The following is a 52,086-nucleotide window of genomic DNA, read 5'->3' as shown; positions in this document are numbered from 1 at the left end:
CAGCAGCATCGAGTAACTGGCCATGCATGCCAGCGCCATGTTCGCGGCTACCGCCAGTGGCAGCACGGTGCTGCGCAGTACCAGCAGCATCAGCGGCATGCCCAACACCAGCAGCAACGAGCCATACATCAGCGCATCATTGCCCAGGCGTCCCCACTTGATGCAGCTGTACAGGCCGATGACCACGCTGCACAGGCCGCTGAAGGCCAGCGTACGGGCCAACAGAACGCTGGCCTGATCAGTCAAATCATGTGGCAGGAACTGCCCAAGAAAACCCTGTCGCATGAAAACTCCAGTCAATCGGTTGTTCAGCAGTATCGGCGTAAACGCCTGCCAGCTTGAAGGTGGAAACTGCTAATTTGGCGGATGAAATAGCAAAGTGCCATCTGTTTCGATGACTTGTCAGTCGCGCTTCAGGCCAATGTTTGTCGAAATTGCCCCGGCGTGAGGCCTTTCCAGCGTTTGAACGCATGCAGGAAGTTCGACACCTCGCTGTAGCCCAGGCGTTCGGCAATCTCCTCCTGACTCAGGCTGGCGATGGCCAGCAGCTCTTCGGCCAGGGCCTGGCGCACTTCCTCCTGCAGCTGGCGAAAGCTGCTGCCTTGCGCTTCCAAACGGCGACGCAGGGTGCGGCTGCTGATATTCAATTCGCAAGCGATCACTTCCATATCGGGTAGCCGGCCGGGTGTGCTCAACAGGCGATCACGAATCTGCCCGGCCAGGCCGCTGCGCACTTGTCGTTTGGCCAGCAGGGCCTGGCACTGCTGCTCACAGAGTTGAGCGCTGTGCGGATTGGCGCGGGGCAACGGCTGGTCGAGCAACTGACGCGGGAAGCTGATGCGGTTCGAGGCGCTGGCGAATTCCGGTAGCAGGCCAAACTGCTCAATAAAGCGCGCCGGGTCAGCCGGTGTCGGCATACTCAGCTGTACCCGGCTCAGCGGCACTTTGGCACCGGTCAATTCGCGCTGAATCACCATCACCGCCACGGCGTCGCGCAGCAGGAGAAAGTCGCGCACCTGATCCGGCAAATGGCTGCCGTCCAGCTGCAGATGGGCTTCGCTGGCGTCTTCGATCAAGTTGATGCGGTTAAAGGCAAAGGTCAGGTCCAGATAACGCAGGCTGAGGTCGGCGGCCTGACGGAAACTCTGGCTGCTGAGCAGGGCGTAACCCCAGATGCCGTAGGTGGTCAGCTGATAGCGCAGGCCGGCCTGCAGGCCGAGATCATCCAGATCGGGCAGTGCGTCGATCAGGTTGCGAACCAGCTGCAGTTCCTGCGCTCCTTCGATTTCACTGTGTAGTTCGGCCAGTTGCAGGGAGCTGAGGCCAGTGTCGCGCAGGCACTGCTCGACGCTCAGGCCATGGTCGAGGCCCAGCTGGGTTAGCAATTGGGCGCTGGTAATGCTGCGGCGTGGTGGCCAAGAAAAGGTGACTGACATGAGCTTGTCCGAAAGTCACAATGGAGGCATCGACTATGCCACAGCTCTGTGCAATTGCGCGAAAGTGATCCAGGCGACTATCAATACGTGCAGCAGCTACGCGCTTGATCTGCTAGTTGCAAAGAATTAGCGTACGCCGAAATTTGCGTTCGGCTTTAAGGGATGACGCACGTCGGATTTTAACGAAGTCAGGTAGGGATATAGGAGCTCAGGGGGATGCAGGAAGTAATCAAGGTATTCGTTGGCTGTGATCCCAATGACTGTGACTTGGAGCAGATGATGGTGCTGGATTACAGCATCCGCAAACACTGCTCTTTGCCAGTGGATATTCACTGGATGCAGCTATCACGAGACTCTCAGAGCTTCTGGCATTCCAATCCAGAACAACAGCAGGGCTGGCGTACTGAAGCCTGGACGACGCCGTTTTCGGGTTTTCGTTGGAGTATCCCGGCCTATTGCGGCTACCAGGGTAAGGCCATTTATATGGACACTGACGTCATTGTCCTGTGCGATCTGACCGAGCTCTGGCAGTTGCCTTTCGAGCCAGGCAAGGTGGTGATGGCTAAGGGCGGTCAGCAGTCCTGGCGTTTCTGCGTGTCGATGTGGGATTGTGCTGCGGCTGAAAAACACCTGCCTCCGATCGAGGAGATCAAAAGTAAACCGGAGATTCATCAGCAACTCAAAAAGTACTACAAGGTCAATACGGGGGTTATTCAATCGTTTGACACTGAGTACAACAATATTGATGGGGAGAATAGCCCTGTCGAGAAGATCAAGATTCTCCACTATTCGGATATGGGGACTCAGTTTTCTCACTACCTGGCGGTTCCTCGACTGGCCAGGGAAGGGCGTAAGCACTGGTTCGATGGCCAGGTCATGGTGCATCCGCGCAAGGACCTGCAGAGCCTCTTCGACCGCTATTACCAGGAAGCGCTGGATAAAGGTTACAGCCTGGACACCTACCGGCTGCCCGAAGTGTTTGGCGAGTTTCCCAAATTTTCGCAAAAGACCTATACCGGTAACCGCGTGACTCGACCCAAACGTTGGTGGAAGTTTTGGTAGCAGCTGTCGAAATGGTCGAAACCTAAGGGTGTTGAGCGACGTATTTCGTCATTCCTAATTCGTGCCTTATGGACGGCCTGGCTTTCCGTAAGACGCAGCTACCCTAGGATTTGGCTTTACTCGAGTAGTTTCAGACCCAACGATCAGAGACTCTGTCCGAAAGTCACAATTTGCTGTCCGGTTATGCCATAACCATGGCCTTCCCCAGCAAGTAGCATCTTGTGCAGTCAAGCAGATGCGGTTGGGGGGATATAACAATGCACAACACTTCCCAGAACCAGACCCGGTTACGCGTGCTGATTATCGGCAGCGGTTTTGGTGGTTTGGGCATGGCCATTCAGTTACAGAAGGGCGGTGTCGAGGACTTTCTGCTCCTTGAAAAGGCCGCAGAAGTCGGCGGCACCTGGCGCGATAACAGCTACCCGGGGGCGGCCTGCGATGTGCCGTCGCACCTGTATTCGTTTTCCTTTGAACCGAAAACCGACTGGAGCCGCAAGTTTGCGCCTCAGGCGGAAATCCACGGCTATATGCTGCACTGCGTGGCCAAGTACCAGCTGCGTTCGCGTATTCGCTGCAATGCCGAGGTGGCCTCGGCGGCCTTCGATGTGGCGGCAGCGTTGTGGCGGGTGACCCTGAGCAATGGTGAAGAGCTCTGCGCCGAGGTGCTGATCAGCGCCTGCGGCCAGCTCAATCAGCCGGCCTATCCAGCGTTGCCGGGAATTGAGCAGTTCGCCGGGGAGGCCTTTCACTCGGCGCGCTGGCGGCATGACCTGGACCTGACCGGCAAGCGCGTAGCGGTGATCGGCACCGGCGCCTCGGCGATTCAGTTTGTCCCGCAGATCCAGCCGCAGGTGGCCGAACTCAAGCTGTTTCAGCGCTCGGCGGCCTATGTGTTGCCCAAGCCGGATCGCGCCTACAAGCCTTGGGAGCTGGCGCTGATGCGCCGGCTGCCCTGGCTGCAACGCCTCGACCGTGGTCTCAAGTACCTGCAACACGAGGTGCGCGGCCTGGCGTTTATCAGCATGCCGTGGCTGATGAAGCTGTTTCGCTTCAGCTTCGAACGTCACCTCAAGCAGCATATCCGTGATCCGCAACTGCGCAGCCAGCTGCAGCCAAACTACCCCATGGGCTGCAAGCGCATCCTGATCAGCAATGACTATCTGTCGGCCCTGGCGCAACCCAATGTGACGCTAATCAGCGAGGTGATCAGCCGCGTCGGCGAGCGCGCCATCATGACCGCCGATGGCCGCGAGCACCCCTGCGATGTGCTGATCTACGGTACCGGCTTTGCCGCTACGGATTTTCTCGCGCCAATGCAGATTCGCGGGCTCGGCGGGCAAGAGCTGAACCAGGCCTGGCGCGATGGCGCCGAAGCCTATAAGGGCATCAGCGTCAGCGGGTTTCCCAACCTGTTTATCCTTTATGGGCCCAATACTAACCTGGGGCACAACTCGATCATTTATATGCTCGAAAGCCAGTTCCGTTATGTACTTGGCTGCATCGATTTGCTGCGCGAGCAGGGCGCCCGTTATCTGGACGTAAAAGCGCAAGTGCAGCAGCGCTACAACCAGCAGATCCAGGCCAGCTCACATCGAACGATATGGGAGCAGGGCTGCTCAAGCTGGTACAAAACCGCCTCCGGCAAAAGCACCAACAACTGGCCGGGCTATACCTTTACCTATCGCCTGCAGACCCGCGCACCGGAGCCCAATGACTATGAATGCACCCGCTGAATTTACCGCCCCCGCGGCCGATCAGGCGTTGCTGCGCAGCGTCTTGCGTACCAGCCTGCGCCTGCTGTTCCGTGGCCTGGTACGTCCACCCATGCCAATTGCCGGCCAGCGTGCGGTGTTGCGTCTGCTGACTGCCGCCAGCCCGGCGCCGCGCGGCATCACCCGCAGTACCGGCACCTTGGGTGGGCGGCCCTGTGAGTGGCATAAGCCGCAGAGTGGCCGTGGCATGGTGCTGCTGTATCTGCATGGCGGTGCATACCTGATCGGCGGAGCGAACACCCACCGCACGATCTGCTCCACCTTGGCCAAGCGCGGACAGATAGATGTGTGCGCGCTGGATTACCGCCTGGCGCCGGAGCACCAATATCCTGCAGCTCGCGACGATGCGTTGGCCGCGTTTCAGGAGTTGCTCACGCTGGGTTACACGCCCGAGCAGATCGTGATTGGCGGTGATTCGGCTGGCGGCAACCTGAGCCTGATCACCAGTCTGCGTCTGCGTGATTTGGGCTTGGCGCAACCGGCGGCGCTGGTGTGTTTCTCCCCGGTCACCGATTTTTCCTTTACGCAGGTACACGAGCCGCCAGCGGGCGACCCACTGCTTCATCCTAAATGGGCGGCGCAGGCGCTGGCGCTGTATTGCCCTGCCGGATTGGCGCATGACGATCCCGGTTTATCGCCGCAGTTTGCCGATCTGCAGGGGCTGGCCCCTGTATTGATCCAGGTCGGTGAAGACGAGATTCTACGTAACGACAGCCTGCGCTTTGCCGACAAGGCCAGGGCAGCCGGTGTGGATGTGCGCCTGCAGCGCTATCCGGACCTGTGGCACGTGTTTCAGGCTCATGCTGGCATGCTCAAGGCCGCCGATTTTGCCCTGGCCGAAGTGGTGAGTTTTCTGCGTGAGCGGGGCTGCTGAGTGAACAATATTCTGATAACCGGCGCCGCCTCGGGAATCGGCGCAGCCACCGCCAGGCTGTTTCATCAACACGGCTGGCAGGTCGGCTTGCTGGATATCAACCACCAGGCACTGGCCAAGCTGGCGGGTGAGCTGGGTAATGTCTGGCATGCCGAGCTGGATGTGGCCGACCCAGCGGCAGTCAAGGTCGCCCTGGCGGACTTCTGCGCCCTGCATGGCGGTCAGTTGCGCCTGCTGTTCAATAGCGCCGGGATTCTGCAGTGTGGGCACTTCGAGGATATCGAGCTGAGTGAGCATGCGCGCATCCTGCAGATCAACGTGCAGGGGCTGCTGAACATGACCCACGCGGCTTTTCCCTATCTGCAAGCCACGCCCGACGCCCAGGTGATCAATATGGGCTCGGCTTCGGGTGTTTATGGTGTGCCGCATCTGGCCAGCTATTCGGCCTCCAAGTTCGCTGTGCGTGGGCTGACCGAGGCGCTGGATCTGGAATGGGCCAAGCACGGCATCCGTGTCGGCGACCTGATGCCGCCGTTTGTCAGCACGCCGATGCTTAACAACCAGCGTTTCCAGGCCCCGGTGCTAAGGCGTCTGGGGGTTAACCTTGAGGCCGAAGCCGTGGCCCAGGCCGCTTGGGCGCAAACCTGCAGCCGTGCGGTACACCGGCCGATCAGCCGACAATTCAAGCTGCTGTACTGGTCTGGCCAGCTGACGCCCGTCTGGTTAACCCGGCGCATCATGGCCTGGCTAAGCCGTGAATAATTACCTGGGCGGAGCTCAGGGCTGCCCATGAACCCTGGTCGCCCGCAAGCCCGCCGCTAAAGCGCCTCCCACAACAGGGTGCCGCGGCCTAGTCTGGCTGGCCGATGCCATCTTGGAGCTAAACCGTGGGAGGGGCTTTAGCCGCGACAATTGAGACTGGCTGAGTTGGATATTTCGCTGGGCAAACCGCGCAGGATGGGACTAGTCTGCAACTAACGCTTCTGACTTGTTCGTTCTGAACAAGCCTGCGTTGACCAGCCCTGGTTTCAGGTCTGGCTTATGACATATCAAGCAGCACATCGCTTGATTCTCGGGCGGCACTGCAATCGGTGCCGCAACACCGCTGAAGCTCTGGCGGTAGCAATGGGAAAGCGTTTATCAGGTCGTAGCACTGCAGTATCGACACCTAGTTGGTTCTTTAGCGTCCTGTAAATATGTCCATCGCCTGAGGAGGTCACTTCATGAGCACAGCCTTGCACGATGATGTCAGTAACGGGGTTTTACGGCGGATGAAGGAGGGTGGTTTCGACTTTGCCAGCTTCCATCCCATCGAGTTCTACGCCTTATTCCCGGATGAGGAGCGGGCCCGTCTGGCCACCCGCCAATTTCGAGGTGAATCTTTACACGCCCTGGTGACCGAGCGTGATGACGGCGTCTGGCACCTGCAAGTCAGTAAAGTAATGTTCGCGACATACCACGGCATTGACGACTTCGAGCATGACCTGGAGTCGGTCGTGGCGCCGCTTGGCGGCAAACTGGATGGGTGGGGCGTTACCCAGGAGGTAAGGCAGCCCTGAAGTCTGCACACTGGCCAGCCATAAGCTGGCCAGTGTCATTTCAACCCCCGCAAACTATCTCCAATCAATCGTCCCTCGACCCCAGCCTGCGCTTTGCTTCAGACTTGGCGCATGACCGATATCCTGATTCTTACCCATATTGATTACTGCCCACCGGCCCATCTGGGCAAAGTGCTGGAGCAGGCTGGCCACTCATTTAGCGTGCTGCGCGCGGATTTGGGCGAGCTGGACAGCATTGACCTCGACCGCCCCAAGGCCGTGGCCATCATGGGCGGACCGATGAGCGTGAACGACCCGCTACCCTGGCTGCAGACCGAAGTGGTCGCTTTGCAACATTTTATCCGCCGCGATATTCCGCTGATTGGCCACTGCCTGGGCGGCCAGCTGCTGGCCAAGGCTCTGGGCGCGCAAATCAGCCGCATGCCCTACACCGAAAGTGGCTGGCAGCCGCTGACCCGTCTCGACCAGGCGGCGCCCAGCCCCTGGTTGCAGCACCTGCCTGAACAGTTCCCGATCTTCCAGTGGCATGGCGACAGCTTTGCTATCCCCGAGGGCGCGCAGCCCTTGCTCAGCAGCCCCTGGTGCAGCAACCAGGCGTTTGCCTGGGGCGATAAGGTCCTGGCCCTGCAAGGCCACCCGGAAATGGACGAAGCCCTGGTGCGCCAGTGGCTCGGTGATTGGCATCACCTGCTGGATGAAAGCCAGCCGAGCCAGCAGAGCAGGGCACAGATGCTCGACCAACTGCCAACCAAAGTCGCCGAACTAAACCGCGTAGCTGAAGGCTTCTATCGTCACTGGCTGCAGCTGGCCGGACTCTGATACCTGGGTAGGGTGGATGACGTTTTACCCATCCACCATGCTTGCCTGTGGTGGATAACAAGAGCGTTATCCACCCTACGAAGCTTTAGCCCGGATGCCCGCCTTAAAATGGCGCGCCCTGCGACCTGTCGGTCACCATTGCGCCCTGGCTTGGTGCGTCGCTCCCATCGCCAATACCCAACTTACTGATTTAAAACATTTTTGTTGTATGGCGCGGGCCTTGCAGAGCTGTACCCATGTCCGGGTGACAAGGAGTACGGCATGGCCCGCACCTTTTATGACGAGATGTACGACGCGAGTGGCGCTGTCCGCCCGCACTACCAAGCCTTTGCCCGCTGGCTGGCGGAGACGCCGGATGAACTGCTGGCCCAGCGCCGCCGTGAAGCCGACCTGCTGTTCCACCGCGCCGGCATCACCTTCACCTTGTACGGCGACGATCAGGGCACCGAGCGGTTGATCCCGTTCGACATCATCCCGCGCAGCATCCCCGCCAGCGAATGGCGCATCGTCGAGCGCGGCTGCATCCAGCGCGTGCAGGCGCTGAACCTGTTTCTCGCCGACCTCTACCACGACCAGCGCATCATCAAGGCCGGCATCATCCCCGCCGAGCAGGTGCTGGCCAACGAGGGTTACCAGATCGCCATGCAGGGTCTCAACCTGCACCGCGACCTCTACGCGCACATCGCCGGGGTCGATCTGGTGCGCGACGGCGACGGTAGCTACTACGTGCTGGAAGACAACCTGCGCACCCCGAGCGGCGTCAGCTACATGCTCGAAGACCGCAAGATGATGATGCGTCTGTTCCCCGAGTTGTTCGCCGCCCAGCGTGTGGCACCGATTGATCACTACCCGAACCTGCTGCTCGACACGCTGAAGTCCTCCAGTCCGCTGGATAACCCCAACGTGGTGGTGCTGACGCCGGGGCGCTTCAACAGCGCCTATTTCGAGCATGCCTTCCTGGCCCGTGAAATGGGCGTGGAGTTGGTCGAGGGTGCGGACCTGTTTGTGCGTGACGACAAATTGTTTATGCGCACCACGTCTGGGGCCAAGCAGGTGGACGTAGTTTATCGGCGCCTCGACGACGCCTTCCTCGATCCGCTGGCCTTCAATCCAGATTCCATGCTCGGCGTGCCTGGCCTGCTAGCCTGCTACCGCAGTGGCAACGTGGTGCTGGCCAACGCCATCGGCACCGGGGTGGCGGACGACAAATCCATCTACCCCTATGTCGACGACATGATCCGCTTCTACCTCAGCGAAGAGCCGATCCTGAAGAACGTTCCGACCTTCCAGTGTCGCAAGCCGGCCGAGCTGTCCCACGTGCTGGCCAACCTGGAACAGCTGGTGGTCAAGGAAACCCAGGGCTCCGGTGGCTACGGCATGCTGGTCGGCCCGGCAGCCAGCAAGGCCGAAATCGAAGACTTCCGCGCCCGCCTGATTGCCCGCCCCGAGGCCTATATCGCCCAACCGACCCTGTGCCTGTCGACCTGCCCGACCTTTGTTGAGCGCGGCATCGCGCCACGGCATATCGACCTGCGGCCTTTCGTCCTGTCCGGCAAGGAAACCCGCATCGTCCCCGGCGGCCTGACCCGCGTCGCGCTGCGCGAAGGCTCGCTGGTGGTCAACTCGTCCCAAGGTGGCGGCACCAAAGACACCTGGGTGGTGGAGGACTAATCATGCTTTCAAGAACTGCCTCTGATCTGTACTGGATGTCGCGCTATCTGGAGCGCGCGGAAAACCTCGCGCGTATGCTCGATGTCAGCTACTCCCTGTCACTGATGCCGCAAGACGGGCAGGGCGATGGCCTGGAAGAACTGGCCCTGCCGCTGCTGATTACCGGCACTCTGGATGATTACCTGGAGCGCCATGGCCCGTTGCACGCCGAGCGCATGCTGCACTTCTTTGCCCTCGACGCGACTAACCCGGCGAGCATCTACTGCTGCCTGCAGGCCGCGCGCAGCAACGCCCACGCCGTGCGCGGGCGGATCACCGCCGACATGTGGGAGAACATCAACGCCACCTGGCTGGAGATTCGCGGCATCGCCGAGCAGGGCCTGGGCCGCTACGGCATCAGCCGCTTCTGCGAATGGGTCAAGGAGCGCTCGCATCTGTTCCGTGGCGCCACCTTCGGCACCATCATGCGCGGCGACCCGTACCGCTTTATCCGCTTGGGCACCTTTATCGAACGCGCCGACAACACCCTGCGCCTGCTCGATGCCCGCTATGAAATGCTCGGCGAAGACATCGACGAAATCGACGGTCGCCCGGCCCGTAGCTACTACCAGTGGACTGCACTGCTGCGTGCGCTGTCCTCGTTCGAGGCCTTTGCCGAGATCTACCGCGGCTCGCCCGGCACGCGCAAAGTCTCCGAGCTGCTGCTGCTGCGTCCAGATGTGCCGCGCTCGCTGCGCGCCTGCATGGACGAGTTGAGCCTGATGCTCGCCAGCCTGCCCGGCGACAACGGCCGCCCAGCCCAGCGCCTGGCCGCCGAACTGGAAGCGCGGCTGCGCTACACCAGCATCGAAGAAGTACTCGACGAGGGCCTGCACGCCTGGCTCACCGATTTCATCCTGCTGGTTCGCCAGTTGGGCCAAGCCATCCAAAGCTCCTACCTGGAGGTCGCATGAGACTGTCCATCAGCCACGACACTACCTATCACTATGAGGACCAGGTGCGCACCAGCATCCAGTATCTGCGCATGACCCCGCACGACAGCGAGCGTCAGCAGGTGCTCAGCTGGCAGTTGAGCCTGCCACGTCCGGTGCGCGCGCAGGTCGATCCCTACGGCAATATCCTGCATGTGTTGACCCTGGACGAGCCGCACGAATCCATCGTTATCGGCGCCCGTGGCCAGGTTGAGATCGACGAGGCGCGCGAAGCTGAGCACGAAAGCCAGTCGGCCCTGCCGTTTTTGCGCTTTACCCGCCTGACAGAGGCCGACGAAGCCTTGCGCGAATTTGCCAAGCTGCAAAGCAAAAACCGTCAGGATCGCACCGGCCTGATCGACCTGATGCATGCGTTGAATGCGTATATCCGCTATCAGCCAGGCGCTACAGCCGTGGAAACCAGCGCCAGTGAGGCCTTCGCCGGCGGCAAGGGCGTCTGTCAGGATCATGCGCATGCCTTCCTGGCCTGTGCGCGCAGCCTGGGCATTCCGGCGCGTTATGTCTCGGGCTATCTGTTTACCGACAGCGAAGACCACCTGGCCAGTCACGCCTGGGCCGAAGCCTGGCTGGATGACGCCTGGTACAGCTTTGACGTGACCAACTGCCTGGCCAAGCCGGAGCGGCACTTGAAGCTGGCCGTGGGCCTGGATTATCTGGATGCCTGCCCGGTGCGCGGCATGCGCCGGGGTGGCGGCATCGAGCAGATGCATGCGCAGGTGGAGGTTGTGCCGGTGATTCGGGTGCAACAGCAGTAAAGGCGCTGCGCTGGCTTTGTAGGGTTGGTTAGTCCGTAGGAGGGGCTTTAGCCGCGAGCTTTTGATGCTTTCTGTTCAGGGGCAGCGACAAGTTCATTTGCGTGGTGATTTCTGATTTTGGTTTCGCCCCTTACGGGCGAGTCACTTTTGCCAGTCGCCGCAAAAGTAACCAAAAACGCTTGCCCCGACATCCGGCCCTGCCTACGGCAGGGTTCGTGAACAGAATCATTGCGCCAGGGGCCCGCCGCGAAGGGCCATCCCTGGCCCATCGCGGCTCTCGCGACATCCATGTCGCTCAACCCCTTCCACAACAGCCACGGTCTTGGCCACTTTGTGTAAGTCGATCCTGCCGTCCTGGGTCATCAGTAGGTTCGCCGCCAGGAGGTCGAGTGAGGTGTTGCTAAGCCTTCAAGGCTGCACCTTCCTCCCCACCATATGCCCCAAATACTCTACCAACTCCCCCAATTCCTTATCACTCAACACCTCAACCGCAAACCCCGGCATCTTGCCCTGTGGCCAGCGCCGCAAGCTCTGCGGATCGCGAATATAGCGGGTTAGAAAGTCGCCGCTGAAATACTCCGTCGGGTTATGCGGAATATTCAGATCGGGGCCGAATTGCGAGTCGCCTGCGCCATTCAGGCGATGACAGGCCATGCAGTTCTTCTGGTACTGGGCAAAACCGGCCTGCACCGCCGGGCTGGCGTCTGCCGCTGGCAGCAGTTGTGGGAAGCGCTGCGCTACCGGGGCCAGTTTGCGGATGCTGGCCAGCTGAAAGGGCCACTGTTCTGGGCCGATCTGGCTGGCGGCTGGGTTTTGCCAGACCAGATAAAACGGCCCGGCGCTGGGTTTGCCGTTGCCCAGGGCGGGCCAGGGCTGCGCTGGGTCTTCGACGGCCAGCCAGGCCTGGCTGCCAGTTTGGCTAAGCGCGGGGGCAGCAGACAGTTCGGCGGCAAAGCCGTCGCTGGCCACCAGTTGCAGGTGATCACCCGGCTGCACACCTTCCAGCAGCGCGGCCAATGGCACGGCGTTGTAGCGCATGCTGCGTTTGTAGCTGACGTCGTCGCTGATCTCGACGCTTTGCGCCTGTGGGTGGGCGAGCAGTTGGGCGCTGCTCAGGCGCTGGCTGCCGTTGCCCAGTTCCAGGGTCAGTTCGGCGGCATGCAGGTGGCAGAAGGGTAAGAGGGTGAGCAGGGCGATACCTAGAGTGCGTATGTTCAATCCTGCGACTCCAGGGCCAGTTTCAGTTCGTCATAGCCGCCGGCGTTGATCAGGTTGTTGTAGCCCATGGCGCGCAGGCTTTCTTCGGCGATGCCGGAACGGCGGCCGCTGCGGCAGTAGAGGATGATCGGCGTGTCCTTGTCTGGGGCGATGGCGCTGATGCGGCTGGCGATCTGTTCGTGCTCGATCTGTTCGGCACCGGGCAATGCGCCGGCGGCAAACTCATCGGCGGTGCGTACATCGATCAGCACGCTGTCAGGCGATTGCAGGGCGACAACAGCGGCGCTGAGTTCGGCTTCGCCGGCCAACAGAGGCAGGCTGACCAGCAGGCCGAGGGTGGTAAATAGGGTGCGCATGGCGTGCTCCTTGGGGTGATTGAAATCACCCTAGCACAGGTGCCAGCTTTCAAGCGGTTGCGGGGTTGTGCTGCCGCTGCCGGCTCACTCCACGGTGGCAGGCAGGGCAGGAAATCAGGGAGTTAGCTGACCAAACGGGTCAGGTTGGGAAGAATCAGGATGACGGTGGTGGCAAACACGATCATGCCTGCCTGACGCATTTTCACTGGATTGAACATGGCGGTTGGCCTTGTTGTTTTTTGCGGGTGGTCGGCGCTGTCCTGCTCAATATGCGGATGCGACGCCACGCCTCGTGTTGATCATTCAAGCCGTCCCGGCAAAACCCGGCGACGACGCCTACAGCAGCCGACCTGCACACTATTTGCCGGTGGCTTGATTCAACTGTAGGGGCGTGCAGCCCCTGGCTATAGACGCCTTGATTACTAAGGTGCTTGGGTTAGTTGCCTGTGGTTATGACGCGGGCTCCGCCACAGGCAAGCAGACCTTGAACTAGACGCGCTTGTTGGCCTTCGCCCAGTGATTGACCGTTTGTCTGAGCTGAGCGGTCAATAGGCCTGAGCGCTTCGGTCATTGAGCCTGTCTGCGCTCGGCGTATGGTGACTGCACTCAACAAAAACAGGCGTGGGCCCCACCTGCGCCATCAGCCACCCTCCATTGGAGGTCTGAGGACGCCATGACCGAAGCATATATTTTCGATGCCGTGCGCACGCCCCGCGGCAAGGGCAAGAAGGACGGCGCGCTGTACAGCGTCAAGCCAGTCGACCTGATCGCCGGCCTGCTCAAGGCGCTGCAAGCGCGCAATAACCTGGACACCAGCCAGGTCGATGACATCGTGCTCGGCTGTGTAACGCCGGTGGGTGATCAGGGCGCAGACATCGCCAAAACGGCCGCCATGGTGGCCGATTGGGATGTCAGCGTGTCCGGTGTACAACTCAACCGTTTCTGCGCTTCGGGCCTGGAAGCGGTGAACATGGGCGCGATGAAGGTGCGTTCCGGTTTCGAGGATCTGGTGGTGGTCGGCGGCGTCGAGTCGATGTCGCGCATTCCCATGGGCTCCGACGGCGGCGCCTGGGTGATGGACCCGGCGACCAATATGCACACCCATTTCACCCCGCAGGGTATCGGCGCCGATTTGATCGCCACCCTGGAAGGCTTTAGCCGCACGGACGTCGACAGCTTCGCCCTGCGTTCGCAGCAGAAGGCTGCCCGCGCCAGCAAGGACGGCTCATTCAGCAAGTCGCTGATTCCGGTAGCCGACCAGAACGGCATCGTCCTGCTCGATCACGATGAGTTTATCCGTGGCGAATCCACCCTCGAAGGCCTGGGCAAGCTCAAACCGAGCTTCGAGATGATGGGCCAGATGGGCTTCGACAGCACCGCGCTACGCGTCTACAGCCATGTCGAGCAGATCAACCACGTACACACTCCGGGCAACAGCTCGGGCATCGTTGATGGCTCGGCCCTGATGCTGATCGGCTCCGAGGCCAAAGGCCGCGAGCTGGGTCTGAAGCCGCGTGCACGCATCGTCGCCACAGCAGTGACCAGCACCGACCCGACCATCATGCTTACCGGCCCAGCGCCGGCCACCCGTAAGGCGCTGGCCAAGGCCGGGCTGAACGTCAATGACATCGACCTGTTCGAGGTCAACGAGGCGTTCGCTTCGGTGGTGATGAAATTTATGAAGGACATGGGCGTCAGCGAGGACAAGGTCAACGTCAACGGCGGCTCCATCGCCATGGGCCATCCGCTGGGTGCAACCGGCTGCGCCATTCTCGGCACCCTGATCGACGAGCTGGAGAAGCGCCAACTGCGCTATGGCCTGGCCACCCTGTGCGTGGGCGGCGGTATGGGTATTGCCACGATTATCGAGCGCGTGTAGGAGCCAGGGGCACGCCTAGTGCTTGCTGGCGATTCGTCACGACCCTGATCGCGAGCAAGCTCGCTCCTATAGGTCAGACGGCACAAGAATTTACGGGAACAAGAAAAATGACTGACGCCATCCGTTACGAAAAAGGCCAGGACAATATCGTTGTTCTGACCATGGACATGCCCGGCCAGAGCGCCAACACCATGAACGCGTTGTACCGCGAGGCCATGGGCAAGATTGTCGACCGTCTGGAAGCCGAGAAAGATTCCATCGCCGGGGTCATCCTCACTTCGGCGAAGAAGACCTTCTTCGCTGGCGGCGACCTCAATGAGCTGATCAAGGTGACCAAGGCCGACGCGCCGGCCTTCTACCAGATGATCCTCAACATCAAGGGCCAACTGCGCCGCCTGGAAACCCTGGGTAAGCCGGTGGTTGCGGCGATCAATGGCGCGGCCCTGGGCGGCGGCTGGGAAATTGCCCTGGCCTGCCATCACCGTATTACCCTGAACAGCTCCAGCATCCAGCTCGGCCTGCCGGAAGTGACCCTCGGCTTGCTGCCAGGTGGTGGCGGGGTGGTGCGTATGGTGCGCATCCTCGGCCTGGAAAAAGCCCTGCCGTACCTGGCCGAAGGCAAGAAGGTTCGCCCTGATGCGGCGCTCAAGGCCGGCCTGATCCATGAACTGGCCAGCGACAGCGATGATCTGCTGGCCAAGGCACGTGCCTTTATCGCTGCCAACCCGAGCGCTGTGCAGCCGTGGGACGTGAAAGGCTACAAAATTCCCGGCGGTACACCGTCCAGCCCAAATGTGGCGCAGATGCTGGCCATCGCCCCGAGCGTGCTGCGTGACAAGACCAAGGGCTGCTTCCCGGCGCCGGAGAAGATCATGTGCGCCGCCGTTGAGGGTGCGCAGGTCGACTTCGACACCGCGCAGATCATCGAGGCGCGCTACTTCACCGAGCTGACCACCGGCCAGGTAGCGAAGAACATGATTGGCACCTTCTGGTTTCAGCTCAATGAAATCAATGCCGGCGGCTCGCGTCCACAGGGCTTCGCGCCTTACGTGACCAAGAAGGTCGGTGTGCTCGGTGCCGGCATGATGGGCGCCGGTATTGCCTACGTGTCGGCGGTCGCTGGTATCGACGTGGTGCTCAAGGACATCTCCATCGAAGCCGCTGAGAAGGGCAAGAGCTACTCGGCCAAGCTGCTGGAGAAAAAGGTCGGCCGTGGCCAGATGAGTGCCGAGAAGCGCGATGGCATCCTGGCGCGGATCAAACCCACCGTCAGTGACGCTGATTTCGAAGGCTGCGACCTGATTATCGAAGCGGTATTCGAGGATCGTGACCTCAAGGCTAACGTAACCGCCGCGGCCGAACGTGCGGCGCTGGCGGATGCGGTGATTGCTTCCAACACCTCGACCCTGCCGATCACCGGCCTGGCCACGGCGGTGCAGAAGCAGGACAAGTTTATCGGTCTGCATTTCTTCAGCCCGGTGGACAAGATGCCGTTGGTGGAAATCATCAAGGGCGAGCACACCAGCGACGAGACTCTGGCGCGCGGCTTCGACTACGTCATGCAGATCAAGAAGACCCCGATCGTAGTCAACGACAGCCGTGGCTTCTTCACCTCGCGAGTGTTCGGCACCTTCACCAATGAAGGCTTGGCCATGCTCGGCGAAGGCGTAAGTGCGGCGATGATCGAGAACGAAGCGCGCAAGGCCGGCATGCCGGTCGGCCCACTGGCGATCAGCGACGAAGTGTCGATGAGCCTGATGAACCATATCCGTCAGCAGACCATCAAGGACCTCGCTGCCGAAGGCAAGCAGATTCCCGCGCACCCGGCGTTTGCGGTGATCGACATGATGCTCAACGAGTACAAGCGGCCGGGCAAAGCCGCGGGTGCGGGCTTCTACGAATATCCGGCGGCCGGCGCTCCGGCGGGTGGCAAGAAGCACCTGTGGCCGGAGTTGAAAGCGCGCTTCGAGAAGAGCGAGGCGCAGATATCACAGATCGACGTGCGGGATCGCATCCTGTTTATCCAGGCCATCGAAACCGTGCGCTGCGTGGAAGAGGGCGTGCTCAAGTCGGTAGCGGACGCCAACATTGGCTCGATCATGGGCATTGGTTTTGCTGCCTGGACCGGCGGTGCACTGCAATTTATCAACCAGTACGGGGTGAAGGACTTCGTTGCACGCGCCCAGTACCTGGCTGAGCAGTACGGCGAGCGCTTCCTGCCGCCCGCGTTGCTGCTGGAGAAGGCGGCGAAGAACGAAAGTTTCTAACGCTGTCGCGTTAAGGCAGAGGTACTGAAAACCGGCTCCCTGTGAGCCGGTTTTTTATGGTCTGTGATTTATGCAAAACCAGCTTGTTTATGGCTACAGCACTAGACTGCTGCAATGGCCACGGCGGTGTGGCGCAAGGGAGGTGTTATGAAAATCGGGATAAGCAGTGCGCTGGCAATCAGCCTGGTGTTACTGGCCGCACCGGTGTGGGCGGATGACTGCGCCAATGCCATGGATCAGTTCAGCCTCAACCAGTGCGCGGCGGCGGACTATGCCACTCAGGATAAACGCCTGAATCAACTGTACGGCGATTACCGTAAGCGTCTGGATGATGGGCAGAAGCAGCAACTCAAGGAGGTACAGCTGGCCTGGATCAAGTTCCGCGATCTGGCCTGCGCGTTCGAGTCGGCGTCGGTGGAGGGCGGTTCGGCCTATCCGATGGTGCTTAACGGCTGCCTGACGCAAAAGACTGCCGCACGGGTCAAGGAACTGGAGCAGCTGGCCGTCTGTGAAGAAGGCGACCTCAGCTGCCCGATGCCAGCGCAGTAGCAGTCAGCAGACCTGACGGCCGCAGACCAGTTGCTGGATAGCCTGGCGTTCGCTCAGTTGGGTGGGCATGCGTAGGGTGGTCAGGCTGCCATCGCTGAGTTGGATGGCCAGCTCGGACTCGAAGTGGATGCCGCTGCCGTCGACCGTGGCGTAGGTCACGCCATAGACGTTCTGATTGCTCAGCGATTGGGCGATGCTCATGGCGTTCTCCTGATTGCGGGGCGCAGTTATTTAGCGGTGTTCTGGTCAGCCTTGAGTTGTGCTGCTTGCACTTTCTCGGCTTGGCGTTGGCTGCTCGCGCTGTGGCTGCTGGTAAAGGCGGAAGCGGCAAGCAGGCTGGCGATGGCGGAGAAACTGGTCATGCTGATGTCCTCTGGTTGGTTGGGCGCAGCGCCCGATGGCCAGATCATCTGCGCGTGCTGCTATCGACAGAAGTGAATGGTGCTTATGGTGACTATCGAGAGCGCTGATGGGCTCGGGTAATTGGTCGGGTTTGCCCTGTAGCTATTGCCTTGCAGCCTGTCAGCAGGCACGCTTGCGCGCTGGAAAAACAACCCTCCTGCGTCCTAGGTAACCGCCCATATGCCGCTGCAGATCTGCATTCTGGAAACCGATGTTCTTCGCCCTGAATTGGTCGACCAATACGACAGTTATGGTCGTATGTTCGAGCAGTTGTTCGCCCGTCAGCCGATTGCTGCCGAGTTCAAGGTGTACAACGTGATGGAGGGGCATTACCCGCCGGACAGCGAGCGCTACGATGCTTATCTGGTGACGGGCAGCAAGGCAGATTCCTTCGGCAGCGATGCCTGGATCCAGACACTGAAAACCTACCTGCTGGAGCGCTACAACCGGGGCGACAAACTGCTTGGAGTGTGTTTCGGTCATCAGCTGCTGGCGCTACTGCTGGGCGGCAAGGCTGAGCGTGCTGTGCAGGGCTGGGGTGTGGGTATTCATCAGTACCGTATGGCGAACAAGCCAACCTGGATGAGCCCTGATCTGGAAGACCTGACGCTGCTGATCAGTCATCAGGATCAGGTCACCCAACTGCCGGAAAACGCCACATTGCTGGCCAGCAGCGAATTCTGCCCGATTGCCTCCTACTGTATCGGCGATCAGGTGCTGTGCTTCCAGGGCCACCCCGAGTTCGTGCATGACTACTCGCGTGCGTTGCTCGACCTGCGTCAGCAACATATCGGTGAGCCGGCCTACTCCAAGGGCATTGACAGCCTGCAGCATGACCACCAAGGCCATATGGTCGCCGAGTGGATGATGCGCTTTGTCGCCCAGGGCCGTGCCGGTCTGGTTGAGTAACACGCGTTTGCACGGAAAAGCCCGGTCAGTGACCGGGCTTTTTTATGGCGTGCCATCCAGCGGACTGCCGCTACGCGGATTTAAAAATCGCTCTATAGCCAGCCGTAATGCTTGAAGCTGACGTAGAGCCCGACGCAGCCGGTGGTGATCAAACCGAGCACGCCGAAGTAGCCGTACTGCCAGGCGAGCTCTGGCATGTTCTGAAAGTTCATCCCGTAGATGCCCGCCACCGCCGTGGGAAAAGCCAGAATTGCCGCCCAGGCAGCAAACTTGCGCTGGGTGACGTTTTGCCGTGAGGACTCCAGCAGCAGGCCGATCTCGATGGCGTGGTCGGCCATCTCGCGCAGGCCGGTGAGGTCTTCCAACAGGCGGTTAACGTGAATCGCCACGTCGCGGAAGTAGGGGCGCATGTTCTTGTCGATAAACGGGAAGTCGAGGCGCTGCAACTCCTTGCAGATTTCCGCCAGCGGCCCGATATAGCGCCGCAGACGCAGCAGGTCGCGACGCAGGCCCTGAATGCGTTCGACATCGGCCTGACTCAGTGGGTTTTTCAGTACGTGCTGTTCCACGTCCTCAAGTTCGACGTGGTAGTTGTCCATCAGCGGGCGGTAATTCTCGATTACGAAGCTGAGCAGGGCGTAGAGCACGAAATCTTCGCCGTGCTCAAGCAGCAGCGGACGCGCCTCGCAGCGTTGGCGCACTTGGGAGTAGGGCGCGGATTCGCCGTAACGGGCGCTAATGATGTAACCGCTGCCGGCGAACAGTTGGGTTTCGACAAAGGTCAGCTCGTCGTCGACCAGAATGGGTGAGTAGAGCACCAGAAACAGTGCATCGCCGAAGGTTTCCAGCTTGGGCCGGGTGTGCCGCTGCAGGGCGTCTTCCAGCGCCAGCTCATGCAGGTCGAACTGCTGCTGCAGGCTGGTCAGCTCTTCGGAGCAGGGGTCATGCAGGCCGATCCAGACGAAATGTCCCGGTTTCTTTGACCAGGGCTTGCCTTCGTCGAGGCTGATATTGGTGACTTTCTTGCCCTTGCTGTAAACGGCGGCAGCAACAACGCGACCCATAGTGCTTCCTTATTATCGGTGTCCTCAGCACGCAGCTTAGCGGCTTGCTCGCTGCCGGTGTGACTGAACGGCTGCTGTACGGGCCGCATCCGTCAATAAAAAGCCCAGCGCGTGGCTGGGCTTTTTATTGACGCACCGGTTAACTCAGGCGCTTTGGCTGAGCTGCTGATCCATGGCCTCGATACATTGCTGCATCTGCGTGCGGCAGGTTTCGACCAGCTGCGGCAGATCATCCTGGCTCAGGCCCGCAGTGGGGATGGCCGGCAGGGAGCGAATCATGATTTCGCCGCTGTTCCAGCGGTTGAGCTGAATATGGTTGACGTAGGTGCTGACGCACACCGGGATAATCGGTACACCGGCGGCAATCGCCATCTGGAATGCGCCTTTCTTGAAGGGCAGCAGGCCCTTGCCGAGGTTGCGCGTGCCTTCGGGGAACACCCAGATCGAGGTGTCCTTGTGTTTGAGGGTGTCTGTAGTGGTGAGCATGGACTGCTTGGCACGAATGGCGTTGCCACGGTCGAGCAGCACGTTGCCGGCCAGCCAGTACAGCTGACCGAAGAACGGCACCCACTTCAGGCTCTTCTTGCCGATGCTCACAGTCCGCTTGGGTACTACGCGGCCGAGCACGTAGAGGTCATAGTTGGATTGGTGGTTGGCGATGATCACACAGGAGTGCTGGTGTTCCAGAGTGTGCACGTCGGTCTTCAGCTTCCAGCGCAACAGCCATTGCGCCGGGACACTGTAGAGGCGTGCGCACAAGCGGCTGTTATCCGGGTTGAACGGGCGGCAGAGGCCTAGCAGCAGGCCCAGGATGCCGGCGAGGATAAAGTGCACGCCCATCGCCAGCATGCGCAGAAGAAAAAGCATTTGGTACGCCCGTCATAGGAAAAAGGCGCGCAGTGTACGGGCGTGCACTGCTTTCGGCAATTGATGCTGATCAGAGGTCGTTACCGCTTGTTGCGTCCTCGCTAGAGCCGTTGCCGGTGGCGGGTAGCAGGTCAATCGAACTGTAGCGCTGGGCCAGGCGGGCGATGCTGCCATCCTGCTCAAGGGTTAGCAGGGCTTGATCCAGTTGCTGCATAAAGTCCTGCTTGTAGGGGTAGGCCTGTTCATTGACGCGGGTATAGCCCAGATGACCGTGCTCGCTGGACAACTTTGGTCCTTCAACCAGCCAGTCCAGGCCACTACTGGCCAGCAGGCCTTCGCTGCGCATCTGCTGCAGCTCCCAGAGGATCGACAGGCGGTCATTGATAAACACATCAATGCGCTTGCGCCTGAGCTGCAGCAGATTGGTGCGGTTGTCCGTGGCGTAACTCTGTTTGACTTCACCCGCCGCGAGCATGGTTTTGTAGCTTGGCGCGGCGATAACATTGAAGCCGCGGTTGAGGCCAATACGCAGGCCGGCGTAGGCGGCCGGAAAATCTTCAATGGCACGTTGCTGAGTCAGCTCGGCGCGTACGAAGGCCACCACACTTTCCTCCAGAATCGGCCGCGAGTAATCCATCCAGGGTCGTTCCACGGGGCGGTGGTAGGGCGGGAACAGGGCAAAGGCTGCGCCCTTTTCCAGCGCTGCCAGCCCGCGTGGCCAGGGAACTGGGCGGATGCTTACGCGATAATCCGGCATACGCGCGAAGGCCGCACGCAGAATGTCGCTGTACAGGCCTTTGGCTTCGCCGTTTTCGGCGTAGCTGTAGGGTGGATAACTGGCGTCACACAACACCGTAACACTGACGGGCGTTTGTGCCTGGGCGATGCCGTGCATGGCCAGGCACAGTAACCACGTTACGAGTATGCGCATGCCCAATCCCCTTAGCGGTTGGCGCTGGCTGCACGTGCAGGTGCAGCCCTATGTACGGAGCTTAGACTTTGAAGCGCCCGAGCAGATGGTCTTGCTGGCCGACCTGTTCGACCATGACGGCGCACTGGCGCACCTGTTCTTCGGCGCCGCCGGCTACCTCATGGCTGATGTCACGGATATTGGTGGTGTTGCGGTTGATCTCCTCGGTGGTGGCGCTCTGCTGCTCGGCGGCGGTGGCAATTTGCAGGTTCATGTCGTTGATCCGGGTGATCGCATCGCTGATGCGTCCGAGCATGTCGTTGGCCGCACCGGCTTCTTCTGCGGTTTTGCTGGCGGTATCGCGGCTCTGCTGCATGCGTGATTCGGCCTGCTTCACCCCGGATTGCAGCTGATCGATCATCTGGCGGATTTCCTGGGTCGACTGCTGGGTGCGCGAAGCCAGTGAACGTACCTCATCGGCCACCACGGCAAAGCCGCGCCCGGATTCGCCGGCACGGGCGGCTTCAATGGCGGCATTGAGGGCGAGCAGGTTGGTCTGGTCGGCGATGCTGGTAATCACCGAGAGGATCGACTCGATGTTGTGGCTGAGTTTGGCCAGCTCATTGATCGCATGGCTGGTTTCGTCCATTTCCTCGGCGAGGTGCTTGATCGCTTCGGTGGAGCGCGAGACCACGTGTACACCATTCTCAGTTTCCTGATTGGCCGCCAGTGCAGCCTGCGCGGCAGCTTGTGCGTTACGCGCCACTTCCTCTGCGGTGGAGGCCATTTCCTGCATGGCGGTGGCCAACTGGTCGAGCTCCTGCAGTTGTTGCTGCAACCGATTGGCGGCCTGGTTGGCTTCGCTGGAGGTCAGGGTGGTGCTTTCACGCACCTGCCTGGAGCTGCCCATCACCTCGCTGATCAGGCTCTGCAAACTTTGCAGAAAACTGTTGAACTCCTTGGAGACTAGGGCAATTTCATCGTTGCCAGCGGCGGGCAGGCGGCGGGTCAGGTCGCCTTCACCGCTGTTCACTTCATGCAACGAGTTATGCAGGTGATCGAGGGGCTTGAGCAAGCTGTTCATCAGCACGCCCAGCACGATCAGACTGATGATCACCCCCAGCACGGTGCCAATCACCGCGCGCCAGCTCAGGGCATTGGCTTCGGCCATGACGATGCCTTTGTCCAGCACCACGCCGATATACCAGTCCATGCCTTTGAGGTTCGGCAGTGGGGTAAAGGACACCAGCAGATCCTTATCGCCGCCGCTGGTTTCCTGCAGCTCCTTGTTCAGCGCAGGGCTCTGACCGTCGAATAGTTCGCTGTAGCTCTTGCCGTTCAGCTCGGTGTTGGGGTGGGAGATGATGTTACCGTTGCGCGTGAGCAGAAAGGCGTAACCGGCGCCGTTGAAGTCTAGGGTGTTGACCGCGTCGGCGACGGTTTTCAGGCGAATGTCGCCCCCCAGCACGCCGAGAAATTCGCCCGCATTGGTAATGCGGGTCACGGCGGAAATCAGGATTTCACCAGTGGTGGAGTCCACGTAGGGCTCGGTAAGCACGGCCTGACTGCCGGCTTTGCCAGTGGCATACCAGGGGCGCTGGCGACCATCCCATTCCGGTGCCGGCTGCCACTCGTCAGTGTTCTTAATCGGTTTTCCATCACTTTGCAGGGCGCCGAACACCAGGATGAACTCGTTCTTCAGCATGGGGGTGTTGACGATGCGTTGGGTTTCTTCGGGGCTGTAGTTGCTGTCGATGCCTTGCGCCATCAGATCCATCAGTTTGAGCTTGGCGTTGAGCCAGTTCTCGATCTGTCGGGCCAATGCGTTACTCGACTCTGCGATGCTCGCGGCCACCTGGTTATGCAGGGTTTCTCGAACCTGGCTGACTTGTGCCAGCGACAGCAGGCTGGTGGTGAGGAACAGGACGATGGCCGCGGCCAGACCAACCTTGTGGGCAATTTTCATAACACGCTCCCGACAGCAATTTCGAATAGATCGGTGAGTGCCTCTGCTCCCTGGCCTTACCTGTTAAAAGTAATACAGCCTGGGCAGATTGCTTGCAGGTTCGTCACTGTTTTGCCATTAAATGCAAAAAGCCCGGCTCATGGGCCGGGCTTCATGGTGTTGCTGGGTAGGTTTACCCCATGTGCTTCTTGTCCAGTTCGACCGCCTGGTCGAGGGCTTCGAGCAGCGCCTTGCGCACTTTCAGCTTGGTGTTCTTGTGCGCAGTCATGTTGATCTTCTTCATCTGCTGGGCAACCGCCAGGGCAGTGGCGTGCAGTTGCTCGGCCGGCACCACCTTGTCGAGGAAGCCTGCATCCACCGCGCCTTGCGGGTCAAACATCTCACCGTTGATGACCGAGCGGTGGAAGGCCGATTTGCGCAGGCGGTCACGGGCCAGTTCGATGCCGGCGTGGTGCATGGTCATGCCGATCTGCACTTCGTTGAGGCCGATGCTGAATGGGCCTTCGACGCCGATGCGGTAGTCCGACGAGAGCAGGATAAAGGCACCTTTCGCCACCGCATGGCCTGGGCAGGCGACGATGATCGGGAAGGGGTGAGCGAGCATGCGACGCGCCAGAGTGGAGCCAGAGGCCACCAAATCGATGGCATTCTGCGGGCCAGAGGTCATCACCTTGAGGTCGTAGCCACCCGAAAGAATGCCCGGCTGGCCGGTGATGATCACGATGGCCTTGTCCTGCACGGCGCGATCCAGAGCCGCATTGAAGGCGGTGATCACGTCCGGGGAGATGGCATTTACCTTGCCATTACATAGGGTCAGGGTGGCAATGCCATCGTCGAGTTGGTAGCTGATCAGGTCGCTCATGGTCGGGTTCCTTGTGCTGAAGTGCAGCAGACGTTACTCATCCGTATCGGTCAGGTAAAGCACGATGGCTGACTGGCTGGTCAGTGCGCGTTGCGCTTGCTGCCGTTAGCCTGTCTGTTTCCCCAGCTTTCTTCTATTTGGCTAACGGTGATCCGAGTAAGGCCGACAAATGTCACGACTGGTCCCTGCATTTGGCATAAGCGCATGAATCTTTTGAAAAAAGCTTTTGCCTTTGCGGGTCTGTTCGGCTAGATTAGCGCGCCTCGACAGACAGCAATGCCAGTCGAGCCCCGGTGAAGTGTCCGAGTGGCTTAAGGAGCACGCCTGGAAAGTGTGTATACGAGAAATCGTATCGAGAGTTCGAATCTCTCCTTCACCGCCATATTGATTGACGAAAAAGCTCGACCACGTGTCGGGCTTTTTCGTTTCTGACGTTTGCTGACAGCTCTGTCGCCTTTAAGGTGGGCTCGGCACATAACGGAGCAGCGCATGCGCGCAACCTGGGACATTTTCTGCAGCGTTGTCGATAACTACGGCGACATCGGGGTGACCTGGCGCTTGGCGCGGCAGTTGGTGATCGAGCACGGTATGGCCGTGCGGTTGTGGGTGGACGATCTGGCGGCGTTTGTACGCCTGTGTCCGCAGGCTGATGCAATGGCGTTGCTGCAAGTCCAGCAGGGCGTCGAGGTCTGTTTATGGTGCGCTGATTGGCAGGCTGTCGAGCCGGCGGATGTGGTGATTGAGGCGTTTGCCTGTGAGTTGCCAGCCTCCTATATAGCCGCAATGGCACAGCGTCCGCAGAAACCGCTTTGGCTCAACCTTGAGTACTTGAGTGCCGAAGACTGGGTGGAGGGTTGCCATGGCTTGCCTTCATTACAGTCCAATGGCTTGTCGAAGTTCTTCTTCTTTCCCGGTTTTACCGCAGGCAGTGGTGGCCTGTTGCGTGAGCGTGAGTTGCTGGTGCAGCGCCGGGCGTTTCAGGCCGATAGCGGCGTCCGTGAGATGTTTCTGCGCACTGTTGGTGTAACGCCTTTACCGGGGGCGCGGCTTATCTCCCTGTTTGCCTATGAGAATGCTGCGCTGGCCAGTTGGCTGGACGTTTTGGCTACCGATACGCAAATCAATCAGTTACTGGTGCCGGAAGGGCGCATTCTGGCGAACCTAGAGGCTTGGCTGGGTTGCACCGCTATGCGCGCAGGGGATATGCAGCGGCGCGGTCAGCTGCATATTCAGGTACTGCCGTTTATTCAGCAGGACCAGTACGACCGACTGTTGTGGAGCTGTGACTTCAATGCGGTGCGCGGGGAGGACTCTTTCGTCCGTGCGCAATGGGCCGGGCGGCCATTGCTCTGGCATATCTATGAGCAGGCGGACAACGCCCATCTGGAAAAGCTCGAGGCTTTTCTGGCTCTCTATAAGGAGGGCTTATCAGTCGATGGAGAGCGTGCCTTGGTCGAGTTGTGGCATGCCTGGAATACCGGTCAGTCGGTCAAGGAAAGTTGGAATCAGCTGCTAAATCACTGGCCGGAGCAGCAGGCACATGCCGAACAGTGGTGTCTGCAACGGGCCTCTCAGACCGATCTTGCCGAGGCGCTGGTGCAGTTTTACCTAAATTGGCTATGATACGCGGCCAAGAATTTTGTAATTCCATCCAAACCCGGATATTCGTATGAAAACCGCACAAGAAATGAAGCCCAACAGTGTGGCCCTGATTGATGGCCAACCTTGGCTGATCCAGAAGGCCGAATTCACCAAGTCCGGTCGTAACAGCGCCATCGTTAAAATGAAGCTGAAGAACCTGCTGAGCGGTTCCTCGACTGAAACCGTATACAAGGCCGACGACAAAATGGAGCCAGTTATTCTGGACCGCGTTGACGTGACCTACTCGTACTACAGCGAGCCGAACTACGTGTTCATGGACGCTGAATTCAACCAGTACGAACTGAACAAAGACGATCTGGAAAGCGTAATGCCGTACATCGTTGATGGCATGACCGACGTCTGCGAAGCCGTGTTCTTTGAAGGCAAAGTGGTTTCGGTTGACCTGCCGACCACCATCGTTCGCCAGATTACCTACACCGAAGGGTCCGCCCGTGGCGACACTTCCGGCAAGGTGATGAAGCCAGCCAAGCTGAGCAACGGTACCGAGATCAAAGTCGCTGACTTCTGCAACATCGACGACTGGATCGAAATCGACACCCGTACCGGCGAGTACAAATCCCGGGCTAAAGCTCCGGTCTAAGATCGGCTTTAACGGCGAGAAGAAAAAGCCCGACCTTGAGTCGGGCTTTTTTATGGTCCGCCATTCATGGCGGTCACGCTTCGGGGCATCGTTATGCGACGCTAAAAGTGATCTCTGATCATTCCTATGCCTGCTGTTTCAGCCTTTAACTACGTTGCAGGCCACTTTGCAGGGCTAGGTCCCAAGGCGCCACCGGGCCGAAGCGGGCCTTGAGAAATTCCAGCAACAAGCGGCTGCGTGAGTCGGTTTCCCGTTCCAGGCGCAGGGCATAGATGCCGCTGGGCTCGGGGGCGGGCAGGCCGGTTTCGCAGAACAGCGGCAGCAGTTCGCCGCGCAGCAGGTAATCGCTGATCAGCCAGGTCGGCAAATGAGCAATGCCCAAGCCGGCGAGGGCGCTGAACAGCAGTGCTTCGGCGTTGTTGGCGGTCATGCGCAAACGCTTGGGGCGGCATAGTTGCAGTTTGCCGTCTTGCTCGAAGCGCCAGGCATAGGGCGGGGCCAGGCTGTCCCAGTCGAGGCCGTCATGTTCCAGCAGCTCACCAGGGCTGCGCGGTACGCCGCGCCGCGCCAGGTACTCGGGGCTGGCGCAGACGACTCGGACCATAGGTGATAGCGCGGTGGCGACCAGGCGGGTGTCGGCCAGGGGGCCGATGCGCAACACTAGGTCGACCTCACCCAGGTGTGTGCCGTGCAGATCGACGAAACTGTCGATCAGGCGCAGTTGCACATCCAGTCCCGGATAGGCAACCAGAAACTCGGCAATCGCCGGAGCCAGATGGCGCCGACCGAAGGGGGCGGGTGCGTCGATACGAATCAGCCCCTCCGGCGCGCTGCTCAGCGATACGACTTCGGCGCGGGCCAGATGCAGCTCGGCGAGGATGCGCCGCGCGCGTTCGGCAAATGCCAGGCCGGCGGAGGTTGCGCGTACGGCATGGGTGCTGCGGCTGAACAGGTTGCTACCCAGCGAGCGCTCCAAGGCATCGATGCGCCGGGCCACTGCCGAGGGCGTCAGCGGGTGGCGCCTGGCGGCGGCGGAAAAGCTGCCGGTTTCCAGCACATCGAGAAACAGGCTGAGCTGGTCGGTCAGGCTATCGGGATTCATGGTCAGGGCCTGCTATGCGTTATATGCAAAGCCATTTTGCGTTGCTGTGCGTTTCGCGGCTAGTGACGAATGCCTAGGCTGTGCGGCATCACTTTGGAGCCCGCTGATGACCTTGCTCGATTTTGTCTTGAACCTTTTGCTCGGATTGATCCTCGGTACCCTGGGCGGTCTGTTTGGGATTGGCGGTGGGTTGATCGCCATTCCGGCACTTGGCGTGCTGTTTGGCCTGGATCAGCAGTTGGCCCAGGGCACGGCGCTGGTGATGGTGGTGCCCAATGTGCTGTTGGCGCTGTGGCGTTATCACCAGCGCAACCGTATCGACTGGCGGCATGCCTTGGCTCTGGCGGTGCCCAGCCTGATATGTGCCGTACTGGGTGCGGGCTGGGCGGTCACTGTGGATGCGGAGCGCATGCGTCTGGGTTTCGTGGTTTTCCTGGTGTTGCTGGCGGTCTACAACCTCTCTCGGCTGTACAGCAAGCCGGCCATGCTCTCGATTGGCCTGCGTTATCCCTGGCCCTGGCTGACGTTGCTAGGCAGTGGTGCTGGTTTGCTCGGCGGGTTGTTTGGTGTGGGCGGTGCGGTGCTGGCGGCGCCGGTACTGACCACGCTATTCGGCACCAGCCAGGTTATGGCGCAGGGGCTGTCGCTGGCTCTGGCCGCGCCGAGCACGGCCGTGACGCTGGCGACCTATGCAGCCCATGATCACGTCGATTGGCTGCTGGGTGCGCCTCTGGCGTTGGGCGGTTTGCTGAGCATCAGCTGGGGCGTGAAGTGCGCCCACGCGTTGCCAGAGCGCGTTCTGCGCGGGCTGTTTGCCGGTTTTCTGCTGCTTTGCGCGGTATTGCTTGCGCTTAAAGTCTGAAACCTTCGACGATCTGTTCGGCCAGGGTTTCGGTGACCTGCGACTGCGTCTGACTGTTGCGCAAGAGCACGATGCTGGCAGAGGGCATGGCTGGTAGGCCCTCTGCGGCGCTGATGATGCGTATGTCCGGAGTGATTAGGCTTTGTAGTTGAGCGGTAACCGCCAAGCCCGCGCTGACTACCGCCATGATCGCCGACAGGCTTGGGCTGGTGTAGGCGATACGGTATTCGCGCTCCATGGCGTCCAGCGCGTTGCAGGCCCAGGAGCGGCAGAAGCATTGGGCATTGAACATCGCCAGTGGTAGCGGCTCCTGCTCATGCGGGCTGAAGCCATGAGCTTCGGCCCAGACAATGCGTTCTTGGCGCAGCAGTTGGCCAATTTCGGTGCCTGGCTCGCGGGTGACGATGGTCAGGTCGAGGTCCTGGCGCTGCAACAGCTGGAACGACGGCTCGCAATGCAACTCCACCTGCACCAGTGGATAGGCCTGGGCGAAGCGCGAAAGGATGCCCGGCATAAAGCGCATCACATAGTCGTCCGGTGTGCCGATGCGCACGGTGCCAACCATATGTGGGGCACGCATGCTGGTCATCACTTCACTGTGCAATTTGAGAATGCGTCGGGCATAACCGAGCAGTAACTGGCCTTCGGCCGTTAGGCTGAACTGCCGGCCGTCGCGCACAAACAGCGGGCGCTGTACCACGTCTTCTTCCAAACGTTTCATTTGCATGCTGACGGCCGACTGGGTGCGGTTGACCATTTCCGCTGCGCGAGTAAAGCCACCGTGATCGGCAATCGCGACAAAGGTGCGCAGCAGTTCGCTATCGATGCTCGGGTAACTGGCCATACATCAATCTCCGAGATGCATTGCATAAGAAACATTCGTTGGATTGATCATAAGCCGAGCGCGAGACTGTCGCCAACCCCACAAGGAGGGCGACGAGATGAAAGGTCAAAAAGGTTATGCATTAGTCGGTGCCGGACGCTTACAGGGCCATCGGCCGTTTGAAATACTGCGTGCGCTTGGCCGCCAGTTTTCCCGTTGGTGGCAGCTGGCCGAACAACGGCGGCGTCTGGCCATGCTTGATGATGTGGCGTTGAAGGACCTGGGCTTAAGCCGTGCGGATGTTATCCAGGAAAGCGAGCGCTCATTCTGGGATGATCCCATGGCGCGCTGAGTCGCTGGCCGTGTGCATCGAGGCTGTGATGCGCTTGTAGGGTGCAGTCAGGGCAGTGGTTATTCAGGGATTTACATAAAAAGGAGAGCATTGATGTCTAGCTATCAACTCGCGCAGTTGAATATCGCCACGATGAAGGAGCCGCTGGAGTCGCCAAGCATGGCCGACTTTGTCGCCAATCTGGAGCGCATCAATGCGCTGGCGGAAGCCTCGTCCGGCTATATCTGGCGTCTGCAGGACGAGGCGGGCGATGCCACGGCGTTTCGCCCGTTTGGTGACAATGTGCTGGTGAATCTGTCGGTATGGCGCGATGTGCAGGCGCTCAGTGATTACGTCTACAAGTCCGCCCATACCGAGATGCTCAAGCGCCGCCAAGAGTGGTTCCGCAAGGTCGATGCGGCGCATATGGTGCTGTGGTGGGTTCCGGCGGGGCATCGGCCATCGGTGCAGGAGGCCGCCGAGCGCCTGACCTTGCTGCGTGAACAGGGCGCCAGCGCGCAGGCCTTCAGCTTTCGCCAGGCGTTTGCGGCGCCGGATGTGCTTGTGGCTGAGCCTGCCGAGTAGCGGCACGCTGTTATCTGCTGTGGCTTTGCATGCGCGTGGGCGCGGCGGGCGGATCGCCGGAGCGGCACGCGTGCGGCGCATCCGCTACAATGCGCGCCGAATTTGTCTTGCCCGAGAGCCCGCCCATGTCCGCCTGCCAGACCCCGATCATCGTTGCCCTGGATTTCCCGACCCGTGATGCCGCGCTGGCATTGGCTGATCAGCTCGATCCCAGGCTATGCCGGGTAAAAGTGGGCAAGGAGCTGTTCACCCGTTGCGGGCCGGAGATTGTCAACGTGTTGGCCGGCAAGGGCTTCGAGGTGTTTCTCGACCTGAAATTCCACGACATTCCCAATACCACCGCCATGGCCGTTAAGGCTGCCGCCGAAATGGGCGTGTGGATGGTCAATGTGCACTGCTCGGGCGGCCTGCGCATGATGGCGGCCTGCCGGGAAACCCTGGACACGTTCGCCGGGGTCAAGCCGCTGCTGATTGGTGTGACTGTGCTGACCAGCATGGAGCGCGAGGACCTGGCGGGCGTTGGCCTGGATCTAGAACCGCAGGCGCAGGTGCTGCGTTTGGCAGGTCTGGCCGCACAGGCCGGTCTGGATGGCTTGGTGTGTTCGGCCCAGGAAGCGCAGGCGCTTAAGGCTACCTACCCAGCGCTGCAACTGGTAACGCCAGGGATTCGTCCGGCCGGCAGTGCTCAGGATGACCAGCGCCGCATTCTGACGCCACGTCAGGCATTGGATGTCGGTTCCGATTATCTGGTGATCGGCCGTCCGATCAGTCAGGCTGCTGATCCTGCTCAGGCGTTGGCCGCTGTAGTGGCCGAGCTGGCCTGATGCTACGCGGCAAGCTCGGCTTCGCGCTTGCCGCCTAAATCCGTTTGAGAAATTGTATACAATCGCTGCATTTCGACCAGTCAGGTTTTCTCCATGCATCCCGCCGCCGAAGATTCGCCACTGGGCAAATCCAGTGAGTACATCGCTACCTACACCCCGTCTCTGTTGTTTCCGATTCCGCGTGCTGCCAAGTGGGCTGAGCTGGGCCTGAGTGCCGAAACCCTGCCGTATCAGGGCGTGGATTTCTGGAACTGTTTCGAGCTGTCCTGGTTGTTGCCATCCGGCAAACCGGTGGTGGCCATGGGCGAGTTCGCCATTCCGGCCGACTCGCCAAATATCATCGAGTCGAAATCCTTCAAGCTGTACCTCAATTCGCTGAATCAGTCGGTATTCAACAGTGCTGACGAGCTGGTGGCGGTATTGGTACAGGATCTCTCGGTAGCCGCCGGCAAACCGGTTGGCGTGCGCGTGCGCAGCCTGGCTGAGGTAACGGCTGAAGGTGTGCAGGCCGCGCCAGGCGTCTGTATCGACGAGCTGGATGTAGCCATCAGCAACTATGAGCAGCCTCAGCCTGAGCTGCTGCACTGTGATGCCGCGCGAGTGGTCGAAGAGAGCCTGCACAGCCATTTGCTCAAATCCAATTGTCCGGTCACCGGCCAGCCGGACTGGGGTACGTTGGTGGTGCAGTACCGCGGTCTGGCACTGGATCACGCCAGTCTGTTGGCCTATCTGGTGAGCTTTCGCCAGCATGCGGATTTTCACGAGCAGTGTGTGGAGCGAATCTTTCTCGACCTGCAGCGCCTGCTCAAGCCTGAGCATCTGACGGTGTATGCGCGTTATGTGCGCCGTGGCGGGTTGGACATCAACCCCTACCGCAGCAGCGGGCCCATCAGCCCTGATAATCAACGTTTGGCGCGCCAGTAATGCAAAACCCCAGCTAGGCTGGGGTTTTCGTTAGCGCTGCGGTGTTTAGATGCCCATGTTGGCCAGGCTCTGCACGATATTGCGCAGGGTGCCGGCGAGGGTTGGGTGACTGGCTTCGAAGCGCTCCACCGCGAGGTTGACCCCGTCGATCAGGGTTGCGTCAGGTGCAGCGGCAGCCTGACGGGCCAGCTGCAATTCAATTTCCTGGGTCAGTACAAACAGCTCGGCGCGTTCCTCTTCACTCAACGGTGGCTGTTCAGCCAGTTGGTCGCGCAGGTCTTGCAGTTGTTGCTGCAGGCGGCTTGCAGGCATGGAGTTCTCCCTTTGGTAGTCGACAGATTGACTGACCTTACGCAGGGGCGAAAGGTTCTGCATGCCTTCAGGTTAATCCAAGCCGGCAGGCTTTGCTTGCTTTGGATCAAGCGTGAGGCATTGATTCGAGCGGCATTCTGACGCTTGCTCAGGGCTTTTCGCTCTTGTGCCGACGCAGGCTGAGATCCGCCAGGCAGGTAGGCAGGTCGCTGAGCTGGTCGATGACCGAATGCACACCCAAACGATACAGGCTGAGGGTGGCCTGGCTACGCAGTCGATCGCGTTCGCTCATCGACAGACTTTGCCAATCGGCCGGTGCCAGGCCGCAAAGCGGGCCGCTGATGGCCAGGCCGATGGTCCAGATGCCGGCATTCAGAGCTGCTTGTAGCAGGCGCGGTTCGCCACTGACCAAGACACAGCCTTCAAGCTGATCAACCTGCAGCTCTATCAGGCTGCGCCAGATGGCGTCGGGTGCCGGCCATGGGCGAGTGCTATGACTGGGTGTGCCGGGTAGCCAGTCCGGGAGTGCGCCGGCCAGGCTGATGCTGGCGTCGCGCGGCAGTTCATCCAGCCAGGCGCAGGGCACGGTCTGTTGGTGCAGCTGTTCAAGCAGGGGCAGGGCAGCAGGCGTGGCTTCGGCATGCTCGCATGCGGTTTCGCAGAGCGCCTGCTGATAGGCCTGCCACTCTTCAGTCAAGGGTTCACGGCCTAGGGCCAGCTGCAGGCTCTGCTGATTGGCTGCCTTTGGGTAGAGGCGCTGCAGGGTCAGAGGGATGGTGCGTGCGCCGAAATCAACTAGGCAGCCGGACAGGCTAAATAGAATGGCGGTGAAGGCGGGCGAGTTGGCGGGCGTTTGCATGTGCCGTCCTTGAAAATGGTCTAGTCCAGGCTAACGCATGCAGGTTACAGGCAGATGAAGGCTTTATTTACGTTTGCACCGGCGACAATTACTGGGCTCTACGGCAACAGACAGTATGATTCTCAGCTATTTGTTCGTCCGCTATGCTGCCTATTTATAGAGCTGGCGCTTTATACTGCGCGGCCTGATTTGGCCGCCTGTGGCAGCCTGAGCATTTTCAAGGAGCGACTGTGATGCGTATGACCGGTGCGAGCTGGATTGAACGATTGAGCCTGTTGATTGCCTGTACCGGCGTGCTGTTGCTGCCTGCACTGGCGCAAGCCAACGAAGAAGACCCGTGGCAGGGTTACAACCGCTTTATGTTTCGGATCAACGATAACGTTGATACCTATACCCTCAAGCCTTTGGCCAAGGGTTATCAGGCGGTGACGCCACAGTTTCTTGAAGATGGCGTGCATAACGTCTTCCGCAACATCGGTGATGTCGGCAACCTGGCCAACAACCTGCTGCAAGGAAAGTTGCATGATGCCGGGGTCGACGGTGGCCGCTTGATCTTCAATACCACCTTTGGCCTGTTGGGTTTCTTCGATGTGGGCAGCGCTATGGGCCTGCAGCGCAGCGATGAGGATTTCGGCCAGACCATGGGTGTGTGGGGGCTCGATAGTGGGCCTTACGTCGTGCTGCCTCTGTTGGGGCCGAGCACCGTGCGTGATGCCTTCGGCAAGGTGCCGGACAGTATGCTGACTGCGCCTGCGTTTATCGATCACGTGCCGACGCGCAATGTGGTGAGCGGCGTTCAGGCGGTTGACCTGCGGGCCAGCTTGCTCAAGGCTGAGCGCATGGTCAGCGGTGACAAATACATCTTTATCCGTAACGCCTACCTGCAGAATCGCGAATTCAAAGTGCGTGACGGTGAGGTTGAAGACGATTTTTGATGTCGTTGGGTCAACAAAAAGGCGGCCGTTACGGGCCGCCTTTTTATTGTCCGAGCATTTCAGCTCATGGAAATAATCGCCAAGCCTAATGCTTGGCGGCCGTCTTCCATCGTGCTGACGCGCATCACTTCGGCTTGGGCATCCAGGCCGCGTAATTCGTTGTGATCAGAGGCGATGTGTACACGTACCTTGTCGCCCATCTTTACTGCGCTTTCAGCTTCCAGCTGCATGCCTGTGCTGGACAGGTCGAGGCACAGTGCGGGAATTTCCTTGCCGTCATGGTGCAGGGTGACGGGGGCCTCTAGCCGCATGCGGATGTAATCGCGTTTTTCACTGTAGGCACGATCATTTTGGCTCATGGGCTTTTTCCTCTTGTTATGGGGGCTGTCCTGCAGCTCTTATAACCTTGGCCGATTTGAGGTGTAAAGTCGTGCGGCGACGACCGGCACACGCTTGAATCACGTAGCGGATGGGAGTACCGTCTGCGCCTTGAAGCGAGCCGAGTTCGCGCGTCCAGGCGATTGCCCTGACGCATAAGCCAACCCATACCCGGCGCAGTTTGCCTGGATACCTCATGCACAAAACCAGTGCCACGCTGCTGATAATCGATGACGACGACGTAGTGCGTGCGAGTCTCGCAGCCTATCTGGAAGACAGTGGTTTTCATGTGCTGCAGGCTGCCAATGGCTTGCAGGGGCTGGAAGTCTTTCATGCCGAGTCGCCGGATCTGGTGATCTGCGATCTGCGTATGCCGCAAGTCGATGGTCTCGAGCTGATTCGCCGCATCAATGCCCTGCAAGTGGAAACCCCGGTAATCGTGGTGTCTGGTGCTGGTGTGATGAGCGATGCCGTCGAAGCTTTGCGCTTGGGCGCAGCCGATTACCTGATCAAACCCCTGGCCGACCTTGCCGTGCTTGAGCATTCAGTGCGTCGTGCGCTGGATCGCGCCAATTTGCGTCTGGAAAACCAGCGCTACCGCGACGAGTTGGAAACCGCCAACCGCGAACTGCAGGCCAGCCTGCACCTGCTGCAGGAAGATCAGAACGCCGGGCGCCAGGTGCAGATGAATATGCTGCCGGTAACGCCGTGGCAGGCTGATGGCTTGAACTTCGCCCACCAGATCATTCCTTCGCTGTACCTGTCGGGCGACTTTGTCGACTATTTCCGCGTCGATGACAGTCGTATCGCTTTTTATCTGGCTGATGTGTCCGGGCATGGCGCTTCTTCAGCATTTATCACCGTTTTGCTGAAGTTTATGACCACGCGCCTGCTGTATGAGTCGCGCCGCGGTGGCAACCTGCCGGATTTCAAACCCTCTGAAGTGCTCGGTCATATCAACCGTGGCTTGATCAACTGCAAGCTGGGCAAGCACGTGACCATGCTCGGTGGCGTGATCGATCAGGCAAACAACCGTCTGACCTACAGCATTGGCGGCCACCTACCGCTACCGGTGCTCTACAGTGAAGGCCAGGCGCGTTACCTGGAAGGGCGCGGCTTACCGGTTGGGTTGTTTGTCGAGGCCGAATATAACGATATGGAATTGGAGCTGCCAGAGGCCTTCAGTCTGACGCTACTCTCCGATGGCATTCTCGATCTGTTGCCGGGCGATACCTTGAAAGACAAGGAAACCCTGTTGCCGCAGTTGATCAGCTCTGCGGGTGGCACCCTGGATGGCCTGCGTACGGCTTTTGGGCTGGCCAATCTGGGGGATATGCCGGATGATATTGCCTTGCTGGTGTTAAGCAGGAACCTTGCATGAACCCTGGGATAAGCCCCGGTAGAATCCAGTTTGCCGAACAAGATGGCACCTTCATCTTGAAGTTTGTCGGTGAAGTGCGCCTGACTCTGTGTTCGGCGCTGGATTCGACCATCGAGAAAATCTTCACTGCGCTGAACTTCTCAGCCATCGTGATTGATCTGACCGAGACCCGCAGTATCGATAGCACGACTCTTGGGCTACTGGCCAAACTGTCGATTCTGTCGCGGCAGAAGATCGGTCTGTTGCCGACGGTGGTGACCACCCACGCCGATATCACGCGACTGTTGCAGTCGATGGGTTTTGATCAGGTCTTCAATATCGTCGATACACCGGTGCCGTGCCCGGATTGTCTGGATGACCTGCCGTCGCAGGATCAATCGGAAGAGCTGGTACGTGCCAAGGTGCTGGAAGCGCACCGCATACTGATGGGGTTGAATGACTCCAATCGCGAAGCTTTCCACGATCTGGTTAACGCCCTCGAGCATCATTGACTTGTGGTTAAACAAACGGGGCGCTCATTGAGCGCCCCGTTTGCTTTCAGGCCATTCAGGCTTGAGTGGTGAGCAGTTTTTCCAGCTTTTCCTGATCGCGGGCAAACAGGCGAATGCCTTCGGCAGGTTTTTCCGTGGCCATGGCGTCTTCATTCATGGCCCAGCGGAACTGGCTTTCGCTGAGGCTCTGCTTGGCTTCGGTAGCTTGGCCAGGGCTGAGCAGGCGCGCCAATGGCTGCTGATCATCAGCCAGTTGTTGCAGGAGTTCCGGGCTGATGGTCAGGCGATCACAGCCGGCCAATTGTTCGATCTGGCCAATATTGCGGAAGCTCGCACCCATCACCACGGTTGGGTAGGCATTAGCCTTGTAGTAGTTGTAGATGCGCGTGACTGACTGCACGCCGGGGTCTTCGGCACCAACAAAGTCGCGACCTTCAGCCTTCTTGTACCAGTCGTAGATGCGCCCGACGAAGGGTGAAATCAGAAATACGCCGGCATCGGCGCAGGCCTGGGCTTGGGCGAAAGAGAACAGCAGTGTCAGGTTGCACTGAATGCCGGCTTGTTCCAGTTGCTCGGCGGCGCGAATTCCTTCCCAGGTCGACGCGATCTTGATCAGCACGCGTTCGCGGCCAATACCAGCTTCTTCATAAAGACCAATCAAGCGTTCGGCTCGGCGCAGAGTGGCCTGAGTATCGAAGGACAGGCGTGCATCCACTTCGGTGGAGATACGTCCGGGGATGATTTTGAGAATTTCACCGCCCACCGCGACGCCAAAATGGTCGCAGGCCAGACCCAAGTCGCCTTGGCTGGTCTTGACGGCATGCTTTAGCTGCTCGCTATAGCCGGGCATTGCGGCGGCTTTGAGCAGCAGGGATGGGTTGGTGGTGGCATCGACCGGCTTCAGGCGGGCAATGGCGTCGAGGTCGCCGGTATCGGCGACCACCGTAGTGAACTGCTTGAGTTGATCCAGCTTGGAGGTCATGACACAGCCTTGTCGTTGCAGATGCACCGACCTTACCCGAGTCAGCGGCCTTGCAGCAATTGCGCCGCTTGATCGAACAGCGTTAGCGGCTCGCTGGTCTTGTGAATGTCCACCGAGAGCAGCTGGCGAAAGCGTCGCGCGCCATTGAAACCCTGGCCCAGGCCGAGCATATGGCGGGTGATGTGGTGCATGCTACCGCCTTCGGCGAGGTGCGCGGCGATATAGCCGCGCATACTCTGCATGGCCTCAAAACGGCTCATGGCCGTACGGGAGGAGCCGAACAGCTGCTGGTCAACCTGCGCCAGTAGATAGGGGTTATGGTACGCCTCGCGGCCCAGCATCACGCCATCGAAGGTCTGCAGGTGCTGTTGGCAGTCTTCCAGGGTCTTGATGCCGCCATTGAGGATGATTTCCAGCTCCGGGAAATCTTGTTTAAGCTGCGCCGCCACCTCATAACGCAGAGGTGGTACCTCACGGTTTTCCTTGGGCGAAAGCCCTTCGAGAATGGCGATGCGCGCATGCACGGTAAAGCTGCGGCAGCCGGCATCGCGCACGGTGCCGACGAAATCGCACAGCTCGGCATAGCTGTCGCGGCCGTTGATGCCAATACGATGCTTTACCGTTACCGGGATATCCACCGCGTCCTGCATGGCTTTCACGCAGTCAGCGACCAATTGTGGATGGCCCATCAGGCAGGCTCCGATCATATTGTTCTGCACCCGGTCACTGGGGCAGCCGACGTTGAGGTTGACCTCGTTATAGCCCGCTTCCTGCGCCAGCTTGGCACAGGCCGCCAGATCCGCAGGCACGCTGCCGCCCAGCTGCAGCGCGAGCGGGTATTCGGCAGCGCTATGGCGCAGAAAGCGTGCCACGTCACCGTGCAATATCGCACCGGTGGTGACCATCTCGGTATACAGCAGGGCGTGCTGAGACAACTGGCGTAGGAAAAAGCGACAGTGACGATCCGTCCAATCCATCATTGGAGCAACGGAGAAGCGCCGAGAAAGCATGGTTGGAGGCGTGTTGGCAGGTGCGCAGTTATCGGGCATTGGAATCTATCTGTTTGGTAGCGGGCGCAAGGGCGGTGGCCGTGATTCGGTGGTGGTGCCGGGTGAAGGCAGCGTTAGATGCAATGCTCGGCAGTTTATCAGCCTCGAGAGGGTTTTCGTTTGTGCGTATGACTTGGGCATTGCCTGTCGGAAATTCAGCATTTTTCGCAGGTAGGTTGGGGTATCGGCACTTCGTCGTTATGCTCTGCGCTACAAACAAGCCAATGGGTGAGTGATGTTTCAGTCTGTGCGCGTAGTAAAGCTTCTGCCGTTTGCTCTGTCATTTCTGCTCGTTGCCTGCGCCAGTGGGCCGCAGCTGCTGCCTGAGACCAAGCGCCTGCCTGAGCGGGTCGAGTTGGCCGATGTGCCGTTCTTTCAACTCAGTGATGCGCAGGGTGGGCCTTCGGCGTTGGCGGCGTTGCTCAATCATCATGGGGTGATCACCAGTCCTGGACTGGTGGGTGAGCGCATTCAGCAACTGACCAAAGGGCAAAGTGCGCAAGCCGGGCTTGAGACGGTGGCGCGCTCTTATGATCTGCTGGTCTACCCCTTGCCCGGTAATCTGGATGTACTGATGCAGCAGGTGTCGGCAGGGCATCCAGTGCTGGTGATGCAAGATCGTCTATTTGGCGGGCCGGGCGCGCAGTTTGCGCTGCTGGTGGGCTATGACCAGCGCGAGCGCACGCTGGTACTGCGTTCGGGCAATACCCGGCGTTGGTACACCAGCTTTGCCAGCTTCGACGATGCCTGGGGCGAGGCAGGGCGTTGGGCGGTATTGGTCATGCCGACCAATCAACTGCCGGCGCAGCCGCTCAAGCAGACGTGGTTGACGGCCGTGCAGGAGCTGCAAGAGCAAGGTCGTACGGCGGCAGCGCAGCAGGCGTTGCGTACGGCGCATCAGGCGTGGCCGGATGCGCAGCTGTAAACCGTCGGAAGATAGAATGGAAAACGGCACCTCTTGGGGTGCCGTTTCTGTTTGCGAGCTGTGCTTTAGACGCCCAGCTTGTCACGCATGGTGTAGTACCAGGCGCCCAGGGCGCTGAATGGCACCTGGAACAGGCGGCCGCCGGGGAAGGGATAGTGTGGCAGGTCGGCGAAGGCGTCGAAGCGTTCTGCCTGCCCGCGCAGGGCTTCGGCCAGTACCTTGCCAGCCAGGTGGGTGTAGGTCACACCGTGGCCGCTACAACCTTGTGAGTAATAGATGTTGTCACCCAAACGGCCGACTTGCGGCAGGCGCGAGAGGGTCAGCAGGAAGTTGCCAGTCCAGGCGTAGTCGATCTTCACATCCTTCAACTGCGGGAAGGCCTTGAGCATTTTCGGGCGAATGATCGCTTCAATGTTCGCAGGGTCGCGTGCGCCGTAGACCACGCCGCCGCCGAAGATCAGGCGCTTGTCGCTGGTCAGGCGGTAGTAGTCGAGCAGGTAGTTGCAGTCTTCAACACAGTAGTCCTGTGGCAGCAGGCTTTTCGCCAGTTCAGCGGGCAGCGGCTCGGTGGTGATCACCTGGGTGCCGCACGGCATCGACTTGGCCGACAGCTCCGGGATCAGATTGCCCAGGTAAGCGTTGCCGGCGACGACCACGAACTTGGCTTTGATTCGGCCGTTGGGCGTGTGTACGACAGGGTTTGCGCCGCGATCAATGCGAATTGCCGGGGATTGTTCATAGATCACGCCGCCCAGCGATTCGACGGCTGCCGCCTCGCCCAAGGCCAGGTTGAGCGGGTGGATATGGCCGCCGCTCATATCCAGCATGCCGCCCACGTAAACGTCGCTGTCCACCACTTCACGGATGCGCTTGGCGTCCATCAGTTCCAGCTGAGTGTGGCCGTAGCGCTCCCAGAGCTTTTTCTGCGACTCAAGGTGCTTCATGTGCTTGGGGGTATTGGCGGCGAAGACGCCACCGTCTTTGAGGTCGCATTGGATGTTGTACTTGGCGATGCGTTCGCGAATGATGCGGCCGCCTTCGAAAGCCATATCGCCCAGCAGTTTTGCCTGCTTGGGGCCGACGCTACGTTCGATCACATCAATGTCGCGGCTGTAGCTGTTAACAATCTGCCCGCCGTTGCGACCCGATGCACCGAAACCGACCTTGGCGGCTTCGACAATGCTGACTTTAAAGCCATTCTCGAGCAGGGCGATGGCCGTCGACAGGCCGGTGTAGCCGGCGCCGACGATGCACACGTCAGTTTCGACTTCACCATTCAATTCCGGGCGCGGTGGTACCGGGTTGGCGGAGGCCGCGTAATAGGATTGTGGATAAGCTGTGTGCGCCATTTTGCAACCTCTGTTCTTTATTTTTTACGAATGAGCAGATGCTACCTGAGTTAAAAATGCCCGGCTAGTGGCCTGTGTGAAATATTAAACGCGCTGCAGAACAGTAAAAAATTCAGTTATTCAGGCAGTTAGCGCAAAAAATAGGTTGACAGTTTTTTGCGTGGCCGTAGAATGCGCACCCATCGTAGGCACGTAGCTCAGTTGGTTAGAGCACCACCTTGACATGGTGGGGGTCGTTGGTTCGAGTCCAATCGTGCCTACCAGATTTGGTAGAAAAAGGGTCGCTTAGGCGGCCCTTTTTTATTGGGTTCTTGCCAGCAGGCCAGGCTTTCTGCAAGCATCCGTGCGGTTAATCGCTGTTTAAAACCTCCAGTGACCCCGGTTCGGTTTTTGGTTGGCTGAAAAGCTCCTGCCACTGTATGGCAGGTATACCGCTGAATCGCTTACTGGCTCATCCCAACCCATGTGGCCTTTGGTAGAGGTCACCACTAGGAGAGGAGGCGCCATGCCCATCATTACTCTTCCCGACGGCAGTCAGCGTTCGTTCGATCACCCGGTATCAGTGCTTGAGGTGGCACAATCTATTGGTGCCGGTCTGGCCAAGGCCACGGTAGCTGGCAAGGTCAATGGCAAGCTGGTTGATGCTTGTGACCTGGTTGATAGCGACGCAACCCTGCAAATCATTACGCCAAAAGATCAGGAAGGCCTGGAAATCATCCGTCATTCCTGTGCGCATTTGATTGGTCATGCGGTCAAGCAGCTGTTTCCCGCTGCCAAGATGGTGATCGGTCCGGTCATTGAAGAGGGTTTCTACTACGACATCGCCTCCGAGCGTCCTTTCACTCTAGATGATGTGGCGGCAATCGAGCAGCGCATGCAGCAGCTGATCGAGAAGGATTATGACGTCATCAAGAAAGTGGCGCCGCGCGCCGAAGTTATTGATGTCTTCACCGCCCGTGGTGAGGAATACAAGCTACGTCTGGTTGAAGATATGCCGGATGAGCAGGCTATGGGTCTGTACTATCACGAAGAATACGTCGACATGTGCCGCGGCCCGCACGTGCCGAATACGCGCTTCCTCAAGGCGTTCAAGCTGACCAAGCTCTCCGGTGCCTACTGGCGCGGCGATGCCAAGAACGAGCAATTGCAGCGGGTATATGGCACGGCCTGGGCTGACAAGAAGCAGCTGGCGGCTTATATCCAGCGTATCGAGGAGGCCGAGAAGCGCGATCATCGTAAGATCGGCAAGCGCCTTGATCTGTTCCATACCCAGGAAGAAGCGCCGGGTATGGTGTTCTGGCACCCGAATGGCTGGACCATCTATCAGGTGCTTGAGCAGTACATGCGTGGCGTTCAGCGCGACAGCGGTTACCAGGAGGTGCGCACGCCGCAGGTGGTTGATCGTGTGCTGTGGGAGAAGTCCGGGCATTGGGGCAATTACGCCGACAACATGTTCACGACTCAGTCGGAGAGCCGTGATTACGCGATCAAGCCAATGAACTGCCCGTGTCACGTGCAGATATTCAACCAAGGACTTAAAAGCTACCGTGAGTTGCCGCTGCGTCTGGCTGAGTTTGGCTCTTGTCACCGTAATGAGGCCTCAGGTGCGCTGCACGGCATTATGCGGGTGCGTGGCTTTACTCAGGATGACGCGCATATCTTCTGTACCGAAGAGCAGGTCAAGAGAGAGGCTGCGGATTTCATCAAGCTGACCTTGCAGGTTTACGCTGATTTCGGTTTCAGCGACGTCAAGATGAAGCTCTCCACGCGCCCAGCCAAGCGCGTAGGCGATGATGCGTTCTGGGATCGTGCTGAAGAGGCGCTGGCCAATGCGCTGAATGAGGCAGGGTTGCCTTGGGAGTATCTGCCGGGAGAGGGTGCTTTCTACGGCCCGAAGATTGAGTTCACGCTGCTTGATTGCCTTGGCCGTGCTTGGCAGTGCGGTACGCTGCAGTACGATCCGAACACGCCGCAGCGTCTGGAAGCCAGCTACGTTTCCGAAGACAACAGCCGCAAGGTGCCGGTCATGTTGCACCGTGCGATCCTCGGTTCGTTCGAGCGTTTCATCGGGATTTTGATCGAGCACTATGAGGGTGCGTTCCCGGCTTGGCTGGCTCCAACTCAGGCCGTGGTGATGAATATCACTGACAAGCAGGCCGATTTTGCCCTCGAAGTGGAAAAAACGCTCAATCAAAGCGGTTTTCGTGCCAAGTCCGACTTGAGGAACGAGAAGATAGGCTTTAAAATCCGCGAGCATACTTTGCTCAAGGTTCCCTATCTCTTGGTTATCGGAGATCGGGAGGTTGAGACGAAAACTGTCGCCGTGCGCACTCGTGAAGGTGCTGATCTGGGCTCCATGCCCGTCACTCAATTCGCTGAACTTATTGCGCAGGCGGTTTCCCGGCGTGGTCGCCAAGATTTGGAGTAATCATTATTAAGCGTGAAATGAGACAAGATAAACGAGCTGCACCGAAGGCCCCGATCAACGAGAATATCTCGGCACGCGAGGTTCGGTTAATTGGCGCTGAGGGTGAGCAGCTTGGGATTGTGTCAATTGAAGACGCGCTTCTTAAGGCCGAAGAGGCCAAGCTGGATCTGGTAGAGATTTCTGCCGATGCAGTGCCACCTGTTTGCAAGCTGATGGACTACGGCAAATCGATCTTCGAAAAGAAGAAGCAGATTGCTGCTGCAAAGAAAAACCAGAAGCAGATTCAGGTTAAAGAAATCAAGTTTCGTCCAGGGACGGAGGAAGGGGATTACCAGGTAAAACTACGCAACCTGGTACGTTTCCTTAGTGATGGGGACAGGGCCAAGGTATCGCTCCGATTCCGCGGCCGTGAGATGGCGCATCAGGAGCTGGGCATGGAGTTGTTGAAGCGGGTTGAAGCTGACCTTGCTGAATACGGCACCGTTGAACAGCATCCAAAGATGGAAGGACGCCAGCTGATCATGGTCATCGCCCCCAAAAAGAAGAAGTAACCACCAGGGCACGGCAGGCCTTGCGGTTATGTTTATCAACTGAATGCGGAGTATCCGAACATGCCAAAGATGAAAACTAAGAGTGGTGCAGCCAAGCGTTTTCTCAAAACCGCTAACGGCTTCAAGCACAAGCACGCTTTCAAGAGCCACATCCTGACCAAAATGTCCACCAAGCGTAAGCGTCAGCTGCGTGGCAGCTCGCTGATCGGGCCGTCGGACAAAGCTAAAGTCGAGCGCATGCTGCGCGTTCGTTAATTGGTCAAGATAGAGGAAGTTACTCATGGCTCGTGTTAAGCGCGGCGTTATCGCTCGCAAGCGTCACAAAAAAATTCTGAAACTCGCTAAAGGCTACTACGGCGCTCGTTCGCGCGTGTTCCGTGTTGCCAAGCAGGCTGTGATCAAGGCAGGCCAATACGCCTACCGCGACCGCCGTCAACGGAAGCGTCAGTTCCGCGCTCTGTGGATCGCTCGTATCAACGCTGGTGCTCGTGTTAACGGTCTGTCCTACAGCCGTTTCATTGCCGGCCTGAAAAAAGCGTCCATCGAGATCGACCGTAAGGTTCTGGCTGATCTGGCAGTGAACGAAAAAGCGGCGTTTGCTGCGATTGTCGAGAAAGCGAAAGCCGTACTGGCTTAAGTCCCCGACAATCACCGGGCTCGCCCGGTGCTAAACGTCACCAATAGGGGAAGAGCCTTAAAGCTCTTCCCCTATTTCGTATCTGGAGTCTGTAAATGGAAAATCTGGATGTGCTGGTCTCGCAAGCGCTTGAGGCCGTTAGCCACACCGACGATGTGAATGCCCTGGAGCAACTGCGGGTTCACTATCTGGGCAAGAAAGGCGAATTGACTCAGGTGATGAAGACCTTGGGCAATCTGTCGGCAGAAGAGCGCCCGCAAGTCGGTGCGTTGATCAATGCCGCCAAGGATCAGGTTCAGGATGCACTGAACAGCCGCAAGGCAACTCTGGAACAGGCCGCGCTGAGCGCCAAGCTCGCCGCCGAAAAAATCGACGTTACCCTGCCAGGTCGTGGTCAGGCTTCTGGTGGTCTGCATCCGGTAACCCGGACGCTGGAACGTGTCGAGCAGTTTTTCACCCGTATTGGCTACGGCATTGCCGAAGGCCCGGAAGTGGAAAACGACTACCACAATTTTGAGGCGCTCAACATTCCCGGCCACCATCCGGCGCGGGCGATGCATGACACCTTCTATTTCAATGCGAACATGTTGTTGCGCACCCATACCTCGCCGGTTCAGGTGCGCACCATGGAATTGCAGCAGCCGCCGATCCGCATTGTTTGCCCCGGCCGCGTCTATCGTTGCGACTCCGATATCACTCACTCGCCTATGTTCCACCAGGTCGAAGGCCTGCTGGTCGATGAGGGTGTGAGCTTTGCCGACCTCAAGGGCACCATCGAAGAGTTTCTCCGGGTGTTCTTCGAAAAACCTCTGGGCGTGCGTTTCCGTCCTTCATTCTTCCCGTTCACTGAGCCGTCGGCCGAAGTCGATATGCAGTGCGTGATGTGCAGCGGTAAAGGCTGTCGCGTGTGCAAACAGACCGGCTGGCTGGAAGTTATGGGCTGCGGCATGGTGCACCCGAACGTGCTGCGCATGTCCGGCATCGATCCTGAGAAATACCAGGGTTTTGCCTTTGGCATGGGCGTCGAGCGTTTGGCCATGCTGCGTTATGGCGTCAACGACTTACGTCTGTTCTTCGATAACGACCTGCGATTCCTGGCGCAATTTCGCTAGAGCCGCATGACCCAATCGAATTGTTGAGGAGAGCAGAATGAAATTCAGTGAACAGTGGCTGCGTAGCTGGGTAAACCCGCAGGTTTCCCGTGACGAGTTGGTGGCGCGCCTGTCGATGGCGGGCCTGGAAGTGGATAGCGTGACGCCGGCTGCCGGTGTTTTCAGTGGCATTGTGGTCGGCGAGATTCTCAGCGCTGAACAGCATCCGGATGCTGACAAGCTGCGCGTCTGCCAGGTCAGCAATGGCGTTGAAAATTTTCAGGTGGTGTGCGGCGCACCAAACGCGCGCCCGGGGATCAAGATCCCGTTCGCCATGATCGGTGCCGAACTTCCTGGCGACTTCAAGATCAAGAAAGCCAAGCTGCGCGGCGTTGAGTCCAACGGCATGCTTTGCTCGGCGTCTGAGCTGCAAATCAGCGAAGACAATGACGGTCTGATGGAGCTGCCAGCTGATGCGCCGGTGGGCCAGGATATTCGTGTCTATCTGGATCTGGACGACGCCAGCATTGAGGTAGATCTGACCCCGAACCGTGGTGATTGCCTGTCGCTGGCTGGTCTGGCGCGTGAGGTCGGCGCTTTGTACGCCGCCCAAGTTGCCCGGCCGGTAGTTGCGGCAGTTGTGCCGAGCCATGATGAAGTGCGCCCGGTTGAAGTTCTCGCTGCGCAAGCCTGCCCGCGTTACCTCGGTCGGGTTGTGCGCAATGTCGATCTGTCCAAGCCCGCACCGCTGTGGATGGTTGAGCGTTTGCGTCGTGCCGATGTGCGTAGTATCGATGCAGCGGTCGACATCACCAACTACGTGATGCTTGAGTTGGGTCAGCCAATGCATGCATTTGACCTCGCTGAGATCAATGGTGGCATCCGTGTGCGTATGGCGGAGGAGGGCGAGAAGCTTGTCCTGCTTGATGGTCAGGAAGTCAGCCTGCGGAGCGGTACTCTGGTGATCGCGGATCACAGTCGTGCCTTGGCCATTGCCGGCGTAATGGGTGGTGAGCACAGCGGGGTCAATGAAAAGACTCGCGATCTGTTCCTCGAAAGTGCGTTCTTCGACACCATTGCCATCGCTGGTAAGGCGCGCTCTTATGGTTTGCACACTGATGCTTCGCACCGCTTCGAGCGTGGCGTGGACTGGCAGCTGGCGCGCGAGGCGATGGAGCGAGCGACTGAGTTGTTGCTGGAAATCGTCGGTGGCGAAGCAGGGCCGATTGTCGAAGTCGTCAATCAGGAGCACTTGCCGAGCGTTGCACCGGTCACTCTGCGTGCTGAGCGCATCGAGCAGATGCTCGGACTGAAAATGGATGATGCGGAAATTGTCCGTTTACTGGCTGCTTTGGATTTGGATATTCGTGCCGATGGCGAAGGGAAGTGGCAGGTGGGGGTACCAAGTCACCGCTTTGATATCAGTTTAGAAGTTGACCTGATCGAAGAGCTTGCTCGTTTGTATGGTTATAACCGTTTGCCGGTCCGCTACCCGCAAGCGCGTCTGGCCCCTCAGGCCAAGGCTGAAGCCGCAGTCGAGCTGCCTGCGCTGCGCCGTTTGCTGGTTGCCCGCGGCTATCAGGAGGCAATCACCTACAGCTTTATCGATCCTAAGTTGTTCGAGCTGTTCAACCCAGGCGTTGCGCCGCTGATGCTGGCCAACCCAATCTCCGCCGACATGGCAGCGATGCGCTCTTCCTTGTGGCCAGGCCTGCTCAAGGCGCTTGAGCACAACCTGAATCGTCAGCAATCGCGTGTACGTCTCTTCGAAAGTGGTTTGCGCTTTGTCGGTCAGCTCGAAGGCTTGAAGCAAGAGCCGATGCTGACGGGTGTGATTTGTGGTGGTCGCTTGCCTGAAGGTTGGGCGCACGGTCGCGATGATGTCGACTTCTATGATGTGAAGGCTGATGTCGAAGCGTTGCTGGCCAGCGCAGGTGCGGGCGATAGCTTTGCATTTGTACCGGGCGAGCATCCGGCGCTGCATCCGGGGCAAACCGCGCGCATTGAGCGTGAAGGGAGTGTCGTCGGTTTTCTCGGTGCCATTCATCCCGAGTTGTCGAAGGCGCTGGGGCTGGATCAGGCTGTCTTTATGTTTGAGCTGGTGCTGGGTGAGATCACTCAGGGTGTTATGCCTAAGTTTCAGGAGCTGTCGAAGTTCCCAGAAGTGCGCCGCGACTTGGCTTTGCTGGTCGATCGAGACGTGCCTGCGCAGGATTTGCTCGGTGCGATTCGTGAAGCTGCAGGCGAGTGGCTGACCGACCTCAAGCTATTTGACGTGTATCACGGTAAAGGTATTGATCCTCATAGAAAAAGCCTTGCCGTTGGCTTGACCTGGCAGCATCCATCGCGCACTCTTAATGACGATGAGGTGAGTACCACAACGCAAAATATTCTCACCTCCCTGGAACAAAGGTTCAACGCCACGTTAAGGAAGTAGCGTATGGGGGCTCTGACGAAAGCTGAGATGGCGGAACGTCTGTATGAAGAGCTGGGCCTGAATAAACGGGAAGCCAAGGAGTTGGTGGAGCTGTTCTTTGAGGAGATCCGCCAAGCGCTGGAGCTCAATGAACAGGTCAAGCTCTCGGGGTTCGGTAACTTTGATTTGCGCGATAAGCGTCAGCGCCCCGGTCGCAATCCAAAAACAGGAGAGGAAATTCCGATCACGGCTCGCCGTGTCGTGACTTTCCGTCCAGGCCAGAAACTTAAAGCCAGGGTCGAGGCGTATGCTGGAACCAAGTCATAACGACGAACTGCCCGTTATACCCGGTAAGCGCTATTTCACCATTGGTGAAGTCAGCGAGCTCTGTGCTGTCAAGCCGCACGTACTGCGTTACTGGGAGCAGGAATTTCCACAACTCAACCCAGTTAAGCGGCGTGGTAACCGCCGCTATTATCAGCGCCAGGATGTGCTGATGATTCGGCAGATTCGGGCGCTCTTGTACGATCAGGGTTTTACCATTGGAGGGGCGCGACAGCGCCTTTCTGGTGATGAAGCGAAAGATGACAGCACCCAGTACAAGCAGTTAATCAAGCAAATGATTACTGAGCTTGAGGATGTCTTGTTAGTCCTTAGGAAATAGTCGCGCTACTGAAAAAGTTTCCACATTTCAGAAGCTTAATGTATAGTTTGTGACGTTTTCGGGTCTCTGAAAATGGATTCACGCCTAGTCGGGGCGTAGCGCAGTCCGGTAGCGCACTAGCATGGGGTGCTAGGGGTCGAGTGTTCGAATCACTCCGTCCCGACCATATAATTCAAGCATTAGAGCCTGGTCAGTGATGACCAGGCTTTTTTGTGTCAGGGACTTTTGCGGGACTTTTTTCATCCTGCCTTCCTCCTCAGTATTGTCAGCGCCGGCCCACGTGAGTCAGTAGCCGAAATCTTGTTGGCTTCATCAATCAACTTGCCCAGTTCTGCGCCCGAGTAGTGGCTGGTGATGCTGCCGTTTTTGTGGCCTAAAAGGGCCTTCCTGTCTTCCTCAGTGACCCCAGCAGCCCTTAACCTGCGCCCGAAGGTGTGCTTCAGGTCGTGGACGCGTATCGAGGCGAAGCCAGCGGGAGCGGGGCGCAGGAACTGCTCCTGAAACCGCTTAGCCGCTCGAACCCTGGCTTTCTTCCATGCCGAGTCGTTCATCCGATGAACTGGGTTCGCTGTGCCATCTTCGTCGGGTTTTCCGTAAGGGAATACCCAGACGGGGTCCAGCCCTCGTTGCCCTTCGATGACAGATCTCGCCACGTTGTTGAGCACCACCAATCGTTCGTCGCCATTTTTGACCCCAGAGTTCTCATGTCTTCCACCAAAGTCAGCAGGTATGAGAAACACGCTGGTCTTGAGCTCTAGCACCGGTATTTCCCAGTCCCAACGAAGTTTTACGACTTCCTGCTCGCGAGAGCCGCTGTTGACCTTGTACAGGGCCATGCGACGCAAATGATCGGGTAGCCACTTGCACAGGCGTGTTTTGCTATCTGCAAGCGTGGTGGAATTAGCTATGCGGAACGTAAGGATCGAGGTATGTCTTCTGTTGAGGTGCTCCAGCAATCTGACTCGAACCCGAGCGTGGCGGTGACTCGTGAACAACTGTATGAAGAGGTCTGGCAGTGGCCTATGACCAAAGTCGCCGAGCGATTGGGTGTTTCCTCAAGTTTTATGGCACGCGTTTGCACGCGAATGAATGTTCCACGTCCACCGCGTGGACACTGGGTGAAGCGGGAGAGTGGTAAGCACAGTCCCCAGCCGCCATTACCTGAGGCCGGCCCCGGTGATCTGCAGGTTTGGCATCGTGGTGTGGTCTTGGGAGCTATCTCTCAACCACTTCCGAAGGCACCGAGTCTTCGTGCGGCGCGTCCACAGAATCGGTCTGTGTCACGCTCTGGTTTCCATCCTGTTGTTGCGGGCGCTTATGAAGTTTTTGAGCAGGGACGGGTGATTGATCAGGGCTTTCTCAAGCCAGGGAAGCAGCGCCTTGTTGATGTCGTGGTAACCAAGCAGCAACTCAGGTCAGCCCTGAAACTGATGAGTAAACTGTTCCAGAAGCTTGAGGCCGCAGGTCATCGCGTTATGTTTGCGCCCAGCGATCGCATTTATTCGCGCGCTCCATTTGATGAGCATGAGCAGCCAGCCACTGCCACGGATACCGCGAATGAGGCCTCTATCATGGGGATCAGCCCTGCTGTGACGTATGACGCCATGCCGAGGGCAAAGGCGCCAAGCGCTATCAGGTAAATTGAGGATTGTTTATGTGGGTGCATGCTCAGGCTCGCTTGCGCTCTTGAGGCGCGCTAGTGGTACAGCTGAATGATGCGGCTCTGTACCAGAGCCGCATCTTTTGGGGGTTAAAGTTCGAGGCTGACGTCGTACTCGCTCAGCCAGGTGTTAAGGCCGACCGCCAACTCCATGCCCATGCGCTCATGCATCGGGGAAATGCTGCCAAGTGGTTTGGCCAGGGTCTGCTGGATACGGCTGCTGTCGAGTAGTGCTGTAACCGGCGCATTTCGATCTGCTTGAATGGCGGCTAGCGACTCGCGGAGGACTTTTTCGTAAGCCGGATCCTGGGTCGACGGATAGGGCACCGCCGAACTCCCGGTATTCCTCGATAAAACAGGCTATGTCATGGGCATGTTCGAGCCCGTCGTATTCACCGAGGCCATAGGCATCAAAACCCTCGAAATCATGGATGGCGTATTCCTCCGCTCCCTTGACCGGTGACGCCGCAATCATGATGTCGACCTGTGCTTGGATGTCCTCGAGATCCAGGGTGGCATCGATCCAGACTCCGTGCAGATAGCCTGCGTTGTAGGCGGCTAGATCGGCAACGTAGATCCTGATGTGTTCGCTCATGGCTTTCGCTCCTTCGTCTTCCGGGTTCTGCGCTTGCGCTGCGCATGAACCCCTGCCGACTAGGGCGACTAAGGCCGTCGTGAAAAAATCAAGATGAATCGCGGAGGCTCCACCCAGCGCAGCGGCCGGGAGGAAACCGTCTATTTATCTTGATTTTGAGGGGGCAAGGATCCCTGTCTTTGAATAACGGCGTATCACAGAGAAAGGGGAAGATCGGTTTTGAAAGGCAGCTGGCTTCTCTTCAAAAGCAGGCGCTGGCCGAGCGACGTTGATCGGATATCGACCTGGACTTTAGTTTGGGTTGAGCGCGTTTATCTCGCAAATGAGAACGTGTTCACAAACGATGCGGAAGCGTCTATCTCGCTGCTTTCGCCGCTTGCGGGGCAGCCGGTGATGCGCTAATTTCTCGATTCAAACGACCGTTTGCCTAACGGTATCTGTGCCAAGGATTGCTAATGACAGATGAACACCCGGGAATGGGTGCGACTCCCTCCGTGGATAGCGGCCTTGCCTGCCTGGTAATGCTTGCACGTTTTCATAACGTTGCTGCTTCTCCCGAACAACTCACCCACGAGTACGCCGAAGACGGCCGCCTGTTTGGCCGCGCCGAAATGCTGTTGGCGTCTAAGAAGTTGGGTCTCAAAGCCAAGTCTGCACGCAGCTCTCTTTCCCGTCTGAGTCATACACCTCTTCCGGCAATTGNCCAAGACATCACATACCCAATTCGGGATAGCGCCTAATCGCGACATCCCAGCTGAATCGCTTGACGACCATAGAGCATTGGAACCACCTGATCCCATCCCGAACTCAGTAGTGAAACGATGCATCGCCGATGGTAGTGTGGGGTTTCCCCATGTGAGAGTAGGTCATCGTCAAGCACCTATACCAAAACCCCCGATCAGGAAACTGGTCGGGGGTTTTACTTTGCGCACGATAAATTCAGAAATGGTCTTGCAGTAAAGCGCGCTCGCAAGAGCGCGCCAGAATACTCAGTTGATTGCGTCGCTCAAGGCTTTTGCTGGCACATATTTAACGACTTTTTTTGCGGCAATTTGCAGGGGGTGGCCTGTTTTAGGGTTGCGACCGGTGCGAGCTGGTCGTTCGCTTACTTTGAATTTGCCAATCCCCGGCAGGGTGATTTCGTCACTGTTTTCCAGTGCGTCACTGACTATTTCGCTCAGTTGTTCGAGTGCTGCGCGTACGGTGCTTTTGGGTGTGTCTATGGCTTCTGCAATATCACTGATCAGTTGGTCTTTGGTTATCGCCATGATGCTGCTCCTTGGGTCGGATATGGGGGCAATAGAGGTTGTGCTGCAAGTGTGCCATAAGCTGCAGAGCTGAAGCGTATCCACGGAGTAGGGCTTTATTCGGCACTTCGCTCGGTAGTCTATGCTGATGCTACTTGGCCATTGTCCTGGAGAGCCAGCATGCTTCGTGCCTTCACTGATTTAGGGTTTCGTTGGAAGATTGCGCTACCGATCATGCTGCTGGCGGTTTTGTT

The 52,086-nt window shown here is 58.8% G+C and carries 53 protein-coding genes, 3 tRNA genes, 1 rRNA gene and 5 pseudogenes (1 of these 62 cut by a window edge); 38 read left to right on the top strand and 24 right to left on the bottom strand.

Annotated elements, in window-relative coordinates; genetic code table 11:
* Positions 1–413: 413 nt before the first annotated feature.
* The gene (locus ACIN8IBEIGE_RS10385) at positions 414–1,436 is read right to left on the bottom strand and encodes an AraC family transcriptional regulator (protein WP_160014549.1); all 1,023 of its coding nucleotides are present in this window, start codon (positions 1,434–1,436) and stop codon (positions 414–416) included.
* A 216-nt stretch (positions 1,437–1,652) separates the two neighbouring features.
* On the opposite strand from ACIN8IBEIGE_RS10385, the gene ACIN8IBEIGE_RS10380 reads away from it, so the two are divergent.
* The 9 genes from ACIN8IBEIGE_RS10380 to ACIN8IBEIGE_RS10340 all read left to right on the top strand — a co-directional run bounded on the left by ACIN8IBEIGE_RS10380 (position 1,653) and on the right by ACIN8IBEIGE_RS10340 (position 10,940).
* The gene (locus tag ACIN8IBEIGE_RS10380; RefSeq protein WP_160014548.1) at positions 1,653–2,498 is read left to right on the top strand and encodes a glycosyltransferase; all 846 of its coding nucleotides are present in this window, start codon (positions 1,653–1,655) and stop codon (positions 2,496–2,498) included.
* A gap of 257 nt (positions 2,499–2,755) precedes the next feature.
* Positions 2,756–4,231 carry an NAD(P)/FAD-dependent oxidoreductase gene (locus tag ACIN8IBEIGE_RS10375; RefSeq protein WP_160014547.1) on the top strand — a complete coding sequence of 492 codons (1,476 nt, stop codon included), beginning with the start codon at positions 2,756–2,758 and terminating at the stop codon, positions 4,229–4,231.
* Positions 4,215–5,144, top strand: coding sequence for an alpha/beta hydrolase (locus ACIN8IBEIGE_RS10370; protein ID WP_160014546.1), 930 nt, complete (start codon positions 4,215–4,217; stop codon positions 5,142–5,144). The genes ACIN8IBEIGE_RS10375 and ACIN8IBEIGE_RS10370 overlap by 17 nt, the downstream gene beginning before the upstream one ends.
* Positions 5,145–5,906 carry an SDR family oxidoreductase gene (locus ACIN8IBEIGE_RS10365; RefSeq protein ID WP_160014545.1) on the top strand — a complete coding sequence of 254 codons (762 nt, stop codon included), beginning with the start codon at positions 5,145–5,147 and terminating at the stop codon, positions 5,904–5,906. It abuts the gene before it with no gap.
* 461 nt (positions 5,907–6,367) lie between these two features.
* Positions 6,368–6,703 (top strand): ribonuclease E inhibitor RraB, encoded by a 336-nt coding sequence (locus tag ACIN8IBEIGE_RS10360; RefSeq protein WP_090385491.1) that lies wholly within the window; start codon positions 6,368–6,370, stop codon positions 6,701–6,703.
* A 111-nt stretch (positions 6,704–6,814) separates the two neighbouring features.
* Positions 6,815–7,522 carry a type 1 glutamine amidotransferase gene (locus tag ACIN8IBEIGE_RS10355; protein WP_160014544.1) on the top strand — a complete coding sequence of 236 codons (708 nt, stop codon included), beginning with the start codon at positions 6,815–6,817 and terminating at the stop codon, positions 7,520–7,522.
* A gap of 261 nt (positions 7,523–7,783) precedes the next feature.
* Entirely contained in the window at positions 7,784–9,193 is a 1,410-nt protein-coding gene (locus tag ACIN8IBEIGE_RS10350; protein ID WP_160014543.1) for a circularly permuted type 2 ATP-grasp protein, read from the top strand.
* A gap of 2 nt (positions 9,194–9,195) precedes the next feature.
* Entirely contained in the window at positions 9,196–10,146 is a 951-nt protein-coding gene (locus tag ACIN8IBEIGE_RS10345; RefSeq protein ID WP_160014542.1) for an alpha-E domain-containing protein, read from the top strand.
* A complete protein-coding gene (locus ACIN8IBEIGE_RS10340) occupies positions 10,143–10,940 on the top strand; it encodes a transglutaminase family protein (protein ID WP_160014541.1) in 798 nt (265 codons plus the stop codon). The genes ACIN8IBEIGE_RS10345 and ACIN8IBEIGE_RS10340 overlap by 4 nt, the downstream gene beginning before the upstream one ends.
* A gap of 408 nt (positions 10,941–11,348) precedes the next feature.
* Here the strand turns inward: ACIN8IBEIGE_RS10340 and ACIN8IBEIGE_RS10335 are convergent, their stop codons facing one another.
* From ACIN8IBEIGE_RS10335 to ACIN8IBEIGE_RS10325, 3 genes are all read right to left on the bottom strand, one after another.
* Positions 11,349–12,152 (bottom strand): cytochrome c, encoded by an 804-nt coding sequence (locus ACIN8IBEIGE_RS10335; RefSeq protein ID WP_160016357.1) that lies wholly within the window; start codon positions 12,150–12,152, stop codon positions 11,349–11,351.
* A 2-nt stretch (positions 12,153–12,154) separates the two neighbouring features.
* On the bottom strand, positions 12,155–12,514 hold the full coding sequence (locus tag ACIN8IBEIGE_RS10330) for a rhodanese-like domain-containing protein (RefSeq protein WP_160014540.1): 360 nt from the start codon (positions 12,512–12,514) through the stop codon (positions 12,155–12,157).
* 122 nt (positions 12,515–12,636) lie between these two features.
* Entirely contained in the window at positions 12,637–12,801 is a 165-nt protein-coding gene (locus ACIN8IBEIGE_RS10325) for a hypothetical protein (RefSeq protein ID WP_160014539.1), read from the bottom strand.
* 386 nt (positions 12,802–13,187) lie between these two features.
* On the opposite strand from ACIN8IBEIGE_RS10325, the gene ACIN8IBEIGE_RS10320 reads away from it, so the two are divergent.
* From ACIN8IBEIGE_RS10320 to ACIN8IBEIGE_RS10310, 3 genes are all read left to right on the top strand, one after another.
* Entirely contained in the window at positions 13,188–14,393 is a 1,206-nt protein-coding gene (locus ACIN8IBEIGE_RS10320) for an acetyl-CoA C-acetyltransferase (RefSeq protein WP_160014538.1), read from the top strand.
* 107 nt (positions 14,394–14,500) lie between these two features.
* Positions 14,501–16,660, top strand: coding sequence for a 3-hydroxyacyl-CoA dehydrogenase NAD-binding domain-containing protein (locus ACIN8IBEIGE_RS10315; protein ID WP_160014537.1), 2,160 nt, complete (start codon positions 14,501–14,503; stop codon positions 16,658–16,660).
* Positions 16,661–16,807: 147 nt separating this feature from the next.
* Positions 16,808–17,209 (top strand): lysozyme inhibitor LprI family protein, encoded by a 402-nt coding sequence (locus tag ACIN8IBEIGE_RS10310; protein WP_160014536.1) that lies wholly within the window; start codon positions 16,808–16,810, stop codon positions 17,207–17,209.
* Positions 17,210–17,212: 3 nt separating this feature from the next.
* On the opposite strand, the gene ptrC is transcribed toward ACIN8IBEIGE_RS10310, so the two are convergent.
* Positions 17,213–17,410, bottom strand: coding sequence for a type III secretion system co-regulatory protein PtrC (gene ptrC / locus ACIN8IBEIGE_RS10305; protein ID WP_160014535.1), 198 nt, complete (start codon positions 17,408–17,410; stop codon positions 17,213–17,215).
* A 26-nt stretch (positions 17,411–17,436) separates the two neighbouring features.
* Positions 17,437–17,571 (bottom strand): hypothetical protein, encoded by a 135-nt coding sequence (locus ACIN8IBEIGE_RS20930; RefSeq protein ID WP_256665095.1) that lies wholly within the window; start codon positions 17,569–17,571, stop codon positions 17,437–17,439.
* Between the two features lie 220 nt (positions 17,572–17,791).
* On the opposite strand from ACIN8IBEIGE_RS20930, the gene ACIN8IBEIGE_RS10300 reads away from it, so the two are divergent.
* Complete coding sequence (locus ACIN8IBEIGE_RS10300) at positions 17,792–18,520, top strand: amidotransferase (RefSeq protein ID WP_160014534.1); 729 nt, start codon at positions 17,792–17,794, stop codon at positions 18,518–18,520.
* A 92-nt stretch (positions 18,521–18,612) separates the two neighbouring features.
* Here the strand turns inward: ACIN8IBEIGE_RS10300 and ACIN8IBEIGE_RS10295 are convergent, their stop codons facing one another.
* The 6 genes and pseudogenes from ACIN8IBEIGE_RS10295 to ACIN8IBEIGE_RS10275 form a co-directional block, all read right to left on the bottom strand.
* A complete protein-coding gene (locus ACIN8IBEIGE_RS10295) occupies positions 18,613–19,584 on the bottom strand; it encodes a magnesium and cobalt transport protein CorA (RefSeq protein ID WP_160014533.1) in 972 nt (323 codons plus the stop codon).
* A 144-nt stretch (positions 19,585–19,728) separates the two neighbouring features.
* Complete coding sequence (locus ACIN8IBEIGE_RS10290) at positions 19,729–20,451, bottom strand: 1-acylglycerol-3-phosphate O-acyltransferase (RefSeq protein WP_160014532.1); 723 nt, start codon at positions 20,449–20,451, stop codon at positions 19,729–19,731.
* Between the two features lie 70 nt (positions 20,452–20,521).
* On the bottom strand, positions 20,522–21,382 hold the full coding sequence (locus ACIN8IBEIGE_RS10285; protein WP_160014531.1) for an ABC transporter substrate-binding protein: 861 nt from the start codon (positions 21,380–21,382) through the stop codon (positions 20,522–20,524).
* 61 nt (positions 21,383–21,443) lie between these two features.
* Positions 21,444–22,271 (bottom strand): methyl-accepting chemotaxis protein, encoded by an 828-nt coding sequence (locus tag ACIN8IBEIGE_RS21200; protein ID WP_372240011.1) that lies wholly within the window; start codon positions 22,269–22,271, stop codon positions 21,444–21,446.
* A gap of 30 nt (positions 22,272–22,301) precedes the next feature.
* Positions 22,302–23,327 (bottom strand): annotated as a pseudogene (locus tag ACIN8IBEIGE_RS21195) (cache domain-containing protein); the annotation flags it as partial.
* A 172-nt stretch (positions 23,328–23,499) separates the two neighbouring features.
* On the bottom strand, positions 23,500–24,189 hold the full coding sequence (locus ACIN8IBEIGE_RS10275) for a crotonase/enoyl-CoA hydratase family protein (protein ID WP_160014529.1): 690 nt from the start codon (positions 24,187–24,189) through the stop codon (positions 23,500–23,502).
* A gap of 292 nt (positions 24,190–24,481) precedes the next feature.
* Here ACIN8IBEIGE_RS10275 and ACIN8IBEIGE_RS10270 point away from each other — a divergent pair.
* From ACIN8IBEIGE_RS10270 to efp, 3 genes are all read left to right on the top strand, one after another.
* Positions 24,482–24,571, top strand: a tRNA-Ser gene (locus ACIN8IBEIGE_RS10270).
* Between the two features lie 107 nt (positions 24,572–24,678).
* Positions 24,679–25,812: an elongation factor P maturation arginine rhamnosyltransferase EarP gene (gene earP, locus ACIN8IBEIGE_RS10265; protein ID WP_160014528.1), complete on the top strand. Its 1,134-nt coding sequence runs from the start codon at positions 24,679–24,681 to the stop codon at positions 25,810–25,812.
* 46 nt (positions 25,813–25,858) lie between these two features.
* Positions 25,859–26,431, top strand: a complete 573-nt coding sequence (gene efp / locus ACIN8IBEIGE_RS10260) for an elongation factor P (RefSeq protein ID WP_090385560.1) — start codon at positions 25,859–25,861, stop codon at positions 26,429–26,431.
* A 145-nt stretch (positions 26,432–26,576) separates the two neighbouring features.
* Here efp and ACIN8IBEIGE_RS10255 read toward each other — a convergent pair whose 3' ends face one another.
* Positions 26,577–27,533, bottom strand: coding sequence for a LysR family transcriptional regulator (locus tag ACIN8IBEIGE_RS10255; protein ID WP_160014527.1), 957 nt, complete (start codon positions 27,531–27,533; stop codon positions 26,577–26,579).
* Between the two features lie 106 nt (positions 27,534–27,639).
* Between ACIN8IBEIGE_RS10255 and ACIN8IBEIGE_RS10250 the strand changes: the two genes are divergently transcribed.
* Entirely contained in the window at positions 27,640–28,395 is a 756-nt protein-coding gene (locus ACIN8IBEIGE_RS10250) for a sulfite exporter TauE/SafE family protein (protein WP_160014526.1), read from the top strand.
* Here the strand turns inward: ACIN8IBEIGE_RS10250 and ACIN8IBEIGE_RS10245 are convergent.
* Positions 28,385–29,239 carry a LysR substrate-binding domain-containing protein gene (locus tag ACIN8IBEIGE_RS10245; RefSeq protein WP_160014525.1) on the bottom strand — a complete coding sequence of 285 codons (855 nt, stop codon included), beginning with the start codon at positions 29,237–29,239 and terminating at the stop codon, positions 28,385–28,387. The two genes, ACIN8IBEIGE_RS10250 and ACIN8IBEIGE_RS10245, sit on opposite strands and share 11 nt — an antisense overlap.
* A gap of 97 nt (positions 29,240–29,336) precedes the next feature.
* Between ACIN8IBEIGE_RS10245 and ACIN8IBEIGE_RS10240 the strand changes: the two genes are divergently transcribed.
* The 4 genes from ACIN8IBEIGE_RS10240 to queF all read left to right on the top strand — a co-directional run bounded on the left by ACIN8IBEIGE_RS10240 (position 29,337) and on the right by queF (position 31,882).
* Positions 29,337–29,570 (top strand): DUF1127 domain-containing protein, encoded by a 234-nt coding sequence (locus tag ACIN8IBEIGE_RS10240; RefSeq protein WP_160014524.1) that lies wholly within the window; start codon positions 29,337–29,339, stop codon positions 29,568–29,570.
* Between the two features lie 93 nt (positions 29,571–29,663).
* Positions 29,664–30,134, top strand: a complete 471-nt coding sequence (locus ACIN8IBEIGE_RS10235; protein ID WP_160014523.1) for a DUF3291 domain-containing protein — start codon at positions 29,664–29,666, stop codon at positions 30,132–30,134.
* 125 nt (positions 30,135–30,259) lie between these two features.
* Complete coding sequence (pyrF, locus tag ACIN8IBEIGE_RS10230) at positions 30,260–30,958, top strand: orotidine-5'-phosphate decarboxylase (protein ID WP_160014522.1); 699 nt, start codon at positions 30,260–30,262, stop codon at positions 30,956–30,958.
* A gap of 93 nt (positions 30,959–31,051) precedes the next feature.
* On the top strand, positions 31,052–31,882 hold the full coding sequence (gene queF / locus ACIN8IBEIGE_RS10225; protein ID WP_160014521.1) for an NADPH-dependent 7-cyano-7-deazaguanine reductase QueF: 831 nt from the start codon (positions 31,052–31,054) through the stop codon (positions 31,880–31,882).
* Positions 31,883–31,927: 45 nt separating this feature from the next.
* Here the strand turns inward: queF and ACIN8IBEIGE_RS10220 are convergent, their stop codons facing one another.
* The gene (locus tag ACIN8IBEIGE_RS10220) at positions 31,928–32,194 is read right to left on the bottom strand and encodes a DUF4404 family protein (protein WP_090385588.1); all 267 of its coding nucleotides are present in this window, start codon (positions 32,192–32,194) and stop codon (positions 31,928–31,930) included.
* 148 nt (positions 32,195–32,342) lie between these two features.
* Positions 32,343–33,053, bottom strand: a complete 711-nt coding sequence (locus ACIN8IBEIGE_RS10215; RefSeq protein WP_160014520.1) for an HAD family phosphatase — start codon at positions 33,051–33,053, stop codon at positions 32,343–32,345.
* Between the two features lie 233 nt (positions 33,054–33,286).
* On the opposite strand from ACIN8IBEIGE_RS10215, the gene ACIN8IBEIGE_RS10210 reads away from it, so the two are divergent.
* Positions 33,287–33,988, top strand: coding sequence for a VacJ family lipoprotein (locus ACIN8IBEIGE_RS10210; protein ID WP_160014519.1), 702 nt, complete (start codon positions 33,287–33,289; stop codon positions 33,986–33,988).
* Positions 33,989–34,047: 59 nt separating this feature from the next.
* On the opposite strand, the gene ACIN8IBEIGE_RS10205 is transcribed toward ACIN8IBEIGE_RS10210, so the two are convergent.
* Positions 34,048–34,347: a PilZ domain-containing protein gene (locus tag ACIN8IBEIGE_RS10205; protein WP_160014518.1), complete on the bottom strand. Its 300-nt coding sequence runs from the start codon at positions 34,345–34,347 to the stop codon at positions 34,048–34,050.
* Positions 34,348–34,562: 215 nt separating this feature from the next.
* On the opposite strand from ACIN8IBEIGE_RS10205, the gene rssB reads away from it, so the two are divergent.
* Together rssB and rssC are read left to right on the top strand one after the other, a co-directional pair.
* Entirely contained in the window at positions 34,563–35,747 is a 1,185-nt protein-coding gene (rssB, locus tag ACIN8IBEIGE_RS10200) for a two-component system response regulator RssB (protein ID WP_160014517.1), read from the top strand.
* Positions 35,748–35,755: 8 nt separating this feature from the next.
* Entirely contained in the window at positions 35,756–36,238 is a 483-nt protein-coding gene (rssC, locus tag ACIN8IBEIGE_RS10195) for an anti-sigma factor antagonist RssC (protein ID WP_160016356.1), read from the top strand.
* A 55-nt stretch (positions 36,239–36,293) separates the two neighbouring features.
* On the opposite strand, the gene tal is transcribed toward rssC, so the two are convergent.
* Entirely contained in the window at positions 36,294–37,220 is a 927-nt protein-coding gene (tal, locus tag ACIN8IBEIGE_RS10190; protein WP_160014516.1) for a transaldolase, read from the bottom strand.
* Between the two features lie 41 nt (positions 37,221–37,261).
* On the bottom strand, positions 37,262–38,269 hold the full coding sequence (dusA, locus tag ACIN8IBEIGE_RS10185; RefSeq protein ID WP_160014515.1) for a tRNA dihydrouridine(20/20a) synthase DusA: 1,008 nt from the start codon (positions 38,267–38,269) through the stop codon (positions 37,262–37,264).
* Between the two features lie 235 nt (positions 38,270–38,504).
* On the opposite strand from dusA, the gene ACIN8IBEIGE_RS10180 reads away from it, so the two are divergent.
* The gene (locus tag ACIN8IBEIGE_RS10180; RefSeq protein ID WP_160014514.1) at positions 38,505–39,194 is read left to right on the top strand and encodes a PA2778 family cysteine peptidase; all 690 of its coding nucleotides are present in this window, start codon (positions 38,505–38,507) and stop codon (positions 39,192–39,194) included.
* A gap of 65 nt (positions 39,195–39,259) precedes the next feature.
* Here the strand turns inward: ACIN8IBEIGE_RS10180 and ACIN8IBEIGE_RS10175 are convergent, their stop codons facing one another.
* Positions 39,260–40,543 carry an FAD-binding oxidoreductase gene (locus ACIN8IBEIGE_RS10175; protein WP_160014513.1) on the bottom strand — a complete coding sequence of 428 codons (1,284 nt, stop codon included), beginning with the start codon at positions 40,541–40,543 and terminating at the stop codon, positions 39,260–39,262.
* Between the two features lie 186 nt (positions 40,544–40,729).
* Here ACIN8IBEIGE_RS10175 and ACIN8IBEIGE_RS10170 point away from each other — a divergent pair.
* The 10 genes from ACIN8IBEIGE_RS10170 to ACIN8IBEIGE_RS10125 all read left to right on the top strand — a co-directional run bounded on the left by ACIN8IBEIGE_RS10170 (position 40,730) and on the right by ACIN8IBEIGE_RS10125 (position 48,496).
* A tRNA-Val gene (locus ACIN8IBEIGE_RS10170) sits at positions 40,730–40,806 on the top strand.
* Between the two features lie 242 nt (positions 40,807–41,048).
* Positions 41,049–42,971, top strand: a complete 1,923-nt coding sequence (gene thrS, locus ACIN8IBEIGE_RS10165; RefSeq protein ID WP_160014512.1) for a threonine--tRNA ligase — start codon at positions 41,049–41,051, stop codon at positions 42,969–42,971.
* Positions 42,971–43,522: a translation initiation factor IF-3 gene (gene infC / locus ACIN8IBEIGE_RS10160; RefSeq protein ID WP_169844844.1), complete on the top strand. Its 552-nt coding sequence runs from the start codon at positions 42,971–42,973 to the stop codon at positions 43,520–43,522. Before thrS ends, infC begins: the two co-directional genes overlap by 1 nt.
* Positions 43,523–43,582: 60 nt before the next feature.
* Positions 43,583–43,777 (top strand): 50S ribosomal protein L35, encoded by a 195-nt coding sequence (rpmI, locus tag ACIN8IBEIGE_RS10155; RefSeq protein WP_160014511.1) that lies wholly within the window; start codon positions 43,583–43,585, stop codon positions 43,775–43,777.
* Positions 43,778–43,802: 25 nt separating this feature from the next.
* The gene (gene rplT / locus ACIN8IBEIGE_RS10150; RefSeq protein ID WP_090505586.1) at positions 43,803–44,159 is read left to right on the top strand and encodes a 50S ribosomal protein L20; all 357 of its coding nucleotides are present in this window, start codon (positions 43,803–43,805) and stop codon (positions 44,157–44,159) included.
* Positions 44,160–44,254: 95 nt separating this feature from the next.
* The gene (gene pheS, locus ACIN8IBEIGE_RS10145; RefSeq protein ID WP_160014510.1) at positions 44,255–45,271 is read left to right on the top strand and encodes a phenylalanine--tRNA ligase subunit alpha; all 1,017 of its coding nucleotides are present in this window, start codon (positions 44,255–44,257) and stop codon (positions 45,269–45,271) included.
* Positions 45,272–45,308: 37 nt separating this feature from the next.
* Positions 45,309–47,687: a phenylalanine--tRNA ligase subunit beta gene (gene pheT / locus ACIN8IBEIGE_RS10140; protein WP_160014509.1), complete on the top strand. Its 2,379-nt coding sequence runs from the start codon at positions 45,309–45,311 to the stop codon at positions 47,685–47,687.
* A gap of 3 nt (positions 47,688–47,690) precedes the next feature.
* Positions 47,691–47,993, top strand: a complete 303-nt coding sequence (gene ihfA, locus ACIN8IBEIGE_RS10135) for an integration host factor subunit alpha (RefSeq protein WP_003243414.1) — start codon at positions 47,691–47,693, stop codon at positions 47,991–47,993.
* Positions 47,974–48,330, top strand: a complete 357-nt coding sequence (locus tag ACIN8IBEIGE_RS10130; RefSeq protein ID WP_090256190.1) for a MerR family transcriptional regulator — start codon at positions 47,974–47,976, stop codon at positions 48,328–48,330. Before ihfA ends, ACIN8IBEIGE_RS10130 begins: the two co-directional genes overlap by 20 nt.
* Positions 48,331–48,419: 89 nt before the next feature.
* Positions 48,420–48,496, top strand: a tRNA-Pro gene (locus ACIN8IBEIGE_RS10125).
* Between the two features lie 73 nt (positions 48,497–48,569).
* Here ACIN8IBEIGE_RS10125 and ACIN8IBEIGE_RS10120 read toward each other — a convergent pair.
* The 3 genes and pseudogenes from ACIN8IBEIGE_RS10120 to ACIN8IBEIGE_RS10110 all read right to left on the bottom strand — a co-directional run.
* A pseudogene (locus ACIN8IBEIGE_RS10120) lies at positions 48,570–49,187 on the bottom strand (tyrosine-type recombinase/integrase); the annotation flags it as partial.
* Positions 49,188–49,864: 677 nt separating this feature from the next.
* A pseudogene (locus ACIN8IBEIGE_RS20925) lies at positions 49,865–49,996 on the bottom strand (MFS transporter); the annotation flags it as partial.
* Positions 49,997–50,153: 157 nt separating this feature from the next.
* Positions 50,154–50,585 (bottom strand): antirestriction protein ArdA, encoded by a 432-nt coding sequence (locus ACIN8IBEIGE_RS10110; protein WP_160014508.1) that lies wholly within the window; start codon positions 50,583–50,585, stop codon positions 50,154–50,156.
* A 455-nt stretch (positions 50,586–51,040) separates the two neighbouring features.
* Here ACIN8IBEIGE_RS10110 and ACIN8IBEIGE_RS10105 point away from each other — a divergent pair.
* Together ACIN8IBEIGE_RS10105 and rrf are read left to right on the top strand one after the other, a co-directional pair.
* Positions 51,041–51,287, top strand: a pseudogene (locus tag ACIN8IBEIGE_RS10105) (cysteine peptidase family C39 domain-containing protein); the annotation flags it as partial.
* 60 nt (positions 51,288–51,347) lie between these two features.
* Positions 51,348–51,463: ribosomal RNA gene (rrf, locus tag ACIN8IBEIGE_RS10100) — 5S ribosomal RNA — on the top strand.
* A 111-nt stretch (positions 51,464–51,574) separates the two neighbouring features.
* On the opposite strand, the gene ACIN8IBEIGE_RS10095 is transcribed toward rrf, so the two are convergent.
* On the bottom strand, positions 51,575–51,853 hold the full coding sequence (locus tag ACIN8IBEIGE_RS10095) for an HU family DNA-binding protein (protein WP_160014506.1): 279 nt from the start codon (positions 51,851–51,853) through the stop codon (positions 51,575–51,577).
* A gap of 159 nt (positions 51,854–52,012) precedes the next feature.
* On the opposite strand from ACIN8IBEIGE_RS10095, the pseudogene ACIN8IBEIGE_RS21190 reads away from it, so the two are divergent.
* Positions 52,013–52,086 (top strand): annotated as a pseudogene (locus ACIN8IBEIGE_RS21190) (MCP four helix bundle domain-containing protein); its annotated part runs 703 nt beyond the window's last position; the annotation flags it as partial.

Source organism: Pseudomonas sp. 8BK, from assembly GCF_902506475.1.
Classification (GTDB): domain Bacteria; phylum Pseudomonadota; class Gammaproteobacteria; order Pseudomonadales; family Pseudomonadaceae; genus Aquipseudomonas; species Aquipseudomonas anguilliseptica.
This window is presented reverse-complemented; position numbering and strand designations above follow the sequence as displayed.

Excerpts from the sequence above, each read along its gene's own strand:
- ACIN8IBEIGE_RS10385 (WP_160014549.1), bottom strand. The coding sequence starts at position 1,436 with ATGTCAGTCACCTTTTCTTGGCCACCACGCCGCAGCATTACCAGCGCC.
- ACIN8IBEIGE_RS10380 (WP_160014548.1), top strand. The coding sequence starts at position 1,653 with ATGCAGGAAGTAATCAAGGTATTCGTTGGCTGTGATCCCAATGACTGT.
- ACIN8IBEIGE_RS10375 (WP_160014547.1), top strand. The coding sequence starts at position 2,756 with ATGCACAACACTTCCCAGAACCAGACCCGGTTACGCGTGCTGATTATC.
- ACIN8IBEIGE_RS10370 (WP_160014546.1), top strand. The coding sequence starts at position 4,215 with ATGAATGCACCCGCTGAATTTACCGCCCCCGCGGCCGATCAGGCGTTG.
- ACIN8IBEIGE_RS10360 (WP_090385491.1), top strand. The coding sequence starts at position 6,368 with ATGAGCACAGCCTTGCACGATGATGTCAGTAACGGGGTTTTACGGCGG.
- ACIN8IBEIGE_RS10355 (WP_160014544.1), top strand. The coding sequence starts at position 6,815 with ATGACCGATATCCTGATTCTTACCCATATTGATTACTGCCCACCGGCC.
- ACIN8IBEIGE_RS10350 (WP_160014543.1), top strand. The coding sequence starts at position 7,784 with ATGGCCCGCACCTTTTATGACGAGATGTACGACGCGAGTGGCGCTGTC.
- ACIN8IBEIGE_RS10345 (WP_160014542.1), top strand. The coding sequence starts at position 9,196 with ATGCTTTCAAGAACTGCCTCTGATCTGTACTGGATGTCGCGCTATCTG.
- ACIN8IBEIGE_RS10340 (WP_160014541.1), top strand. The coding sequence starts at position 10,143 with ATGAGACTGTCCATCAGCCACGACACTACCTATCACTATGAGGACCAG.
- ACIN8IBEIGE_RS10330 (WP_160014540.1), bottom strand. The coding sequence starts at position 12,514 with ATGCGCACCCTATTTACCACCCTCGGCCTGCTGGTCAGCCTGCCTCTG.
- ACIN8IBEIGE_RS10320 (WP_160014538.1), top strand. The coding sequence starts at position 13,188 with ATGACCGAAGCATATATTTTCGATGCCGTGCGCACGCCCCGCGGCAAG.
- ACIN8IBEIGE_RS10315 (WP_160014537.1), top strand. The coding sequence starts at position 14,501 with ATGACTGACGCCATCCGTTACGAAAAAGGCCAGGACAATATCGTTGTT.
- ACIN8IBEIGE_RS10310 (WP_160014536.1), top strand. The coding sequence starts at position 16,808 with ATGAAAATCGGGATAAGCAGTGCGCTGGCAATCAGCCTGGTGTTACTG.
- ptrC (WP_160014535.1), bottom strand. The coding sequence starts at position 17,410 with ATGAGCATCGCCCAATCGCTGAGCAATCAGAACGTCTATGGCGTGACC.
- ACIN8IBEIGE_RS20930 (WP_256665095.1), bottom strand. The coding sequence starts at position 17,571 with ATGACCAGTTTCTCCGCCATCGCCAGCCTGCTTGCCGCTTCCGCCTTT.
- ACIN8IBEIGE_RS10300 (WP_160014534.1), top strand. The coding sequence starts at position 17,792 with ATGCCGCTGCAGATCTGCATTCTGGAAACCGATGTTCTTCGCCCTGAA.
- ACIN8IBEIGE_RS10295 (WP_160014533.1), bottom strand. The coding sequence starts at position 19,584 with ATGGGTCGCGTTGTTGCTGCCGCCGTTTACAGCAAGGGCAAGAAAGTC.
- ACIN8IBEIGE_RS10290 (WP_160014532.1), bottom strand. The coding sequence starts at position 20,451 with ATGCTTTTTCTTCTGCGCATGCTGGCGATGGGCGTGCACTTTATCCTC.
- ACIN8IBEIGE_RS10285 (WP_160014531.1), bottom strand. The coding sequence starts at position 21,382 with ATGCGCATACTCGTAACGTGGTTACTGTGCCTGGCCATGCACGGCATC.
- ACIN8IBEIGE_RS21200 (WP_372240011.1), bottom strand. The coding sequence starts at position 22,271 with ATGGGCAGCTCCAGGCAGGTGCGTGAAAGCACCACCCTGACCTCCAGC.
- ACIN8IBEIGE_RS10275 (WP_160014529.1), bottom strand. The coding sequence starts at position 24,189 with ATGAGCGACCTGATCAGCTACCAACTCGACGATGGCATTGCCACCCTG.
- earP (WP_160014528.1), top strand. The coding sequence starts at position 24,679 with ATGCGCGCAACCTGGGACATTTTCTGCAGCGTTGTCGATAACTACGGC.
- efp (WP_090385560.1), top strand. The coding sequence starts at position 25,859 with ATGAAAACCGCACAAGAAATGAAGCCCAACAGTGTGGCCCTGATTGAT.
- ACIN8IBEIGE_RS10255 (WP_160014527.1), bottom strand. The coding sequence starts at position 27,533 with ATGAATCCCGATAGCCTGACCGACCAGCTCAGCCTGTTTCTCGATGTG.
- ACIN8IBEIGE_RS10250 (WP_160014526.1), top strand. The coding sequence starts at position 27,640 with ATGACCTTGCTCGATTTTGTCTTGAACCTTTTGCTCGGATTGATCCTC.
- ACIN8IBEIGE_RS10245 (WP_160014525.1), bottom strand. The coding sequence starts at position 29,239 with ATGGCCAGTTACCCGAGCATCGATAGCGAACTGCTGCGCACCTTTGTC.
- ACIN8IBEIGE_RS10240 (WP_160014524.1), top strand. The coding sequence starts at position 29,337 with ATGAAAGGTCAAAAAGGTTATGCATTAGTCGGTGCCGGACGCTTACAG.
- ACIN8IBEIGE_RS10235 (WP_160014523.1), top strand. The coding sequence starts at position 29,664 with ATGTCTAGCTATCAACTCGCGCAGTTGAATATCGCCACGATGAAGGAG.
- pyrF (WP_160014522.1), top strand. The coding sequence starts at position 30,260 with ATGTCCGCCTGCCAGACCCCGATCATCGTTGCCCTGGATTTCCCGACC.
- queF (WP_160014521.1), top strand. The coding sequence starts at position 31,052 with ATGCATCCCGCCGCCGAAGATTCGCCACTGGGCAAATCCAGTGAGTAC.
- ACIN8IBEIGE_RS10220 (WP_090385588.1), bottom strand. The coding sequence starts at position 32,194 with ATGCCTGCAAGCCGCCTGCAGCAACAACTGCAAGACCTGCGCGACCAA.
- ACIN8IBEIGE_RS10215 (WP_160014520.1), bottom strand. The coding sequence starts at position 33,053 with ATGCAAACGCCCGCCAACTCGCCCGCCTTCACCGCCATTCTATTTAGC.
- ACIN8IBEIGE_RS10210 (WP_160014519.1), top strand. The coding sequence starts at position 33,287 with ATGCGTATGACCGGTGCGAGCTGGATTGAACGATTGAGCCTGTTGATT.
- ACIN8IBEIGE_RS10205 (WP_160014518.1), bottom strand. The coding sequence starts at position 34,347 with ATGAGCCAAAATGATCGTGCCTACAGTGAAAAACGCGATTACATCCGC.
- rssB (WP_160014517.1), top strand. The coding sequence starts at position 34,563 with ATGCACAAAACCAGTGCCACGCTGCTGATAATCGATGACGACGACGTA.
- tal (WP_160014516.1), bottom strand. The coding sequence starts at position 37,220 with ATGACCTCCAAGCTGGATCAACTCAAGCAGTTCACTACGGTGGTCGCC.
- dusA (WP_160014515.1), bottom strand. The coding sequence starts at position 38,269 with ATGCCCGATAACTGCGCACCTGCCAACACGCCTCCAACCATGCTTTCT.
- ACIN8IBEIGE_RS10180 (WP_160014514.1), top strand. The coding sequence starts at position 38,505 with ATGTTTCAGTCTGTGCGCGTAGTAAAGCTTCTGCCGTTTGCTCTGTCA.
- ACIN8IBEIGE_RS10175 (WP_160014513.1), bottom strand. The coding sequence starts at position 40,543 with ATGGCGCACACAGCTTATCCACAATCCTATTACGCGGCCTCCGCCAAC.
- thrS (WP_160014512.1), top strand. The coding sequence starts at position 41,049 with ATGCCCATCATTACTCTTCCCGACGGCAGTCAGCGTTCGTTCGATCAC.
- rpmI (WP_160014511.1), top strand. The coding sequence starts at position 43,583 with ATGCCAAAGATGAAAACTAAGAGTGGTGCAGCCAAGCGTTTTCTCAAA.
- rplT (WP_090505586.1), top strand. The coding sequence starts at position 43,803 with ATGGCTCGTGTTAAGCGCGGCGTTATCGCTCGCAAGCGTCACAAAAAA.
- pheS (WP_160014510.1), top strand. The coding sequence starts at position 44,255 with ATGGAAAATCTGGATGTGCTGGTCTCGCAAGCGCTTGAGGCCGTTAGC.
- pheT (WP_160014509.1), top strand. The coding sequence starts at position 45,309 with ATGAAATTCAGTGAACAGTGGCTGCGTAGCTGGGTAAACCCGCAGGTT.
- ihfA (WP_003243414.1), top strand. The coding sequence starts at position 47,691 with ATGGGGGCTCTGACGAAAGCTGAGATGGCGGAACGTCTGTATGAAGAG.
- ACIN8IBEIGE_RS10130 (WP_090256190.1), top strand. The coding sequence starts at position 47,974 with ATGCTGGAACCAAGTCATAACGACGAACTGCCCGTTATACCCGGTAAG.
- ACIN8IBEIGE_RS10110 (WP_160014508.1), bottom strand. The coding sequence starts at position 50,585 with ATGAGCGAACACATCAGGATCTACGTTGCCGATCTAGCCGCCTACAAC.
- ACIN8IBEIGE_RS10095 (WP_160014506.1), bottom strand. The coding sequence starts at position 51,853 with ATGGCGATAACCAAAGACCAACTGATCAGTGATATTGCAGAAGCCATA.